Below are 57061 nucleotides of genomic sequence, written 5' to 3' on the forward strand. Positions count from 1 at the left end.
AGCGTGCCATTACAAAATCAAGATCAAAAAAGACCGAAACCCGCGTGAACAGGGTGTTTGATCTCGAACCAGGGGTTCAAACTGTCGAACTCAGGATACCTTGGGGCCTGCTAAACCAAGCCCCTTGAATTTGATGCGCCCGTCGATGAGGCGACTTGAAACCCTCTAGCCGGATTCTGAAATTTTCAGCAAATGCTTGCGCCTGGCCTGCGCCTGCCGCGCAACTTGCAAAAGACCACCATGCGGCCCCAGCACCACAGACAACACATATACCACTCCTGCCGACAAAATGATGGCGGGCGAAGCCGGCACATCGAAGCGATAAGAAATCAGCAAGCCAAAATACGAAGACACCGAGCCGACAATGCCCGCCAGGACCATCTGGTGCGCCGCCGAACGCGCCCAGAAACGGGCTGCCGTCGCCGGCAGCATCATGATGCCCACCACCATCAAAGTTCCCAGCACCTGAAATCCCGCAACCAGCGTCATAACGAGCAGCACCAGGAAAACCATATGGCTGAACGAACCGGCGCCGCGTTCGGCCCGTAAAAAACCGGGGTCCAGGCATTCGACCACCAGCGGCCGGAAAATCAACGCCATGACCACCAGCGTAATGCTTGCGCTAACCGTCACCAGCAGCAAGGAGCCATCATCCAGGCCCAATACTGTTCCGAACAGCACGTGGATCAAATCCATGTTCGAACCGCGCAGCGACACCAGCAAAACCCCCAAGCCCAGGGAAATAAGATAGAACGCGGCAAAACTGGCATCTTCGCGCAACGGCGTCAGCCGCGCCACAAATCCGGCCAGCACCGCCACCACCAATCCGGTAATCATGCCTCCGGCAGTCATCGCGCTAAGCGACAGGCCGGCGGTCAGGAAGCCCACCGCCACGCCCGGCAAAATGGCATGCGCCATGGCGTCGCCCATCAGGCTCATGCGCCGCAAAACCAGGAACACACCCAAAGGGCCGGCGGCAAACGCCAGCGCCAGCGAACCGGCCAGCGCCCGGCGCATGAAGTCGAATTCCAGAAACGGGCCGAACAGCCAGCCTAGCAGCCACGTCATAAATAGTCCCCGGCGCATAAATGGCGCGCAAGATGCAAGTTTTCGGGCGACAGTACCGAAGCCGTCTCGCCCCAGGCCACCACCTGCCCTGCCAGGAGCAGGGTCTGAGGAAAAGCGGTCCGCACCATTTCCAGATCGTGCAGTACCGCAATGACGGTGCGCCCTTCGCTATTCCATGTATGCATCAGCGCCATAAGGTCGTCTGTTGTTGCGCGATCCACCGCGGCGAACGGTTCGTCAAGCAGCAGCACACGGGCATCGTGCAGCAACAGGCGCGCAAACAAGGCCCGCTGCAACTGCCCGCCCGACAAAGTGCCGATAATGCGCGCGCCGAAATCGGCCAGGCCCACGGTTTGCAAAGCATGCAGCACGCGCTCGTGCTCTTCCTTGCGGAAGCGCCGCCAGGCCCCGACCCGGCGCCAGGCGCCCATTGCCACCAAGTCGTAGACGCTGATGGGAAAGCTGCGATCCAGTTCGCCCACCTGCGGCAGGCAGGCGATGTCGCTGCGGGCCTCGTCCGTCAGGCGGATCTGGCCGCGCAAGGGGCTGAGCGTGCCCATCAAGCCTTTGATCAATGTAGACTTGCCGGCCCCGTTGGGCCCCACGACGGCCGTCAGCGACCCGCGCTGGAACTGCCCGGTCACGTCGCGCAATGCAACGCGATCACGCCAGCCTAGCGCTACTTGATCAAGCTCGATAACCGGATGCGACATGCAGTCTTCCTACCACCACCCCATGGCCCAGCCCGTCAGACCCCACAAGCATGCTACCGCCACCAACGCCCGGCCCATACGCTGAAAACATGAGGCCAGCAGAATGGAGCCCCGGTAGGGGCGCGTTGCGCGAGAAATCGGGAACAAACGGGCCATAAAAAAGGGAGACTATGCCTGGGATTGGAGATGCAAATGAGTTATGTTATAACATAACCAACATTCATCTTTGAGCCGCGGGTCCGTATTTCGCCATAAAAACCAGTACTTTTTACGGATATGGCCCAGCTAAATCCGATATGACCCACCACCATGCTTCTATCGCCGAACAGCTCAAGACCGCTGAACAGCTGTGCCTGCAGCGCGGCAAGCGCCTGACGCCCACGCGGCGCAAGGTGCTGGAAATACTGCTGCAGCAAAAACGCAGCGTCAAGGCCTACGAACTGCTGGACGAGATCCGGCGCGTCCAGCCCGGCGCGGCGCCGCCTACCGTTTACCGCGCGCTGGACTTCCTGATCGAAGAAGGGCTTATCCATCGCCTGGACGCGGTCAACGCCTGGTCGGCCTGCATGGACGCCGGCGGCGAACCGCACGACCTTCTGATCATCTGCACGCAATGCGGGGCGGTGGCCGAATTCAGCGACCCCGACCTTAGCCGGCGCCTGGCCAAAAAAGTAGCCAGCGCGGGGTTCGTCCTGGCCAACCACGAAACCGAACTGCGCGCGCTGTGCGGCAAATGTTACCAGCAGGCCCAGCCCCAACACGCCCATTAAACTCTTCCGACATGACAATCAATTAACTTTCCACCCCCTGCTGCGGGCAAGCCACCGACCACGCCATCTTGGTATTTTCCCTTAGAATACAAAGAGAAGCGCCAAAGTTTGCTCTTAAGCGTATGCTGTGCTGTAATCGCACGTTATGTAATTTTCTACGCGGTACAGAATAAAGTAGTCGTCGCTAAATCAGCGCATTGCAATGTTCGTGCCGCGTCAAGCGAGCCCACAATGAATGCCGCCCTTAGTCTCGATAAAATGGTACCCGTCACCGTTCTAACCGGTTTCCTCGGAGCCGGCAAAACCACTCTGCTCAAGCGTATTCTTACCGAATACCATGGCCAGCGCATTGCCGTCATCGAAAACGAATTCGGACCCGAAAGCATCGACACCGAATTGCTGGTGCAGGATTCCGACGAACAGATCGTTGAACTGAGCAATGGCTGCGTCTGCTGCACGGTGCGCGGCGACCTGCAACAAGCGCTCAACGACCTGCGCGCCAAACGCGAATCCGGCGCCATCAAGTTCGAACGCATCGTCCTGGAAACCACCGGCATGGCCAACCCCGGCCCCGTCTGCCAAACCTTTTTCATGGACGACGACGTCGCCCAATACTATCGCCTGGACTCCGTCATTACCGTGGTTGACGCCAAGCACGGCATGGAAACCCTGGACAATCAGGAAGAAGCCCAGAAGCAGGTCGGTTTTGCCGATCGCATCCTGGTCTCCAAGAAAGATCTCGTCAACGAGGCCGACTACGCCGCGCTGCGCTCGCGCCTGGTGCACATCAACCCGCGCGCGCCCATTACGCCGGTGCATTTCGGCGAGACCGAACTGAAATCGCTGCTGGATATCAGCGGCTTCAACCTGAACACCATTCTGGACATCGACCCGGAATTCCTGGCCGACGAACATCCCGACGCCGCGCATAATCACGACCACGGGCACAAGCACGATCACGATCACGATCACGGCCATGAACACCACGGCCACGATCATGAAGGCGAATGCGGCCCCAGCTGCGGCCACCAAGATCACCACCACGCGCACCACAACGACGAAATCGGCGCGTTCGTATTCCGTTCGAACAAACCCTTCGATCCCGAAAGGCTTGAAGACTTCCTGGGCGGCATCCTTCAGGTGTACGGCCCAGACTTGTTGCGCTACAAAGGTATTTTGTATTTAAAAGGCGCCAATCGCCGCATGCTCTTTCAGGGCGTGCACATGATGATGGGCGCCGAACCCGGAAAACCCTGGCTTGCCAGCGAAAAGCCCAATACCAAAATGGTATTTATTGGTCGCAAACTCCCCGAGGATATTTTTACTTCGGGCTTAGAACAGTGTCTGGCCTGAGCACATAAACATACAGCGCACACGGTAGTCGCCGCGTGCGCCGCTCGGAGCCGGAACAACAGGTTTATTGAAAGGGGTAACACCATGGCCACCAAATCAACCGCCGCTAAAGCAGATAGCCACTTGCTGACGGAAAAAGAACTTTTGGCGATGCCTGAGTCCGACTACATGAACGAAGCTCAGTTGGCATTCTTTCGCAATCGCCTCAAGCTGCTCGAGCAAGAAATTCTCAACAACGCCGACACAACTACCGAGAACCTGCGCGAAACCCAATTCGTTCCTGATCCGGCCGACCGTGCCACAATTGAAGAAGAACACGCGCTTGAACTGCGCACCCGCGACCGCGAGCGCAAACTGCTTAAAAAAGTGCAACAGTCCATTAACCTGATCGACTCAGGCGAATACGGCTGGTGCGAAGAAACCGGCGAACCCATAGGCCTGCAGCGCTTGCTGGCCCGTCCCACGGCCACGCTTTCGCTCGAGGCCCAGGAGCGCCGCGAAATGCGCCAGAAGCTGTACGGCGACTAAGCTCGTCGAACATGTATCAAGGCGGGGGCGTACCGGTACGCCCCCGGCCCCCATACACACCTCTGTTTACGTCACAAAATGGGGCGGCCGCCGCTGCCCCATTGCGGTATTCTTCCTCTTGAACTTTCGTGATCCGGCCCCACCTAAGTTGTTCAAAGGAAGAATCCATGGAACAATTTCACGCCACCACCATCATTAGCGTTCGCCGCGGCGACGAGGTCGCCATCGGCGGCGACGGCCAGGTAACCCTGGGCAATATCGTGTTCAAGGGCACAGCGCGCAAAATCCGCCGCCTGTACCATGACAAAATCCTGGCCGGGTTCGCCGGCGCCACCGCCGACGCCTTCACCCTGCAAGAACGCTTCGAGGCCAAGCTCGAAAAACACCAGGGCCACCTTATGCGCGCCGCGGTCGAGCTTACCAAAGACTGGCGCACCGACCGCGTCCTGCGCCGGCTCGAAGCCATGCTTATCGTGGCCGACAAGCAGCATTCTCTTATTCTTAGCGGCAACGGCGACGTCCTGGAACCCGAACACGGCATTGCCGCCATCGGGTCGGGCGGCGCCTATGCCCAATCGGCTGCGCTGGCCCTGTTGCACAACACTGAATTGTCCGCCGCCGAAATCGTCAAGAAGTCGCTCGAGATCGCGGGCGACCTGTGCATCTACACCAACCAGAACCACATCGTCGAAACGCTGTAAACGCGTTGACTGCCACGCCGCAATAACGGCGCGGCCCACCCGGATATCCGCTCATGTCTGCTAGCAATATGACCCCCGGAGAAATCGTCTCCGAACTCGACAAAAACATCGTCGGGCAAAATCGCGCCAAGCGCTCGGTTGCCGTAGCCCTGCGCAACCGCTGGCGCCGCCAGCAGGTGGCCCAGCCCCTGCGCAACGAGATCGTGCCCAAGAACATCCTGATGATAGGGCCTACCGGAGTCGGCAAGACCGAAATCGCGCGACGCCTGGCCAAGCTGGCCAACGCGCCCTTCATCAAGGTCGAAGCCACCAAGTTCACCGAAGTGGGCTATGTCGGCCGCGACGTCGACACCATCATCCGCGACCTGGTCGAAATCTCCATCAAGCAAACCCGCGAAGTCGAAATGCGCCGCGTGCGCAGCCAGGCCGAGGACGCTGCCGAAGACCGCATTCTGGACGTTCTGGTCTCGCCCGCCCGCAACGCCCAGGGCGAGCCCGTGCGCGAAGAAAATTCCGCACGGCAAACTTTTCGCAAGCGCCTGCGCGAAGGCCAGATCGACGACCTTGAAATCGAAATCGATGTCGCCCAGCCCGCGCCGCAAATGGAAATCATGGCGCCACCCGGCATGGAAGAAATGACCGAACAGCTCAAGGGCATGTTCGCCGGGCTGGGCCGAGACAAGCAGAAAAAGCGCAAGATGCCGGTCAAGGAAGCCTTCAAGCTTATTGTCGAAGAAGAGGCCTCGCGCCGCATCAACGACGAAGACCTGCGCACCGTGGCCATCAACAACGCCGAACAGAACGGCATTGTGTTCCTGGACGAAGTCGATAAAATCGCCACCCGCCAAGAACATTCAGGCGGCGATGTCTCGCGCCAGGGCGTGCAGCGCGACCTGCTGCCGCTGGTCGAAGGCACCAGTGTCAACACCAAGTACGGCGTCGTCAAGACCGACCATATCCTGTTTATTGCTTCCGGCGCCTTCCACCTGTCGCGGCCGTCCGACCTGATTCCCGAGCTGCAAGGGCGCTTTCCCATCCGCGTCGAACTCGACTCGCTTACAGCGCAGGACTTCGTACGCATTCTGTGCGACACCGACTCTTCGCTGACCAAGCAATACCGTGCACTGATGGCTACCGAAGACGTCACGCTGGACTTCACCGACGAAGGCGTGCAGCGCCTGGCCGAGCTGGCTTTCAGCGTTAACGAGCGCACCGAAAACATCGGCGCCCGCAGGCTTTATACCGTTATGGAAAAGTTGCTTGAAGACCTGTCCTTCGACGCCACGGCAAGTGGCGGCCAGACCGTAACCATCGACGCCGCCTACGTCAACGACAAGCTGCAGGAAAGCGCCGAAAGCGAAGATCTGGCAAGGTACGTGCTGTAAGGCCAACAAGGCCATGAGCGCCCGCATACGTTGCAGCCGCATCGGACGCGGGCCACCATAGCCAAGACCCCGGATAATGCCCGGGTTCTTGGCTTTTACCTTTACTGCACCACCTTCCACTTTCCGTTTTCGACTTCCACCAATACGCTGGCGCGCTGGTCTACGCCGGTGTGGTCGGTTTTGCTCATGTTGTACACACCATGGGTGCCGACCACGTCTTTGCCGTTCTCCAGCGCTTCGCGCAATGCGGCGCGATATGCGGGTGTGCCGGGCTTGGCTTTTTTGTCTGCGTTGGCCACGGCCTGGTCGGCCAGAAGGTAGGCATCCCAGGAATATGCGGCAAAGGCGTTGCGGCTGCCTTCGCCGTATTTGCCTTCATAGGCCTTCGTGAATTCCAGCGCCACTTTCTTGATGGGATTGGTGTCGGGCAATTGCTCGGCCACCATCACAGGCCCGGTAGGCGCGTATGCGCCTTCCAGCGCCTTGCCGCCCACGCGCAGGAAGTCTTTGTTGATGACGCCGTGGTTGTGGTAAATGGGGCCCTTGTAGCCGCGCTCGCGCAATGCCACTTGGGGCAATGCACCGGGAGTTCCCGAGCCGCCCAGCACAACGGCGTCCGGCTTTGCTGCGATAAGCTTCAGCACCTGGCCCGACACGCTGGTATCCAGCCGGCCGTAACGCTCCGAAGCCACCAGCTTGATATCGGTGGGTTCGATGTTATGTTTCAGGCCCGACAGCACCAGCTCGCCCCATGAATCTGAAAAGCCAAGGAAAGCAACAGTCTTGACGCCATGCTTTTTCATGTTGTCCACCACCGCGCCCATCATGATGTTGATGGGCTGGGGCACGGAAAACGACCATGGGTTCTTTTCCGGGGTAATGGGAGTGGGCGATAGCGATATCTGCGGCGTTTTCAATTCGGCCGCTATCTCGGCAACGGCAATGGCGGTGGGCACGCTGCTTGAGCCGATGATCAGGTCCACCTTGTCCTGCTCGATAAGCTTGCGGGCCAGCTTGACCGCAGTCGTGGTGTCCGTGGCGTCGTCGACAATAATGTAGCGCACCGGTTCGCCGCCCAAAGTAGCGGGCACCACGCCGAACGTGTTCTTGTATGGAATGCCCAACGACGCACCCGGCCCAGTCGCACCGGTAATAATGCCCACGGTCACATCGGCCTGCGCCGCCACCGGCAAGATTGCGGCTACTGCCAGCGCCAGCAAGTGTTTGTTCAGTGTTTTCATTCATGTCTCCATTGTCGTTATCAAAAAAATCGAAAGTGCTGTAGCGGCACCTTCTATGCGCCGCCAGGCTTGCTTGTGCATGAACCGCAAAGCCCGGCGCCCTTTGCTTATTTCACCAATTTCCACTGGCCATTTTCGATCTGCACCAGCACGCTGGATCGATCATCCACACCGGTATGGTCGGTCTTGCTCATGTTGTAGACGGCATGCGTGCCCACCACTTCCTTGCCGCTTTCAAGCGCATCGCGCAATGCGGCACGAAACTCGGTGGTGCCGGGCTTGGCTTTTTTGATTGCGCTGGCAACCGCCTGATCGGCCAACAAGTAAGCGTCCCACGAATAGGCCGAGAACGCGTTGCGCGAGCCCTTGCCGTACGCCCCTTCATAGGCCTTGGTGAAATCCATTGCCACTTTCTTGATGGGATTGCTGTCGGGCAATTGCTCTGCAACCATGACCGGCCCGGTAACCGCGTACGCCCCTTCCACCGTTTTTCCTCCTACCCGCAGGAAGTCATTGTTGATGATGGCGGGGTTATTGTAGATAGGGCCTTTATAGCCGCGCTCACGCAGGGTGGCATGGGGCAAGGCTGCAGGGGTGCCCGAGCCGCCCAGCAAAATTGCGTCGGGCTTGGCGGCTATCAGCCTTAGTACCTGGCCCACCACGCTAGTATCGTTTCGCGCGTAGCGTTCGTTGGCGACGACTTTAAGATCCGTCCCTTTGGCGTTGTGATTAAAGCCCCCCAGCACCAAGTCGCCCCACGAATCCGAAAAGCCCAGGTAGGCTACCGTCTTGACGCCGTGTTCACGCATATTCTCGACTACCGGCTTCATGGCAATGCCCATGGGCTGCGGCACGGAAAACGCCCAAGGATTTTTTTCAGCCGTAACAGGCGTGGGCGACAAAGCTATTTGCGGAACCTTAAGCTCCTGCGCCACTTCAGAAACCGCAATGCAGGTGGGCACGCTGCTGGACCCGATGATCAAATCCACCTTGTCCTGATCTATAAGCTTGCGGGCTTGCTTGATCGCCATCGTGGTGTCGGTGCCGTCATCCAAAATGACATACTGCACCGGCTCGCCACCCAAGGTTTTGGGCATGACGGTAAACGCATTCCTGTATGGGATGCCCAGCGAAGCGCCCGGGCCCGTGGCACCGACGATCACGCCCACTTTAATATCGGCGCGGGCAGCCAAAGGCAATGCCGCGGCAACGGCCAGGACCGCCAAATATTTGTTCATTTTTTTCATTTATGTCTCCACCTTTTTTTATCGAGAAAGAATCAAAAGCCCAACTGGCGGGCCACTATCAATCGCATGATGTCGCTCGTGCCGCCCCCTACCAACGGAAAATAGGAATCGCGTAAAAACCTTTGCACCGGGTATTCGTTCATCAGCCCATAGCCGCCGAAAATCGACATGGCCTTTTGGCAGACCTCGTTGCAGCCATCGCCCGCAACAATCTTGGACAGCGCCGCTTCGGTAGTAATTGGGCGTCCCTCGTCGGCCAGGGCGGCGGCATGATACGTGTACAGCCTGGCCTGTTCCAGCAGGGCCAGCATGTCCACCAGCTTGAATTGCACCGCCTGGAACTTGCCGATGGCCTGCCCGAACTGCGACCGTTCCTTGGCGTACCGAAGCGCCGCGTCGTATGCCGCACGGCCATTGCCCAGGGCCAGAGCGGCCGTGAATATACGGTCTACCGTCAGCGCCTTGTAGGCGTTCAGGAAGCCGCCCGATCCACCATTGTCCAGATGATGGTCATCGGGAACGAATACGTTTTCAAAAACCAGCTCGGCCGTATCCGAGCTATGCACGGAAAATTTGTCCAGGCGGCGGCCCACCGAAAAACCGGGGGTCGAGGTGTCCACCACAAACAGGGCCAGGCCTTTCAGTCCCTTGCTTGGGTCTGTGGTGGCCACAACGGTAATGAAGTCCGCCACCGTGCCGTTGCTGGTGAAAATCTTGGTGCCATTGAGAATATGGCCGCCTTCGACCTTGGTGGCCTTGGTGCGAAGCGAGGCCACATCCGAACCGGAGTTGGGTTCGGTAATGGCGAAGGCGCCGATTTTCTCGCCCCTTAGCGCAGGCGCAAGATACTTTTCGTGCAGCGCCTGGCCGCCCCATTGGAAAATTGTGTGCGTGGCCGTGGAGCCTTGCATGCATACCCCGGCGGCAAAACCCAGCGAACCCCGGGCCAGCTCTTCGCACAGCACGGTAAAGCAGGTATAGGGATAGGCAAGGCCGCTGCCGCCGGCGCTTTCGGGATACATGGCGCCGTAATAGCCCAGTTCGCCCAGCTCGGTAAACAACTCGTGCGAGAACTCGCCCTTTTCATCGGTGGCTTGGGCTTGCGGTATCAAGCGTTCGTCCACCCAGCGCGCAATATGGCCGCGAAACTCCTCGGCCTCGGCCCGCATTTCGTCGGTATTGAATGGCACTGGCGCCGATGAAGATGCCAGCATGGCGCCATTTGCATGGCCCGCGCCGCCCATAGGCGAAAAGACTGCCGTTTTCATAGTTCACTTGCTCCGTATTTCTTGCGCAGCTCTTTGCGCAACACCTTGCCCGCGCCGCTTTTGGGCAAGTCGGTTGTAAAGAAAATATCCTTTGGGCATTTATACGCGGCCAAATGGCTTCGAATGCGCTGCATCAATGCCTGTTCATCGGCTTCGAACCCCGGCCGCAGCACGACCGCGGCCACCACCCGCTCGACCCACCGCGGGTCGGCCACGCCGAACACAGCCGCCTCAAGCACAGCCGGATCCTGATAGAAGCAGGCCTCGACTTCGCTGGGGTAGACGTTTTCGCCGCCGGTCACCACCATGTCGTTCTTGCGGTCAACCAGGTACAAATAGCCCTCGCCGTCCAGATAGCCCAGGTCTCCGGTGTCCAGCCAACCGTCCTGCAATACCTTTGCGGTTGCATCGGCGTCATGCCAGTAGCCTGCCATCACTCCGGGGCAGTACGACGAAATGGCGCCAATCTCGCCGACGCCCAACTCAGTGCCCGCATCGTCCACGATCCGCACCCGGCGCTCTTTCAAGACGCGTCCGCAAGAAGAAAGCAAATGCTCGCCGGCCGGTTTACTGGCCCGCAGGTGGTCGGCGACCGACAGCACCGTTACCATGCCCGCCTCGGTCGAGCCATAGCTTTGCACAAACCCGCTGCGCGAAAAACATTGCATGGCGCGACGCAGCAGCTCGGCCGGCATGGACGACGCTGCGTAAAAGATCAAGCGCAAATGGCTTAAATCTGCCGTAGCCGCAAGAGGATGGTTCAGCATGGCGTTGATCATCGTAGGCACGACATGCACGTTCGTAACCTTGCGAGCCTGCAGTTCGCGCAACAAGGCGCCCGGCTCGAATTCCGCCATCAATAGCGTGGTGCAGCCCGCCGCAAAGCATGGGAAGAGGTGATACCACATACCGCCCACATGAAACAGCGGCAGCACCGCCAGCGAATAATCGTCTTCGGTCAATGCCATCACATCCGTTGCGCTGGCATTGCAGTTGTCCAGCAGGCCGCGATGCGTCAGCGTAACGCCCTTGGGCGCGCCCGTCGTGCCGCTGGTATACACCAGGCACAGGGCATCGCCCGGGGCAACAAGCGCTTCGGGTTCGTCGTCCGCTGCCTGGCGCAGCAAGTCTTCGTAGCCGGTCCATCCCGAGCCTTCTGAACCCGGGACATCTTCGCGGCCCGCCCCTTCCGGCCCCAGCAATACAAAGTGCCGCAAGTCCGGCAACAAAGAACGCAGGCGCTCGGCCACTTCTTTATAGGCCTCGTCAACTATCAGAACTTGCGGCGCGCTATGCGCGAGAAGCTTGACCAGTTCTGCCTCGGCCAGGCGCCAGTTAAGCGGCACCGCCACCAGCCCCGCCTTGGCAACGCCGAACACTTCGACATACTCGAGCCGATTGCGCGACAGCACGGCAACCCTGTCGCCCTTGCGCAAACCCCATTGGCCCAGCGCCGAACACAAGCGGTTGACCCGGCTATTGAACTGCCCGAACGTTACCGATGCGCCGCCCGCCGTTTCAAACGCCGGCTTGTCGGGGCGATGCCTGGCGTGAAAACGCAATACATCGCCCAAGGTAGCGCAAGACAGCGCGTTCACGAGCGCTGCACCTTGTTGAGCTTGCGCTCCAGGAAGTCGCGCAAGCGCTGCTTGGCTTCTTCGTCGCCCTGCGCCACGCCAACCATCAGCATTTCAGTGAACAGGCCCGCTTGCGGGTCTTGTTCCACTATGCGCGGTATGGCCTGGATGACCGAAAAGTTGGCCAGGGGCGCATTGCCCGCAATTTTCTTCGCCACTTCTATGCCCTTGGCCAGGCCCTCTCCGGGTTCGACCAAATACTGGGAAAGGCGCAACAGCGCGTGCGCTTCTTGGGCATCGTAAGTGCGCCCCGACAGCATCATGTCGATAACCGTGGCCGCGCCGATCAGTCGCGGCAGGCGCACAGAACCGCCCGATCCCAGGAATATGCCTCGGGTACCTTCGGGCAATGCGTAGTACGCCGACTTCTCGGCAATCCGGATATGGGTGGCGGCGGCCAGCTCCAGGCCCGCCCCAATGACTGCCCCGTGCAGCACGGAAATAACCGGCACTTTGCAGAACTGGATGGTATCGTTCAAACGCTGGCCGATAACCGAGGTTTCAAAGCTTTCTACAGTGTTGGTTTCCTTGAGCTCGTTCAAGTCCAGCCCCGCGCAGAAGTTGTCGCCCGCGCCATGCACCACCACGCCCTGCACAGACGCTGGGATGGTGGAAAAAAACATCTGCAATCCCAGCACCAGCTCGTCGCTAAGGGCATTGCGCTTGGCAACCCGGTTCAGTGTCAGCACGGCAATCTTCCCGTCCAAAGCCACGCCAAGGCATGACGGCAACGCCACTGGCCAAACCCCGTCTTTACCTTCCTGCACTTGCACCATAATCTTGTGTCTCCTGTTCTTTGTTGGGGGATCCGTGCGGCGCCAGGCGCTCGACACTGCGCTGCAAATCCAGCAAACCCACCAGCGCCTCGTCGCGCCAATGGACCCAGTCCTCAACCGGCTGTCCGCTTGAAACTTCGGCCGCCGCCATAGCCAATCGCTCCTGAACCTGCGGGGTCAGCTGCGGCTGCGTCATCGGCGTCCACCATTCTTCTATTGCCTTGCCTGCATGGGCCAGGATTCCCTGCATACCGCCATTGCCGCCCGCCAGATGCAAAGTCAGCAAGCTGCCCATCAGCGTCCAGCGCGGGCCCAGGCCATAGCGCACGGCGGCATCGATGTCCTGGGCGCTGGCTATGCCTTCGATCAGGCAAGCCACCGCTTCGCGCACCAGTGCAAACTGCAGGCGGTTCGTCATATGCCCTTTGGCCTCGGCATTAAGCCGGATAGGCTGCTTGCCCAGGCGGCGCGCAAAAGCCATGGCCCACTCGATGACCTCGGGTTTCGTATGCTTGCCGCCCACCACTTCCACCAACGGTATCAGGTGCGAGGGGTTGAACGGATGCAAAACCACCAGGCGCTCGGGGTTGGCGCAAGACGCCTGCATGGCCGAAGGCGTAATTCCTCCGGTACTGGACAATATGATTTTCTCTGGGGTCGCCGCGGCGTCGATTTCGGCCAGCACCCGGGCTTTCAGTTCGGGCTTTTCAGGGATGTTCTCTTGAACCGCGTCCGCTGCGCGGGCCGCTTCCGCCGCCGTCGCGACAAAACGCAGGCGCGCCAAAGGCGGCTGGGGCGTGCCTGCCTGCCCCAGGGCCACCAGTGCGGGCCAGGCATCCGCAATAAACCGGCGCGCACGCGGCTCGGCATCCGGCCCCGGATCGTGGGCCACCACGTCAAGTCCATGCGCCAGAAACAATGCGGCCCAGCTGGCGCCCACCGAGCCGGTGCCGATTACGGCCACGCTGCGTATGTCGCCAGGGCTTGTATATGTATACGATTTGGAATTCATGCCAATCAGCCTATGCCTTTACGTCCGATTCCAGCTAGTTTAGGCAGCGGCCGATTATCTGAATAATGCTATTGACTTATACTTGTTAACCAAATTATGGATAAAGGCCGGCCATGGACTCACGCCTGCTGGAATATTATTTGCGCGTCGCCGAATTGGGCAGCATCAACCGCGCCGCCACCGACCTGGGGCTGTCGCAGCCGGCCCTATCGCGCCACATTGCCTCGCTAGAGCACGAAATGCAGGCCCAGTTGTTCGTCCGCTCGCAAGGCGGCGTGCGCCTGACCGACGCAGGCAGGCTGCTTGCCGACCGCAGCCGCCCCCTGCTGCGCCAGTTCGCCATCCTGAAAGAGCAAGTCGGCGAACGCGCCGCCGGGCAGCTTTCGGTGGGCATCCCGCCCTCGTGGCACCAGGCGCTTACCTCCGCCTTTGTGGCCAGACTGCTGGACGAGTACCCGGGAATTATGCTGCGCATGTACGAAGGCGTCAGCAACCTGCTGCGCGAACACCTGCTTGCCGGACTGCTGGACTTATGCATCGTGCCCTTCGACCAGACGCCGGCCACCGGCTACAAACAAACTCCCTTGCTGCGCGAACCTTTGGTACTGGTCGGCCATGCGGAATCCGGCCTCGCGTGCGACGAGCCCGTATCGGTCACGCACCTGGACGGACTGAAGCTTATTCTGCCCGCCCGGCCGAACATGCTGCGCACCCAAATAGAAAACGCGCTCAACCGCAAATCCATGACCTTTCGTACCATTGTCGAGACCGACACGCTGCGGCTATGCCTTGAGCTGGCCGGACGCAGCTCCGGCTACACCGTGGTCCCGGCCTGCGCGCTGCAAGGACATGGCCTGGGCGACTCCATTCAATGGGCGCCGATCAAGGGCATGTATTTGACATGGGCGCTGTACGAGAACGAAGCGCGCGCCCATTCCCAGGCCGTGCTGGAAGGACGCCGCCTGCTGCTTTCCACCCTGGCCGAAAGCCTTAAATCGGGCTCGTGGTACGGCGCGGAGCATGTCGGTACTTCGCTGCAAAGATAAATCGGGCACAGGCGGACAGGACAGCGAAACCCCCCTGTATTGCCGCATTGACACCCTGCTTCAGGAGGGTCTAACCTTGCGCAAGAGACAGACATTATTCTTACGTTCGCCGTACCCGCCAATCGAGGCCAGAATCCGCCATGAAAATGATTGTGATGTCCACGGATATCCAGCCGAAGCCGGACAGCAAAAGCGACTGGCTGGACGCCATCTGCAAAATGATCCACAACGTCCAGGTCGACAATCTGTCGTCCCGCAATTTTGCGGCCAAGATTTCCGGCCGCCGGTATGGCGACGTAAGCTGCGCCTCGTTCTGGAGCAAGCCTCATGACGTTTCTTGCAGCCGCGAACAGCTAAGCAATGCGGGGGCGGGCGGGTATTTGCTTAGTTGGCAAATGTCGGGGGAAGCCCATATCGAACAGGGCAAAGCCCGGATACGGCTTGCGCCCGGAGGAATTGCCATTGTGGACGGGCGCCAGCCCATGCATGTCGCCTTCCCCACCGAAGTACGCCGTATTGTCGCAAGGCTTCCCGCCCGCGCCCTGGAAGAGCGCCTGCCCGGCTTTTTGCGGTTGCCCACGATGGCATTTACGCCAACAGGCCCTTTGGCCGAGATCCTGTTTTCTTACCTTATGCAGCTCTCGGGCGAAGACTCTGCGCTTGAACCCAAGGACATGGAGCTTATTGCGGAAAACATCTGCAACCTGCTCAAGATTGCGGCGGGGCACGCGGGCCTGGACTGCATCGACTCGAAAAGCCTGAAGCAGCAGTTGATAACCCGCTATATGCGCCAAAAAGCCTGCGACCCAGGCTTGACTCTCGATGCCGTGGCCGGCCATGTGAATATGTCGCGCCGTACAGTGCAAAAGATACTGCAAGAAATGAACAGCAGCTTCACCGAATTCATTACCGAAGAGCGGCTGGTTTCCGCCGCAAAAAAGCTGAGCCTGTCTGCTGAAGTGCCTATCTCCGATGTCGCATACAACAGCGGGTTCAGCGACATCTCGCACTTCAACCACTTGTTCAAGCGCCGCTTCAGCATGACGCCCTCCGACTACAGAAACAGCCAGCCATTGCAATAAAGCCGGGCTCGTCGCCATGAGCAGCACGTTTCTCCTACTTGGCACCGTTCCCGTCAACAGCACGGATGCCGTATTTCCCCGGGCTTAGCACACCGTTGGGGTCCAGGGCCTTCTTGATCTGGCCATAAGCCTCCTGCAAGGCAGGCATGGCCATTTCCATATGCAGATCGTAGTAATCCACAGGCGCCCGGCCCACGCCCACGCCGCGCTTGGCAAATTCGACAGTCAGTTCACGATAGCAAGCATCGGCGCGCGCATTTTCGTCGGCATCGTCCTTGTTCCAGACCATGACATGCAGGCCGCGCGCGAACCGGGCCGAGGCGACGTGCATGATGATGTAGTCCATGCCATGCTTGGCATAAATGCCCCGGCCCAGCCTGTCCAGTTCCAGAGCCTGTTTCCCGACCATGGGCGTGCCCGGCAAGAACCATGAGTTGCCGCTACCCGGGCGCCATTGCAGCATGCCCAGCTCGCTGGAGCTTGGCCGGCCGTTCATGGCGTCGATGGCAATGTGCAGCGCGGGAATACTCAATGCCTCGTCGTGGCTGATGTACTTGGCCTTGCCGCTGCGTTCGAAATGGGCTCTTACCCGTTCGATAAGCGGCTCGATGGCCGCGTCGGTGCCACCGTAGAACATGCCTGAAACCTGCCATGCGCCCAGCCCGTGCTTCTTTTGCAGGGCCTGGCGCGCGGAAGCCGAAAAACTTGCTTTGCTGCCCGCAAGGTATTCTGTGTTTTGCTCGTCGGGCGCCATGGCGTACAGGTCATTGCTGATGCGGAACAGCGAAGGCACAAAGTTCGACAGCTTCATCGGGCGGCATAAATCGATGATCTGCTCGATATCGTCGTCGTCCGGAAACGTAAAATGAAACGAACGCGCCACCGGCGGGCGCGGCATAAGCCATATCCCAACCCGGGTCACTATGCCGTAGTTGGACTGGCAAAACAGGCCGTCCAAAGCAGGCCCGAACGAGTACTTCGAAACATGCCAGTTGGTCAGGTGTTCGCTGTTGAGGCTGCCGTCGCCGGTGCGGATAATGTCGCCGTTGCCCAGCACCACCTCCATGCCGCAAAGCATGCCGAAATGGTCAAAGTACGGGCCATAGCCGGCGCCGCGGTCCATGGCATTGCCAAGAATACCGCCATGCGGCGGCCCCGACGTGGCCGAGACCATAAGCTTGTCGCCGCGCCGGGCCAGCTCATCATGCAGCATCTGGAAGCTGACACCGGGCTCCAGTTCCGCATAGCAAGTCTCTTCATTGACTTCCAGGATGCGGTTCATCCTGTAACCAAGGTCCAGCACAACCTGGCCGGCCTTGGTCGGCGCGCGCGACCCCAGGCCTATATTGTTGCCCGTGCTGATCGGGTAAAGTTCGACTCCATACTGATTGGCCGCCTTGACGATGCTTTGAACCTGGGTCGTCGATTCTGGAAACAGCACGGCGGACGGCGCGCGCGGCTGGTCCGGCAGCGTATGTTCGCCATAGCGCGCCAAGGTTTCGGGGCGTACATCCACCCATTCCGAACCGATGGCCTCGGATACGGACTTCAAGAATGCTTGCAGGTTCTCGTTCATGTCTCTTCCTTATCAGTTGCTATTACCAAACGCCGACATTGCTGTCACCGGCGTCCTTATTGTTCACGATGTGGATGGTCTGTTCTGTCCGGCTATCCGCTTGCACCTCGAACGCTTCGGGCGCAATCTCCTCTAACGAAAGGTTTTGCAAGGCAGGCGGCAATGGCCCGCCATAGGCCCAGTCCAGCAGTTCAACCGTGTGCAGGATGGGCACCCCGCTATAGATGCCAATTTGCGTAATGCAGCCGATATTGCCGGCTGCTACGAGTTGCGGGCCCGTACTGGCAATATTCATGGCCTTGCGCTGTCCCAGTTGCCGCGCCATGGCTGGCTGCAACAAGTTATAGGTGCCCGCCGACCCGCAACAGAAATGCGCTTCGGGTATGTCGGCAACCTGAAAGCCCGCGCGGCGCAGCAAGGCGCGCGGCTGGCTCGTGACCTTTTGCGCATTTCTTAGCGAACAGGCGTCGTGGTAGGCAAGCCTGTAGCGCCGGGGCGTTTCAGGCTCGGGCAAATCCATTTTTGCCAGCCATTCGCAAATATCCATGGCCAGTCCGGCCACACGCGCCGCGGGCTCTGCCATGGCGGCATCGTCGCGCAGCAAGTGGCCGTAATCCTTGACCGTCGTGCCGCAGCCCGAAGCATTGACCAGAATGGCGTCCAGGCCATTGTCGTCTAGTTCCCGCGTCCAGGCCCGCACATTCTGCCTGGCAAATTCTTGCGCGGCGGCGTGCTTGCCCATGTGCAGAGTCAAAGAGCCGCAACAGACGCTGGACCTGGGAACAACCACTTCGCAACCGAAGCGGGTCAGCATGCGAATAGTGGCGGCGTTGATGTGCGGCGAGAGCACAGGCTGGACGCAACCGGCCAGCAGTGCAACCCGCCATCGCTTCACGCCCTGCGCCGGATAAACCAGCTCATTCAGCGCGCCCATGTCCGTTTGCGTTGCCTTCTTGGGAATGATCTGCACGGCATGCCGCAATGATGGCGGAACCAGATGTTCCAGGCGTGCGGCCAGGCGGCCCAGGGCAAGCGCCGGCTTGAACAGCGCCGGCCGCGGCAGCACATAGGCCAACGCGTTCCGAACCAGACGGTCGCGCCATGGGCGCTTGTAATGTTCTTCTATATGCGCCCGCCCAATATCGACCAGATGCATGTAGTCCACATTCACAGCGCAAGTCGTCATGCACGACATGCACGACAGGCACCCGTCTATATGCGCCACCGTCTGGGCCGAAGGCGCCTCTTCGCTTTCCAGCATTTCCTTGATCAGGTCGATGCGCCCGCGCGGGCCGTCATTTTCGTTGTGCAAAATGACGTAGGTGGGGCAGCCGGACGTGCAAAAGCCAAAATGCTGGCACGTCTTGAGGATCTTGTCCGCTTCAGCCACCTGCGGGTCGGCAAGCTGGACTTCTGAAAAATTGGTCTTCATGGATGAGGCATTCACGCTGCGAGGATGAGCTCATTGTCGTGAATGCCCCTGCCATGGTCTTGGCCGAACGCGCACAAAGCTTGGCGTGATACGCAAGCCTTGCATGAAACGGCGCCCCGCTATTTCTTGATTTCTGTCACCACGTACTTGTCGCCTTCACGCTTGGCGGTAAAGGTGATCTTGTCGCCCGGCTTGATGTCCTTGAGCAGGTCGGGGTCGGAACGGTAGACCAGCGTCATTGCCGGCAATTGCAGGTCGGCAATGGCTCCATGCTTGATAGTGATCTTGCCGGCGGCGGGATCGACGCGGCGCACTTCGCCCGAACTGGACGCCTGTTGGGCAATGGCCATAATGGAATACGCCGAGGTCACGGCCAAGGCCCCAACCAGCGCATACTTCAAATGACGAGCAGATAACGGCATACATTACACTCCTGAATCCAGACTCTTCATTGTAGTTGCTTGCTCCACAGAAGGACCAACCCATGGCGACACGCTTGTCAGTAATTGCAACACGCACCGGCGACAAAGGCAGCACCGGCCTGGGCGACGGCAGCCGCGTCCCAAAAGACGCGCCACGCATTGCCGCCATGGGCGACGTCGACGAATTGAACAGCACGTTGGGCGTGCTGCGCGCCCAGCCCGGCTTGCCGCAAGACATCGACGCCCTGCTGGCACAAGTCCAGCACGATCTGTTCGACCTGGGCGCCGAACTGTGCATACCCGGCCATACCGCATTGAAAACCGAACACGTGGTCTTCCTGGACGCGGCACTGGCCGAACACAACGCCGCCTTGAGTCCGCTGAAAGAGTTCATTTTGCCCGGCGGCACCCAGGCCGCCGCCACGGCCCACATGGCCCGCACCGTATGCCGCCGCGCCGAGCGCTCTGTCATTACCCTGCACCACAGCGAACCGGTCAACGAAGCGCCCCGCCAATACCTGAACCGCCTCTCCGACCTATGCTTCGTCCTGGCCCGCGTCCTGAACAAACGCGCTGGCAGATCGGACGTACTGTGGCAGAACCCGGCCAGCAGATAAAGCAGGTTCCAAAACGCCGATACGCCGGCAAGCCAAGACCCGCCTTGCCGGCAATCACAGGCCTATGCCGCGGTAAGCGCCTCATAGCTGGAAACGAACTCCGGGTCGCGCTGGCGCAGGTCGTCATGGCTGACCCGCCCTGTGCGGCGCATATAGTCGTACGCGAAAGCCACGGGATCCAGCCCCATCTTGTCCTCGATGTTTTCGTACCAATCCAGGCTTTTCGCCGCGGCCTCCTGGAAGTTGGACGACGAAGACCGGCGCAGGCCCTCGAAGTCCGCGAAAGCGGCCTGGACATCGCTGCCATTGCGCGAGAACGCCTCTTGCAAGGCAATGGCGTCCTGCATGGCCATACGCGTTCCCGATCCCAGTGAAAAATGAACGCTGCGCAGGGCATCTCCCAGCAAGATGATATTGCCGTGGCTCCATTTGGCATTGCTGACCACGTTTGCGTTGAACCACAACGAACGATTGGACAATAGGCCATTGCTGCCCAGCTCCGGGGCAAACACCTGTTCACAGTAGCGCCGGCTTTCCTCGTCGGTCATCGTGTCCAGGCCGGCCTTGTGCCAGGTTTCCGGAGCCACCTCTATCAAGAAGGTACTAAGCTCTTTGCTGTACTGATAGCTGTGCGCAATGAACACGCCATGTTCGGTCTGGCGGAAAATAAGCGACACAGGATGGAAAAGCTGATGCGTGCCATACCAGGCAAACTTGTTGCGCCGCGTCTCGATCGTGGGCCGGAAATACTGCGCGAACTGCGTGCGTATGGCGCTGTTGCCGCCGTCGGCCGCCACAATGACATCCGCGCCCCCCAGGCCGGCGATGTCTTCAATGCGTTTGCCAAATTCGAATTCAACCCCGTGGGTCAGGCATTCCTGCTGCAGGGTGCCCAGCAAATCTATGCGCGAAGCGCGTGAAAAATGGTTGTTTTTCAATTGCACATGGACGCCTTTGTGCACCACCTCCATGTAGTTGCAGCGTTCATGATTGGCAATGAACTTGGCGTAGAAGGAAGCATCGGCCTTTTCCAGAAAACTCAAGGCCACATCCGAAAACACCACGCCCCATCCATATGTCGCATCCGCGGCGTTTTGTTCGTATATCCGTATTTGGTGGCTGGGGTCGTGCTTTTTCATCAACAACGAAAAATACATCCCCGCGGGACCGCCGCCGACAACTGCTATTTTCATGGCTACACCTTTATTTCAGACCGATTCATATACCAACATAACGTTTGGCAAGCTGTGCATCAGCAAGCAGTGCGGTCGAATCGCCCTGCCATGCAATACATCCTTTTTCAATCATGTAATGGCGGTCGGCCAGCCTGGCCAGCGCCCGCACGTCTTTATCGACCACCAGAATGGACTGGCCCGTACCCTTGATGGCGGCCAGGGTCTGCCAGATCTCCTGGCGGATCTTCGGGGCCAGGCCTTCGGTGGCCTCGTCCAGGATCAACAGGCGCGGATTGGTCATCAAGGCCCGGCCGATGGTCAGCATTTGCTGCTCTCCGCCCGAAAGCTGCCCACCGCCATTGCGGCGCCTTTCGTGCAAACGCGGGAAAAGCTCGTAAATGCGTTCCAGCGTCCAGGGCTGCGTCGAGCCGCGTCTATTGGATGCCGTTGCCATCAAGTTTTCTTCAACGGAAAGGCTGGGGAAAATGAACCGCCCTTCCGGCACCCATCCCAGGCCTAGCGCCGCTACGCGATGCATGGCCATACCGTTGAGCCGCCTTTCGGCAAAGCTGACCTGGCCGTCTCGTGGCACCAGCATCCCCATGGCGGTACGGATAAGCGTGGTTTTTCCCATGCCATTGCGTCCCATCAATGAGACGACTTCGCCTTTGTTCACCCTTAAAGAAACATCGAACAGCACCTGGCCCAGCCCGTATCCGCTGCACACCTTATCGAACTGCAGCAATACCTCCCGCCCGGTAGCGGCGTCGCCGGCTTCACGCATCATCGTCTCCCAAATAAGCTTGACGCACTTCATCGCTGTTGCGGACGTCATCGGCCGTGCCGCTAAGCACGATTCGCCCCGCCACCAGAACGGAAATCCGGTCGGCCAGTGCAAACACCGCCTCCATGTCGTGCTCGATCAGCAAGATGCCATAGTCCTTCTTCAAGGCCTGCAGCAGACCCACCATATGCTGCGCCTCTACAGGCCCAAGGCCCGCCATCGGCTCGTCCAGCACCAGCACCTTGGGCGCGGCCGCCAACGCCAATGCCAATTCCAGCTGGCGCAGTTGGCCATGCGCCAGCTCGTTGCAAGGCGCATGGCCGCAGCCGCCCAGCCCCACCAGGGCCAATAGCTCGTAGGCCTGTTCCCGCGCCTGCTCGTACTGCGAAGCCGGCTTCCAAAAACGAAAGCTCTGCCCCAGGCTGGCGCGCACCGCAAGCGCCACGTTTTCCTGCGCGGTCATGCTTGAGAATATGCTGGTTATCTGGAAGGACCGCCCCACTCCGCGCTGCGTACGCTGCGGCGGCGCCAAGGAAGTAATGTCGTCGCCTTCCAGGAAGATACGGCCCGAGTCGGGCATCAGTTGCCCCGCAATCTGGCTTATCAATGTGGTTTTCCCGGCGCCATTCGGGCCTATCAAGGCATGCAGTTCGCCTTTGTTCACCGTCAGCGACACGCCGTCGGTGACGACCAGCGCACCATATTTTTTACCCAAAGCCTGTACCTCTAGCAACGGCGCGCTCATGACGGCTCTCCGTTGGCGGCCGGCGCCACATGGGCACTGGCCGCCGGACTTGCGGCGGAGGCCTGCCCCGGCTTCAGCAACAGCCCATAAATACCGTCTTTGAGCAGCAGCACGCGCAAGACCAGCAGCGGGCCAAATACCAGCATCCAGTGCTCGGTCCAGTCCGACAGCACATATTCGAACAACACGAACAAGGCGGCCCCAAGAATCGGGCCCACCAAGGTTCCGAACGAGCCTAGGATTACCATGATCAGCAATTCGCCCGACACCAGCCAGGACACATAGCCCGGCGATACAAAACCGGTAAGGTTGGCCATCAGCGCACCGGCCAGCGCCGCAATGGCGCCGGACACAACGAACATCGCCAGCTTGTAGGGATACGGCTGCACGCCCACTGCCTCCAGCCGGGGTTCGTTATCGCGCACACCCACCGCCACGCGTCCGAACGGCGAAGCAACCAGGCGCTTGCACACATACAGCACCGCCAGCAGCAGGAAGGTGGCGACATAGAACAGGACGGTATGATCCGAAGCGTCCACGCCAGGAAAGAATACGCTGGGCGCCTCCAGCGAAAAGCCGTCGTCTCCGCCATACTGGCGCAGGCTTTGCGCGCCGTAGAACACCATTTGCGAGAACGCCAGCGTAATGAAAATAAAATAAAGGCCATTGCAACGCAAAGAGACGGCGCCAATGCATAGGGCCAGCACCGCGCCGGCCAGCATCGCCAACGGCCACGCCACCCACGCAACATCGACGCCATTGCTGGCCAGAATACCCACGGTATAAGCGCCTACTCCCATAAACGCCGCATGCCCGAAGCTGATCAGGCCCATGTACCCCACCAGCAAGTCCAGGCTTAGCGCCGCCAGGCCGAAAACCACCATGCGGGTCGCAAGCTTGACGTAATAAGGCTCGCCAAGGAACGGCAATAGCAGCAGCAATGCCAGCAAAGCCCATAGAATCCAGGTCCGCTGCAGCGGACGCACCAATTGCCGCGTCATGCTTTTTTCCCCGCTATCGAAAACAGGCCCGCAGGCTTGAAGAACAGCACGAAGGCCATGATGATGTACACCAGCATATTGGCCAGGGTATTGCCCATAGCACCGAACCATTGCGGAGCGAATATCCGCCCAAAGGTGTCCAGCAGCCCTATCATCAGCGAAGCCACCAGCGCACCGCGTATCGATCCAAAGCCGCCAATGCAGACCACCGACAAGGTCAGGATAAGAATGGGGTCGCCGACTGCGGGCTGCATGGAGATCAATGGCCCCGACATCATGCCCGCCAGGCCCGCCAACACCGCGGCCAGGCTGAACACCAGCGTATAAAGCGCCACAACGTTTACCCCCAACCCCGCCACCATCATGCGGTTGTCGGCGCCGGCCCGGACCAGCATCCCGAATCGGGTGCGCGCCACCAGCCACATCAGGACAAGTCCGGCCACAACGGCCACCACCGTAATGGCAAGGCGGTACACCGGGTACGGCACGCCCAGCAAATGCACCTGCCCCGCGAGAAACTGCGGAATAGGCATGAACACGGGCTCGCGGCCCCAGATCACGACCACCAGTTCATTCAAGGTCAGCGTCACGCCAAAAGTCGCCAGCAGCTGGTCAAGGTGCCCGCGCTTGTACAGGGGCCGTATCACCAGGATTTCAAGCACCACTCCCAGCACGGCCGACCCGACCAGCGCGCAGGCAATGGCGACCCAGAACGATCCCGACGCCTGCAGCCCCGCGCTGGCCAAGTACCCGCCCACCATGAACATGGAGCCATGGGCCAGATTGACCAGGCGCATGACCCCGAATATCAAGGTCACGCCAATAGCCATCAGGAACAACAGCATCCCGTATTGCAAGCCATTGAATAGCTGCTCCAGCAGCGTCAAGATCGTCATACAGGCCTCGACCCTTACTTAGACATCGCACAATCTTGCGCGTAGCGGTCAGCTGCGTTCTCCTGGGCCACCCCAAGCAAGCGCAGCGTCAATTCGCCATTCTTGTCGCGTTCGACTTTCTGAACATAGATGTTCTGAATAGGCATGTGGTTGGTATTGAACTTGAAGGCGCCGCGCACGCTGTCGAATTTTGCAGTTGCCAAGGCAGCCCGCAGTTTTGCTTTGTCGACTTTGTCGCCGCCGACGGCACGCAAGGCATGGTCTATCAGCATGACGGCATCGTATTGCGAAGCGGCATAGCTTGAAGGATCGCGCTTGTACTTGGCCTGGAAGTCGGCCACGAACTTCTTGTTGGCTGGATTATCCAGGTCGGCGCTGTAATGGCTGGAGATCACTACGCCTACCGCGTTATCGCCGAACGAAGGCAGGAAAAGCGTATCGACCAGGCCCGCATTGGAATACAGCGGAATAGTCTTGGAAAGGCCGGCCTGCGCATACTGCTTCACAAAGGCGATAGCCGCGCCGCCCGGATAAAAGGCGAACACGCCATCGGGCTTGGCAGCCCGTATTTGCGCCAATTCAGCCGAAAAATCAAGCTGCGCCTGCGGTGTGAAAACCTTGGCCACCGTCTCGCCCTTGAAGCTGCTTTGCGCGCCGCCCACATGGTCCCACCCCGCCTGGTAGTCCATGCCAATGAAGTAGGCGCGCTTGACGCCGTGGTCCGACATATACGTACCCATGCCATTGCTCCATTGGTCGTTCTGGAAGGCCACGCTGTAATAGCCGGGATTGCATTCTTTGCCCGCCAGCGGCGAAGGACCGCCGTTCGACCCGACCAAGGTAACCCCGGCTTTGGAGATAGGCTTGACCATGGCCAGGATCTCGTTGGACGCGGTTCCTCCTGTAATGACGTCCACGCCTTCTTTTTCGATCAGCTTGGAAACTTCCTGCACAGCCGTTCCCGGCACCCCGCGCGAGTCCGAGGTATACAGCTCGACCGGACGGTCGCCCAGCTTTCCGCCAAGGGCTTCAAGCGCAAGATCAAGGCCCCGCTTTTGTTCTGCTCCAAGCACACCCAAAGGGCCGCTCTGCGCCGCGATAAATCCCAGCTTGACCGGTTCAAGCGCATAAGCCTGGGCTGCCCCCAGCGCCGACACCAGCATCAATGTTGCTTTCAGTTTCATGGACATGTTCAGTCTCCTGTTTGTTTTGATTGGGCCTTTGATGGCGCCTTCGGTAAAGCTTGAAAAATGCTGCCACTGACGATTTCTTCGCCAGGAAATCGGCTAGCTATGAATGGTGCGCCCCGGAACGGGCGCCTTGATAAGCCAGCAAGGCTTGCTTCAGGACCGGAGGAACCGGAATAGCGCGCCGCTCGCCCCGCACCACGCAAATCGGCGTCAGCCGCGCGATAAAAACCGTAGCCCCCGCCAACGTTCGCCCATGCATAAGAAGGGTATAAGTGCGGGAACGGATTTCCTCCACGCTGACTTCAATATCGAATTCGTCGTCAGGCCGTAAAGAACTTTGGAAGTCGAATGCAAGCGCGCGGGTGGGTGTACCAAAGCCGTGCCGGTCCTTGGCATGCTGCGGTCCTTCACCCAGGATATGGCGATAGAACAGCTCTGCGGCCGAAATTACATACTCGCCAAACACAACGGTATAGACCACTCCCGCGGGATCGCAGTCGCCCCACTTGACGGTCCGGCGTATGGTGAACGGCTGCGTCCGGACCACATATTCAGTGCTGATCATGGCTCGACTCCGCGGGCATCCGCCTGTGCGGACTCTTCGGCCAGGCGTTCGGCAATCAGCTTTCTCAGCGCCACTTTATCGACCTTGCCCACCCGGGTCGTCGGAAACTCCTCGACAACCTCGATGCGTTCAGGGCATTTGAACTTGGCCAACCCCATGGAAGACAAGAACTGCACCATTTCGGGAATAGTAGGAGCGGCAAACCCCGGGCGAACAATGATGTAGGCGCAAGCACGTTCGCCGTAGATAGGATCGGGCATGGCCACGAGCTTGGTGTCGGCAATTGCCGGGTGGTGGCTGATACAGCCCTCGACTTCTTCACAGCCTATTTTTTCGCCGCCGCGATTGATGTTGTCGCGCAACCGGCCCTCGAAGGCGTACCAGGAACGGCCGTCGATACAGTGTTCTGTCACCATATCGCCGCTGCGCACAAAGCCATCGTCCGTCAGCGCCTCGCGCGTTGCAACTGGATCGGCGTAGTAGGCCAACAGACTGGAAGGCCCCCGAAAACACATTTCGCCGGTGGATCCCGGCGGCAGGATACGGTCCGTTCCCGGCTCGCGTATGGTTATTTCGTCGTCCGCGCAGCCGCTGCCACCCTGCGTATGGTGCCGCACGAAAATCGGGTCCGACGCTTTCGCCCCCAACAGCAAGCCTTCGGTAATGCCGTACAGATTGGAGCATGGCACGCCCATATGCTGCTCCAGCGTATCGGCGCGGCTCATCGTCGCGAATAGCTTCAAAGACGACAGGTCGTACTGCCCTATTTCCTGGAAAGCAATAAGATGCGGAGCAATCGGGCCTATCGACAAACCATGCGTGACACGATGCGTCTGAATCAGTTCAAGCATGCGCCGAATGTCGACCCTGGGCATAAGCACCGTGGTCACTCCAAGCAACAACATGGGCATCATGGCGTAAAGCTGGCCGGCATTGTGCATCAGCGGCAGCGACCAGATCACGCGCGAAGACTCGTCGATGGCATACTGGCGAGCCCAGCCGGCGCTGTGCCCCAAGTATTCGCCATGGAAACGCGGGATTATTTTGGGCAGGCCCGTAGACCCGCCCGAAAGCTGAAAACTCAGCACGTCGCGCGGCCCGATCGGCAGGTCTTTCAGTCGCGCCCTGGCGCTGTCAACGGTATGTTGCGCCAGCAAATCGTCCAGCGCATGCCCAGCCATGCCCGCCTTGCCGCGCGTTACGATCAGATGCTGTACAGACGCGTGCCTGGCCATCATCTTGCCGGCAAAATCGACCAGGTCGAAGCTGCTGAAGTCGGCTTGTACGAAATGCGCTTTGGCTTGCGAGCGTTCGATCAACTGGCCGATTTCCATCTCGCGATACTGGGGGACGGAACAAACCGGAATAACACCGGCCTTGTAGCAGGCCAGCACGGCCAGCGCGGTTTCAAGAGTCGTGCCAAGCTGGAACATGGCGCGATCGCCCGGCGCCAGGCCCAGGTCCAGCAAAGCCGCGGCCAGCATGTCGGTCCGCTCATCCAGCTGGCGGTACGTAAGCGTAGCTTCGTCGGTGATGTAAGCCGGCCGGTCGGGGTGGCGCAGCGCCGATTTACGCAAGGCACCGCCCACCGTATCGTTCACCCAGGAGCCGCTGCGCAAATAGGCTTGCGCCTTTTCATCGGTTTGGTAGACGACCCCTTCAATGGGATTCAGTATATTTGTCATTTATGTCTCCTTAGGCTGCTTAGGGTTCTATCCGCACACGATCACGGTCAAATACCGTAATGCGGCCTTGCAGCCCTCCGGTAAACAGTCCATACCAGACCGCGGGCTTTACGCCCAGGTCTTTCCGGTTTAACTCGATGGCGGATCGCGACTCAATCAATGCATAGTCAGGCAAGCCGTCATCAACCTTGCATTCCGGCATCTTCTTCGCCGCTTCGATCAGCGACGCAAACTCCGGCACATTCAATACCAGGACCTTGGCAGTCTGGCCGGATTCCTCGGGCAAAAGAAGCTGTGCCTTTCTGTTCCAGACGTCGTCAATGGGACCAAGCCCCGCCACGCCACCAGTGGCCTGGTCCTCGAGTTCCATGGCCGCTTGCAGCGTCAACGCCGCGTCGCGGGCATCCAGGTCGTTCAGGGTGCGGAGCTTGCGGGTTATCTCGACGAAATAGCCATTGGGGTCCCGAAAATAAATCGACTCAATGACCTCGTGGCGTGTTTCAACAGAAACCTCGACACCTTTTTCCACCAAACGATCGCGCCATGCCGCCAGCTCTTCTTCGCTGTCCACTTGCCACGCTGTATGCGTTGCGTCGAACACATGGTCTTCGGGCCATGGCTTCGAATGCAGCTTGCCGCTTAGCTCTTGCGGCGCCGACGAGCCCAGGTAGTAGAAGAAAGCAATCGCGCTGCCATTGCCGCTGTCAAAAAAGAAATGCAAAAAGTCCGGATGCGTGGCAGGACCCCAGCCGCGCGCCGAAATCGTGTGAATCAAGGGCAACCCCAGCACGTCGCGATAGAACGTGATGGTCTCACGCAGCTTCCATGTAGGCCGGGCGGTGTGGTCCACCCCTCGCAGCACCAGGCTGCCCAACAAAGTAGATGACATAGTCGATTCCTTAACTTGTAAATTAGAGGCCCGCACGGCTTACTTGGGAAAGTTCTGCCGCAGCCAATCCTGCACCAGACGGCCGGCGATATAGCGCCCCGGCTCTTCGCCGGCGCCCAGGGCGCGGCCGTGGTGGTCGCCCTTCACGCGTTCGTGATGTTTGTCGGTAGTGCCGATCGCCGAGAAGATGTCTCGGATGATCGAAGGGAAGCAGGCTTGATCGCCCGTATATTCCACCAGCAAGGTAGGCTGGCGGATGGCGGGCGCAGCCTTTGCCAGCAAGGCATTGGACGATATGCCCGACCATGTCGACAGCCAGCTTTCGGGCGAACAGACACGGGCAAAGCCCACCGACCCGTAATTGGACGCATAAGGGTCCTTGCCCCACAACGACCCATATTTACGATCGGAAGGGTCCAGCGACAAGTCATAGCAGCGCAGATCGGCATCCGTACGCCAAACAGTCATGATCGGCGTATGGGCGCCAAGCCGGCGGTCGGCAAGCGTGCCCCCTTCTTTGGCCCTGGCGCGTGCTTGCATACGCTGCGCAATTAACTCATGCGCCAGCGCATCCAGCTTGGCGACGCGTTCGTGCTGTGCCTTGCGATAGCGTTCGATGAAAGCCGCGTCGTAGCGCGCGCCCTTGGAGGCATCGCCAAACCCATTGGCCGCGTCGAAAGGATCCAGCGACGAGTCAACCGACAGCGGGTTCGCCTCGTCGGTAACCGAAGGATCAATACACTGCATCAGCAAAGCGCCTTGCCCAGGATGCGGCGCAAGAAAGACCACGCCGTCCGGCTCAGGCATGGACAGCTGGTCCAGCTTGGTAGGACGGCCCCCGGGCGTTTTTTTGATTCGCTGCGCCGCGTCCAGCCCCGCCTGCTGCGCATACAGGCTGTACAGCCCGCTGCCGCCGGAATTGCCCAGCAGGACAATGCGCTTGAAGCCGGCCTGCCGCAGGTATTCCATACCCGCCGCAACATCGTAAAGCGCAAATTCGTGTTCCAGGCGCATATCGTTGCCGACGGACCGCGGCCACTGCGACCAGGCCGCGTAGCCGGCCTCAACAATATCGGGAATCATGTAGTGGCAGGCCATGAACTCGCGGGGGTGCATGATGCACACCACGGTTTCCGCCGGCACGGAAGGCTGGTACAGCGCCCCGCCCGTGGCCGCGCCATCTTGCGTGCGCAGCACCACATTGCGCGTGATCGCGCCCTCTGGCAGTCCGCGTGGATTCCAGTCGGTGTTCAAGAACCCGGCGGTAGCGCCCTGCGGCCCCGAACTAGCGTTTGCCGGCTTTGAGATAGATGGTTGGCTCATGACTTTCTGCCTCCTTTTTTATATTCTACGATGGATTTGACAGAAATGTGAAATTATTGTCATTAACGACAGTTAGTATTTATACCTAGATCGTGAATTATTTGACAAATACGTCAAATCCGGAGCATATTGCCCATGCATGACGGTCAAGCGCAACCCACTTGGTCTATCATTCATCGGTCGACAATCGTTCAGGTCGGCACCCCGCAACCCGCAACCAACCACCAACACCTTCTGAAACGTGCCAAAACCTTTGCCAGAATCCTCCGTACCCGCTTCCAAATCCTCACGGCGCGAACTGCTGCAAGAATCCATCCTGGAGGCCGCGTCAACGCTGTTCATACAACGCGGCTTTCAGGGCACCAGCATGGGCGACATCGCAGAAGCCATGGGCGTAACACGCACGGCCATCTACTACTACTTTCGCAATAAGGAAGCCATCCTGCGAGAGCTGACAACTGAAGTCACCGGCATGGCCGGCAAGCTGGCTTCACAAGTAGAAGACCCGCACGACGATCCGATCGAAGCATTGCGGCAACTGGTCTTGCAGCATGCCAAGCTGATACTGAGCCACCCTTTGCAATTCCGGGTGGTCGAACGCAACGAAGAGAACCTTTCACCCGCCTTGCGCAAAAGCGCCGATGCGTCACGCAGGCTGGTCTTAAGCAGGTTTCAGACGGTAATAGAGGCCGGAATAAAGGCGGGACAGTTCCGTGTGGTCGATCCAAAGATTGCCGCGTTTGCCATCATAGGCATGTGCAATTGGTGCGCTTGGTGGTTCAGCGCCGAAGGGAAGGTCCCGCTTAACGATGTCGCGCAGATGCTGGCTACCTTCGCCCTGCAATCGGTAGTACGCGGCGAAGAACGCCGCTCGCGGGAAAACAGCGTCGACGAATCCTTGCGCCAGTTGCGCGAAGACCTGTCTTTGCTGGAAAAGCGGTTGCAGAATACGTAATCGAATCAGCCGTCTTCAACTAAAAACCTTCCAGCCGCGAAGCCTGCCTTCGTCCTGCGGGACCACCTCTGTAGCAAGCACGGTCAGGCATTTGGGGCAAAACAGCTGCCTAAGAACAATTTTCCTATCGGCAAACAGCTTTGGGTCGGCCCGGATACCGGGGCCCAGCTCGGAGGATTCCTGCTCTGAGCCCAGTGCGTGCTCTAGCGCGTTGGTACGCGCGTCTCCCAGCCGTTCAGAGCAGTGGCTGCAAATAGTCGATACGCCATCATCAGCAAGCATAATGTTGTCATCAAAATTCAAAATTGTCTCCTCGTCAATTAAGGGCAACCGCAGCACGCTTTTCGCGCATGGCGTGTCTTGCAGCTTCAGTCGCGGGCACATCCACAGTTCCGTTTGCAGCTAAAGCGACGCCATACACTTCAAGTGCGGCACGCTTCGAGACCTTCTGCTTGGCAACGTCACGCGCCACCAAAACCGGATTTCGCAGTAGCGGATCTCCGTATCCCCCACCGCCTTGCCAATGCGTAAAGTACACGTCCTCGTCGTTCAGATGGGTTTCCAGGTGCTGTTGCAGCACATCGGCGGTTCCTTCCAGATCATCGAGGCTCCCCGGTATACGGCCCCCAGCCAACATCTTTCTGGCGTTCGTTCCCCGTAGCAATACATCGTATTGTGTGCCCGCGGGGTATCCCCCGCTAAGGCCGGTCGCTTGCGGCAGGGCCTTGCCTGTTGCGGAGACAACCAAGTGCACGCCCCCTATTGGAGAGTCGTAAGGTATGAAGCAACTGGACCCGCCGGCGCCGCCCCTGAAGCGGCCAGGCCCGCCGGAGTCCATTTCTTCTCTGCGCCACAGGTAAAGCATCGGAAAGCTGAACTCGTTGATTTCAACGTCTGCGACCCTGCCCATTGGTATGCAATTGAGGCCGCCAGTATCAACGCCATCTTGGTCGACTCGCGCGCCCATGCCTCCAGCCATCGAGTCGCAAACCATCGTCACGAACGGATTGCCTCTTTGGTCCAGGCCGGCCAGCAAGGCCAGATCCCATGTTCCACAACACACGCACATCAAGGACTTGCGATGCTCGGGGTGGATCGACAGCATCGTTCCTACTGTCTCGGAGACAACGTTCTGCGTAGCCCAGGCCGACGCAACAGAGGCCTTACCGATGCCGGCCGGGAAATTGCAATTATTGATAGTTCCCGGCTCGCTGATAATATCGAAGCATCGATAAAGGCCGCCGGGCGCCCACGGAATATCGCCACAAAGCATGGTCAGGACAATCGGCATGATCCCGCCTCGCAGGCCGGCAAGAGTGCAATTGGCAAATCCCTCGACTTCTTTGTCGGTACCGGTAAAGTCGAATATCAAGCGATCGTCTTTCTTGGTCATCTTCAAAGTAATCTTGTATACATTGCGATCACCACTACGGAATGAGTCCTGATGCGCAACCCCGGACCACTCGCCGTCAGGAAGCTCTTTCAGCTTTGCTCGAAGGCGGCGCTCGGCGTCATTCATCATGCGCTTCATTACCGCCTTGACGGTCTTCGCACTATATTTTTCAATTAATTGCGTCAAACGCTCCTGGGCTATATTGTTGGCGCCAATCTTGGCGCGCAGGTCAAGAGCGATAAGACGCGGCACCCTTGAGCGCCGCAAATACATGTCTTCGATATCGCCGCGAATCTTGCCCCCTTCAACAATTTTGACAGGCGGAACAGGAGTCGATTCCCAGAAAACATCGCGCCCTTCAACAGACCAGCTTCCTGGCGATACGCCGCCTAAATCCACCTGATGGCAAACGGCCGCTGTCCACCCAAAAATCTCGCCCTCGTGAAATAGGGGTGCCATGATCGTGGCGTCGTTCTGGTGCAAGCCCCCGCCAACCCACGGGTCGTTGCAAAAAAACATATCGCCCGGCTGTATGCCTGGATTCACGCCCCGATTCTCCAGCGTCCATTTAACGGCCATGTCAACGGAAGCCGCCAGCTGCGTGTTATAAAGCCCGACAATCACCGAGTCGCCGCACTCGTCCAGAATGGTCGCGCCAAAGTCGTTGCAGTCGGTGACGACCACCGAACCGGACATGCGCTTGAGCGCATCGCCCATTTCTTCGGCGATAGCCGCCAACCGATGGCGAACCACCTCATAAGTCAGGGCATCGACTGCCGCAGCATCGTCATCGTTAACTGAATGCAGCTTGAGCCCACGGGCTAGCGCTCTGGTTTCAGCCGAGGTCTTAAGCTTATAAGCAAATTTTTCCGACCCTGCGATATTGATTAATGGCATGGTGTCTCCTTTATAGTTGAATCAGGCTGCGGTAGGCCGCAACACCAAGTTGCCTAGCCGATCGACGGTTCCGCGGCTACCTTCCGGAACGGCGATGGTAGTAGTAGGCGTTTCGACAACGGCAGGGCCATCAATCTCGGCACCCACTTTTAAAGCCTGATAGTCATAGATTTTTGTTTCCTGCCAGCCCTTCCTGACATCAAGGAAAACTCGGCGGGTACCGCTACTTTCCGGTGCGCCGGCGGCAATCTCAAGGTCGGGCAGTTTCGTGCGTATGGGCAACATACCCACAGCGCGGACTCTATAAGTAATGACCTGCAAACCCGCATCGGCAAACCCCGAACCTTTGCCGTAAAGCCTTTCGTACAAGGCTTCGAACTCTGCCCCAACCGCATCGATAGCCTTGGCGTCCAGCACGCCGGCAGGAACAGGAGTAGTAACTTCCGCCATCTGCATCGTGTAACGGATCTCGGCTTCACGAACATACTCGATCGTCTGAAACTCCAAACCCTGTTCTTGCATGCGGCTGCGCAGTTCTTGTTCCAACCGGCCGTAGCACTCGTTAATCGTTGCCGGCGCCACAGGCCAATTCGACGGATCCGAGGTTTCGGCAGTTAACACGATGTCTGACGAGGCCAGGCCGTACGCAGAGAAAACAGCCGCCGTAGTCCCCAATGGGATCAGGACCTCAGGCGAGCCGATATCGGCCGAATAGCTCGCCGCGTGCACCGGCCCAGCCCCACCAAACGAATAAATTACGAAATCGCGTGGATCGTGCCCGCTGTTGACAACAACCTTACGCACCAGGTCGGCCGTCTGGGCGTTCTGTATTGTGTATATTGCGGCGGCGCCTTCTTCTACGGTAAGGCCCAGCGGCTCTGCAATCTTGGTCCGAATGGCGTCTTCAGCCATTTTTTTCGATAGTTTCTTGCGGCCGCCAAGAAAGTTATCCGGATTGATTATTCCAAGCACCAAGTCGGCATCGGTCACCGTTGGCTCGGTGCCTCCTTCGGCATAACACACAGGACCCGGCCTGGCTCCGGCACTGCGCGGCCCGACACGAAGGTTTCCACCGCCGTCGATCCACGCAATGGCACCGCCGCCAGACCCAATAGTATGTACGTCCACCATCGGCGTATTGATTTGATGCTGGTTCAAGACCGTCGTGGTCGTCGTTATCGGCTTTCCGTCCTGGATCAGGCCGACCAAGAATGTGGTGCCGCCCATATCCGTTGAAATAATATTTCTGTGCCCAAGAGCCTTCGCCAAATGGACGCAACCCACTACGCCCCCGGTCAATACTGATCCTAAAGTACTCACCGCATACTTGGGCGCCTGGGCCGCCTGGACGCAACCGCCGGATCCCTGCATGACCAGAAGGGAACCTGCCAGCCCGCGGTTCCTGAGCTCGACTTCCAGAGGGCTAAGGTACGCGGCCAATCGCGGACCGACTTGCGTATTGATGATGGTCGTTGAGTTACGGGTGTATTCGCGTATGCGCGGGCTTATCTCGTGTGACACGGCCACATACAGGCCGGGAGCAATTTCGTTCACGATCTCGCGAATGCGAATTTCGTGAATCGGGTTGAGAAAGGACCATAACAACGAAACCGCAATAGCCTCGACGTTCTGTCCCACCAGCCTGGCTACGGCCTGGCGTGTACCGCTCTCGTCAAGCTCAACGACCACAGCACCTTTGTAGTCAATACGCTCGTCGATCTCTTCAACCAAAGACCGTTGCACCAAAGGCTCGGGCTTGTTCGTCCGCGAAATGTTCTGGATCTGCTCTGGGTCGAGCCCTGCATATCTGCCTTCAAGATTCATCATCGAGATCGAATCCGCATGACCCCGAGTGGTCAGAAACCCGACCTTTGCCACGTCCCCTGTGACGACAGCGTTCAGCGTGGACGTTGTGCCATGAATAATGTATTTAGTCTTGCTCAGTAAATCAGGCGTCTGAACGCCCAATTCTTTCGCCAGCTCGTCAATGACATCAAGAAATCCGCGCGAAAAATCCGGCGGTGTTGAAGGACTTTTCGCAGCTGCAATCGTTCCGTCCTCGCCGGAGACAAATCCATCTGTAAAGGTTCCGCCCGTATCGACGCCGATTACGTAATTCATGTTGTTCCTCTCACATTTTCTGTTTTGAATTTATGATTTCTAGTCGGTGCCCAGACCGCCGAATCAACCATGCCAAATGTCGTGCAGTAACCGCATTACACACACTTTAAGTTGACGGAACACATACGTCTAATCGAAAATTAATGATTCAGATATAGCTGTATGGCTATACTTACCGATCTAAGGGGTGTACTCAGATGCGCGGCTTCGACACTCGTTTTACCCTTCAAAAGCTCGAGGTTTTCTGCGTCGTAGCAGAGTTGCAAAGCATCACTCGTGCGTCAGAGTTCCTGTGCGTCACCCAGCCCGTAGTCACATCGCACATTCAAACCCTTGAAGACAAGCTCGGGGCGAAACTGATACGTCGCGAAGGGCGCGGCATTGTGTTGACTGCGGCGGGGCTGCGAGCTCTTAAATGGGCACAGGAAATCGTCACTCGCACCCACGAGCTGGAGCGAGAACTAAGCGGCTCCGCGCCCAATATACCTGGCGCGGTCATAGCTTCGTCCATGAGCGTAGGGTCTTACCAACTGCCTGGCATCATCTGCGACTTCCAGGCCAGCCATCCTGATGGCCTGGTCAAGCTTTCGATATCGAATCCGCATGTCGCGCTCGAGGCAACGCGAACCGGGGAATGCGACTTTGCGGTAGTCATCATTTCGCCCGACCAGAACCTCGACGGCTTAGCGCTGCATCCCCTTTGGGATGAGCCCTTGCTTTTAGTCAGCGCCGTCAACAGCCAATGGGTACCAAAAAAAGTGCAGCGAGATCAGATTTCTCAATTGCCGTTCATCAGCACAAACAACAGCTCGGTCATGCAAAAGCTTGAAGAAGGCCAGTTGCGCGCCAACGGCATCACTTCCAGGCGGGTGATCATGGCGCTTGGGCATCCAGAGGCCCAAAAAGAAGCAGTACGCCGCGATGTCGGCGTCTGCTTCTTCTTCAAGTCATCCGTCATTCACGATGTGGACCGCGGCGACTTACAGCCGATAGAAACGCCCGGCCTTGCCATGTCGATCCCTCTTTACCTGGTACACCGCAAAGATAAAGAGCTTTCATTATTTCAGGAAGAACTGAAACAGCACATCAAGTCGGCAAGGCCGGCCGGCGTCATTCCCTTCAAGGACAGACAAGAAATAGCAAACTTGTCTACGGCAAAAGGGACTTTTTAAATCCCCTCAACCCCCGCCGCATGCGCTTGTTCGTCGGCGTGGTACGAAGAGCGGACCATGGCGCCCACCGCGGCATGGGTGAAGCCCATGGCGTAGGCTTCGCGCTCGAACATTTTGAAGGTGTCGGGGTGGACGTAGCGCAGCACGGGCAAGTGGTGCTCGGAAGGCTGCAAATACTGGCCGATAGTCAGCATGTCGACGTTGTGCTCGCGCAGGTCACGCATGACTTGCAGGATCTCTTCGTCGGTTTCGCCCAGGCCCAGCATAAGTCCGGACTTGGTCGGAACATGGGGGTAGAGCTTTTTGAATTCCGATAAAAGCTTAAGCGAATGGTTGTAGTCCGAGCCCGGCCGCGCCTGTTTGTACAAGCGGGGCACGGTTTCCAGGTTGTGGTTCATGACGTCGGGGGGGCCGCCGTTCAGTATTTCCAGCGCGCGGTCCAGTCGACCACGAAAGTCGGGCACCAGCACTTCAATTCGGGTGGCTGGCGACAGCTTGCGCACGTTCTGGATGCACTCGACAAAGTGGCCTGCACCGCCGTCGCGCAAGTCGTCACGGTCGACCGACGTAATCACCACGTAAGACAGCTTGAGCGCGGCAATGGTACGGGCGAGGTTTTCGGGTTCGTTGACGTCCAGGGGGTCGGGGCGGCCGTGGCCTACGTCGCAGAAGGGGCAGCGGCGGGTGCATTTGTCGCCCATGATCATGAACGTGGCCGTACCCTTGCCGAAGCATTCGCCGATATTCGGGCAAGAGGCCTCTTCACACACCGTATGCAAGTTATGTTCGCGCAAAATACGCTTGATGTCGTGAAAGCGCGAACCCGGCAATGCCGCCTTGACGCGGATCCACTCGGGCTTTTTAAGGCGTTCGGCCTGGACGACTTTGATTGGAATGCGCGAGGTCTTGGCCTGGGCTTTTTGCTTCATGGTGGCATCGTAGGCCGGCTGGACCGGTACGACACGGGGAGCAGTCTGATCTAAGGGAGTAGTCATTAACATTCCTGCGACTGAAGCCGGCGCCCCGCCTGGGCGGGACATTGTGCTTCGCGCTTTAAAATCGGCGGTCGAAAAAACCGCAATATTCCAAACGGATCCGCGCAAAACGCGCGAGCTGTCAGCATTTTAACGCGCCCGCCAAAACGCCGCAGAATGCCCCTGACGCCTGCAGCAGTACTGCATGGCCGGCCCACACGGCGCCTTCGACGGCAAAACTCAAGCCGGGCGCCCCGCGTCCTGGGCTGGCAACGCAGCCATGCCCGGGTGGCGCGCTTCGGTTTGCGGCTGCCTGGCCGCTATCGCGCCAGCCAAACCCCGGGCCAGCATCTCGCCCACTTGCTCCACCGTGGCAGTTACGCCGCAAGCGGCCAGGTCCACGGTGCGCAAGCCTTCATAGCCGCAAGGATTGATGCCCGAAAAGGGCGACAAATCCATGGCGACATTCAGCGCTATGCCATGGTAGGCGCAACCTTTGCGCACCTTGATGCCCAAAGCCGCAATCTTGGCCAGTTCGCCATTGCGGTCGGCCATGGGCACATAAACGCCGGGGGCTCCTTCCTTCAGGCAGGCGCCCCGTACACCCAACTGGTCTAGCAGACGGATGGTCACGTCTTCCAGCAAGGCCACGTATTCTTTGACGAACAGGCCCGCCCGGCGCAAGTCGACCAGGCAATACGCCACCACCTGGCCGGGACCGTGGTAGGTGACCTGGCCGCCGCGATTGCTGCGCACAACCGGAATGGCCCCGCTATTTAGGATATGTTCGGGCTTGCCCGCCTGCCCCAGCGTATACACGGCCTCGTGCTCGACCAGCCAAATCTCGTCGGGCGACTGGGCGTCGCGCCCTTCCGTATAGTCCTGCATGGCCTCCCATACCTCCAGATACGGGGCGGGACGCCGCAGCCATTTATGCTCGATCACAGCACGATGGAAACCATATGGTGCGCGTGCAACGCGCGGTACAGGTCGTCGAGCTGCTGGCGCGAAGTCGCTTTCACGGTAAAGGTCAGCCCAATATAGTTGCCGTTCTTGCTGGGCCGCATTTCGACCGTGGCGGCATCGAACTCCGGGTCGAACTGCCGCACCAGCTCGGTCAGGGTCTGGGCGAAATCGGGATGCGTCTTGCCCATGACCTTGATGGGAAAAAGGCTGGGGTACTCGATAAGAGACTGTTCGGGCGGGATGTCCGGAGGGACGGAATTCATAGGCTTACTCCACGGCGCGGTCGTAGCCGGTGCGCAATCTGGCGTAGATTTCGCCAGGGCGCCCCGTGCCAACCGGCTTACCGTTATAGGTAACAATCGGCAGCACCTCTTTCGAGGCAGAGGTCAACATTATTTCATCAGCCTGAGCCACTTCCTGCTCAGTAATCGGCCGGACCTCGAACGGTATGCCGGCTTCTTCAGCCAGCTCGGCCAATAAACTATAGCGTACCCCTTCCAGGATCAGATTGTCGCGCGGGGGTGCCAGCAAGGTGCCGTTCTTGACGACCCAGATATTGCAGGACGAACCTTCAGACAAATAGCCGTCGCGAAACTGTACGACCTCGTCCACGCCGGCTTCGACCGCCGCCTGCTTGGCCAGCACGTTGCCCAACAAGGACGTGGTCTTGATTTCGCAACGCAGCCAGCGGATGTCGGGCAGGGAAATAGCTGTCAGGCCCTGTTCGCGCGGCGCCTTGCCCGGGCGTACAAAGGGCGACACCATGCCAAAAATGGTGGGCTTGACCTTGGCCTTGTCGGGAAAGGCGTGATCGCGCTTCGCCACGCCGCGCGTTACCTGAAGGTACACCAGGCAATTGCCCGGCAAAGTATTGCGGGCCAGCATGTCGCGCACCAGCGACTCCCACTGGGCGCGCTGCATGCCGGTCTGTATGCCTATGGACTTCAGGCTGCGCTCCAGGCGCGCCAGGTGGCCCTCCATGCGGAACGGCTTGCCGTTATAGACCGGCACAACGTCATAAATACTGTCGCCAAAAATAAACCCGCGATCCAGCACAGAGATTTTGGCATCGCCCAGGCGAACGAATTCGCCGTTCAGATAGGCAATGCTGTCGTTATCGACATCGGGAATCATCTTTACACTCTGGTGTGCCTAAAACAATAAGTTTAATCCTTGCAGAGTGCAGACGCCCGGCGTTTGCCTTATTGGAACATCAAGCGCACTTTATCGACCATTCGGCCGAAGAAGCCGGCCTCGGCCACGCTGTCCAGTACTTGCAGCGGTTCTTCGCGCAGCAGTTTTCCGTCCAGCGAAAACGCAACCGTGCCGACCTGCGCGCCCTTGGTCAGCGGAGCCAGCAGCGGCTGGGTATAACGCGCTTCGGGCTTGACTTCCGGACCCTTGCCGCGCGGTACAGTCAGCCAGACGGGCTTGGACTGGCCAAGACCCACAGTTTCTTGCTGGCCTTGCCAAACACGGGCCTGCACCAATGGCTTGGTGCTGTCCAGGACTTTGACGGTGTCGAAGTTCTGGAAGCTCCAGTTCAACAACTTAAGGCTGTTTTCGGCGCGCGCGCTGTCGCTGGCCGCACCCACCAGAACCGAAACGACCCGGCGTCCGTCGCGCAATGCGGTGGACACCAGGCAGTAGCCGGCCGACGAAGTATGGCCGGTCTTCAAGCCGTCGACGGTAGGATCGGCCCAAAGCAGGCGGTTGCGATTAGGCTGCTTGATCTTGTTGTAGGTGAATTCTTTTTGACTGTAATAGTGCAGATACTGGGGGAAGTCGCGCACCAGGTTCATGGCCATGATGCCCAGGTCATGCACCGTAGTCATGTGGTCGGGGTCGGGCAGGCCCGCGGCATTCGTAAAGTGCGTGTCGGTAAGCCCCTGGCGCGCCGCCTCCTGGTTCATCATGGCGGCGAAGGCCGACTCGCTGCCGGCCACGGCTTCGGCCAAGGCCACGGTAGCGTCATTGCCCGACTGCACAATGACCCCTTGCAGCAAGTCATCGACCGACACCTGCGTATTCACCTTGATGAACATGCGCGAACCTTCGGTCCGCCAGGCTTTTTCCGAGACATTGACCTTCTGGTCTAGCGACAGGCGCTTGTTTTCAATGGCCTGGAATACGACATAGGCCGCCATGATCTTGGTCAGTGAAGCGGGTTCGACTTTGTCGTTGATATTTTGCCCGGCAATGATTTGCCCGCTGTTGGCGTCCAGGGTTACCCACGCCTTGGCGGCCAAGGTAGGGGCGGGAATCGACGAGAGTTCGCTAACCGTTGCCAAATGGCCTGTAGTCTGTCCGGAAGCGGCCGGCAGCGTGGCGGGAGCCTCGGGGGCTGCCGGCGCGGTTTGCGCGGCAGGGGCGGCGAAGACAAGCTGCGGAGCGATCAACGCAGGCGAAAGCGCCAGGGCCACGCTAAGCGCCACGCGGCGCGACTGCTTCAGGGAAAACATGTGTACGGTTTGAGTCGTCGACATAAAAATTAATTAACCCGTCCAAAAAATCAAAAAAGTGCATTCAAAAAAACTGCGTCCATTATAGGCAGTGCATCTTGCACATAGAACCGGGCAGCAAGCCCTTTATTGCAGGAATGCGCAATCATTTGCTACAAAATCCGTTAAAACGTGTCCAAACGCGCAAAATGGGCCTGTTGTCTGACCTTTAGCTGAAGGGCAGGCCCAATGCGGCACCCATCGCAAAGCGAAATCGTCGTTCCGGAAAGAGAAGACTTCGCCGCTAAGCCCACAATGCCAGCAATCGGTCTTGCACCAATTTTCTAAGCATAATGAGCTTGCCATGGAAGAAGTGCGAACCGTCGGGCACGATCGTCAGCGGCAAGCCATGCGAACGCGCAAAGTCCATGGCCTCGGACAAAGGCACGACTTCGTCGACCTCGCCGTGCACCAGCAAAGTGTCCTCGGGCACGGCAATATCCCTGAACTTGAAGCGCTCTACCGCCGACCCCACCAGGATCAGCGCATCGGGAACCGGATGTGCGCCGGAATCGGACTGCACGCCCGCTTGCCCGGCCTTGGGCGCAGCCCCCGCCGCATTGCGCCGCTCTTCTTCCATTATGGAATAAAGCTGCGCCGCCACCGAAGTCCCGAACGAGAAACCGGCCAGCACCCATTTGCCGGCGGCCGCCTCGGGGTAGCGCTGCACAAACTGGCGCACCAGTTCGCGCATATCGTGCGTTTCGCCCACCGCCTTGTCGAACTGGCCCTGCGACTCGCCCACGCCGCGAAAATTGGGGCGCACCGCAACAAGCCCGTCTTGCAGGCAGGCACGGGCTATGGTGGTCACGATCTTGTTGTCGCGCGCACCGCCATGCAAAGGATGGGGGTGCAAAACCAGCGCCCAGCCGCGCGGCGCGGTTTCGGGTTGCTCTATGACGCAGTCAATAATCCCGGCCAAACCGTCGAAAGAAGTTTTTTCCATATCCGCTATTGTGACGCACACCCAAAAAAAGACAATTAAAGGCAATAATAGCGACTGCCGCCCAAACCTCACTATATTAGCGTCCTGCCCAGCATGCTTGAACCCATCGCCACCGCTCTGCCAGATCCGCCGCTCTTGATACAGCAGCTGCAGCCGGCCTTGCCGCAATTCAAGCAGATCGAATGGTTCGAACGCACCGCATCCACCAATGCCGACCTTCTGGGCAAAGCACGCAACAACGAACTGCAATTGGCCCGGCCATGGCTGCTGGGCGCCCACCTTCAGGACGAAGGCCGCGGCCGCGCCGGGCGCACCTGGCAAAACCGGGCCGGCGCCAACCTGATGTTCTCCTGCGCTTTCGACGCCTTCGTGCCCTTGCAACTGCTGCCCTCGCTTTCTCCCATAGCGGGTATTGCCGCCTGCGAAGCGCTGCGCGGCCTGCTTGAACCGGACCAGCGCCGGCACCTGGCCATGAAATGGCCCAACGACCTGCAATGGAAAGGGGCCAAGCTGGCCGGCATCCTGGTTGAAACCACCCGCGCCGGAACCTCGCGCTTGTCTGCGGATCATTACGTGGCGATCATGGGCATAGGCATCAACCTGAACGACGCCCGCGCGCTAAGCCAGTCGCTGAACCGCCAGGTGGCCGACTGGGCCGAGGTCGCCGCTTGCGATGCACTGGCGGCAGCCACACCCTTGCACAAGCTGGTCAGCGCCATTGCACAGGCCTGGTACGAAGCCCTGAACGCCCTCATCAGCGAAGGGTTTCATGCCTTCCCCGTACGCCACGCCGCTGTCGACGCCCTGGCCGGCCAACACGTGAACATCCTGGATGAAGGCCGCATCATCAATGCCGGCATCGCATGCGGCATCAACAAGCTGGGCCAATTGTTGCTGCGCACGCCGGACGGCGAAACCTCCGTCACCGTGGGCGACGTTTCGGTGCGGCCATGATTATTCTTATCGACGCCGGCAATACCCGCATAAAATTCGGCTGGATCGATCCGGCCAACGGCCAGCGCGAAGCCGCCCCACTAGCCTTGCGGCACGCCGACCTGGAAGAACAGCTTCCTGCCTGGCTGCGCCAGTTGCCGCACCCCCCGGGCGCCGCCATGGGCATTAACGTGGCCGGCGCCGCCATTGCCGGCCGCCTCGGCTCGCTGCTGGGTACATATGTCGAACGCATTGACTGGATACGCAGCGTGCACAGCGCCTTGAACGTGCGCAACGCCTACGACATGCCCGAACAACTGGGCGCCGATCGCTGGGTGGCCCTGCTGGGGCTGGCGGAACATGTACGCCAGGCCAAAAACCCGGGCCACGCGCCGCTGCTATTGGCCAGTTTCGGCACGGCCACCACCATCGACACGCTGGCGCCGTCCGGCATGGCCGAAGTGGCAAACCAGAAAGCGCCGCTGCGCAGTCACAATGAAGCAGGCCGCGCGCCGTCGGGCGAATGCGCGCAAAAGGCCTATGTGTTTCATGGCGGCCTGATCCTGCCGGGGCCGTCGCTGATGGCGGCTTCATTGGCCAACGGCACGGCGCAGCTGCCGCAAGCGCAAGGCATTCCCGCCAGCCACCCCACCCACACCCATCAGGCCATTGTCAGCGGCATCGCCGCCGCGCAGGCAGGCGCCGTGTTGCGCCAGTGGATGGCGGGCCTGGAGCTATGCGGCCAGGCACCGCGCATTTACGCCACCGGCGGCGGCTGGAGCGCCATCAAAGAAGAAACCGAACGCCTGCTGGCCGCGGCCAGAACCCAACTAGGGCACGAGAACAGTCCAATAGAATGGCTGGCCAGCCCGGTCCTGGACGGCTTGGCCAGCCTGGCCACAACAGATACCCACCCGAGGTGAATTCCACCATGCGCTTTCTCTTTCTGCTTATCGTCGTTGCCAATGCCGCCGTTTTTGCGCTGGGCCAGGGCGTATTCGGCCAGGCGCCCTTTTACCAGGGCCTGCAAGCCAACCAGCCCAAGGAAATCAACGCCCAGGCCGTACGCCTGGGCCAGCCTCAAACCCCGGGCCAGGCCGCACAGCAGTAAGCAGGGTCCGCAGCCGGGCCGCCGCCTTCCTCTACAATAGAGCGCAACCACCTGTTGTATACATCACACCATACCGATCAAACTCATGAAACCCATACGCAAAGCCGTTTTCCCCGTTGCCGGCATGGGCACGCGTTTCTTGCCCGCCACCAAGGCCATGCCCAAAGAAATGCTGCCCATCGTCGACAAACCGCTGATCCAATACGCGGTCGAGGAAGCCATTGCCGCCGGTATTACCGACCTCATTTTCATTACGGGCCGCAACAAGCGCGCCATTGAAGACCATTTCGACAGCGCCCCCGAGCTAGAGGCCGACCTGGCCGCCAAAAACAAGCACGAACTGCTGGAACTGGTGCGCCATGTCATCCCCGACTCGGTCAATTGCATCTATACCCGCCAGCCTGCGCCGCTGGGCCTGGGCCATGCCGTGCTGTGCGCGGCCCCCATCGTGGGCAACGAGCCCTTCGCCGTGCTGCTGGCCGACGACCTGATCGACTCCGACACTGCCGTCACGCGCCAACTGGTCGAAGCCGCCCACCAGCAAAACGGCAGCGTCCTGGCCATACAAAACATCGAACGCGCGCATACCTCCAAATACGGCATTATTTCGGGCGACAGCGTCAACAGCAAAACCACCCACATCAAGGGCATAGTGGAAAAGCCGGCGCCGGAAGTCGCGGCTTCAACGCTGGCCGTCGTGGGCCGCTACGTGCTGGAACCCGAAATCTTCGAGCATCTGCGTCGGACCCAGGCCGGCGTAGGCGGTGAAATCCAGCTTACCGACGGAATCGCCAGCCTGCTCATGGCCCGCAATGTGTTCGGCTACCAGTACGAAGGCACCCGCTACGACTGCGGCAGCAAAGAAGGCTTTTATCGCGCCACCATGGAACTGGGCCGCAAATACCACGGCCTGTAACCATCAGCCGGCAAACGCCCAGGCGCATGGCCGGGGTCTTGCATCCGGCCATTGCCAGACCCCGGACGGCGCACCATAATATAGAAGAGTCAGTAGACGGACAAAGAACAAGCGGCTTAACTTTTGCACGGTAGGAAAGCACGACAAAGCGCCATGACACAACTTTCCAATGCCACCCTCGGCCTCGTTCCTGCGGGCATCGCCAAACCTTCTTATGACCGGTCCGCCGTTCCCACGCGCATCGTGCATATGGGCGCGGGCAGCTTTCATCGCAGCCACCAGGCCGTTTACACCGACGAAGCCATGCAGCAAGGCGACCCCAACTGGGGAATCCTGGCGGTCAGCGTCCACAACCCGGCCATCAACCACGCCCTGGTGCCGCAAGACGGCCTGTACACCTCTATTGTCGACGACAACGGCAATCGCAGCGCACGCATCATCGGCAGCCTTACCCGCCTGGCCTGTCTGGCCGACGCGCGCCATGAAGTCATCGACGCCCTGTGTTCCGAACAAACGGAAATCGTCACGCTGACCATCACCGAGCGCGGCTACGGCTACAGCGCCCTTCACGACGGCCTGGACGATTCGCTGCCGCATATCCAGCTGGACCTGAACGCACCGCAAAGCGCACGCTCGCCCATAGGCGTGCTGGCCTGGGCCATCTACCAGCGCAAATTGCACGGCCTGCCGCCCTTTACCTTGCTAAGCTGCGACCACCTTCCGGCCAACGGAAAAATCCTGCAACGCGTGCTGGAACACTATATAGAACGCGTCCAGGACGACCTCAACGATCCCGGCCTGCTGCAGTACTTCCTGGACCAATACGCCTGCCCATGCTCGCTGGTCGACCGTGCCGTCCTGGCCTGCACCGCAGCCGATATCGCGGCCACCGAAAGCCTGCTGGGCCTGCACGACGCGGCCCCGGTCGTTGCCGAACCGTTCTCGCAATGGATTATTCAAGACTGGTTTTCGGCCGGCCGCCCCAAATGGGAAAATACCGGCGCAATGCTCGTGCCCCATGTCGCGCCCTTCGAAAAGGCCCAGGAAGTCATGCTGGACGCCGGCCGGTTCGCACTGGCCCACCTGGCGGCCGTGGCGGGCTACAAAACCCTGGCGCAGGCCATGGCCGAACCGGAAATTGCCCGCTACATGGCCGGCCTGCTGAACGATGCCATCGTTACCTTGCCCAAGCACCAGGGCTACGACTGGGACGCCTACAAACAAGAACTGCTGGGCCGCTTTGCCAACTCCGCCCTGCAGGCGTCCACCGCCCAAAGCACCATCGACGGCACAACCATCCTGGCATCGGGCATAGTGGCACCGGCCCAGTTGCGCCTGGCGCGCGGCCTTAGCATCGAACACCATGCCACCGCCATTGCCGCCTGGATGCGCTTCCTGACCGGACGCAGCGAACGCCAGGAAGAGCTCCTGCTAAGCGACCCCCTGCAAGCCGAACTGGCCCGCGCTATGGAAGCGGCAGGCGGACGCGACGCCAGCGCTTTCGACCTCGCCGAGGCCTTGCTTAACATACCAGCCATCTTCGGCACCGAACTCCCCAACGACCTGGAATTCGCGCGCCGCGTCACCGCCGCGCTGCAAGACCTGATGTCCTTGCGCGTGCTGGGCACGGTAACTGTGCTGAACAACCCCGAGCTGCGCACCGCCCCAACCGACCCCTAGCCGCCTACTGCCGCCGCCGAATCTCTTTATAATCGCGGCATGACGAAAAAGATACTGATCGTACGCACCTCGTCCCTGGGCGACCTGGTCCACATGCTGCCGGCAATATCCGATATTGCAGCCCATGTGCCAAACGCCCAGATAGACTGGATCGTCGAAGAAGGCTTCGCTGAAATTCCCGCGTGGCACCCGGCCGTACACGAGGTCATTGCCGTGGCTCACCGGCGCTGGCGCAAACATTGGTGGTCGGCCCAGACACGCACCGAACGCGCCGCCCTGCGCGCCAAGCTGCAAGCACGCCAATACGACATCGTGCTGGACATGCAGGCCCTGATGAAGTCCATCTGGCTGGTACGCCAAACACGGGGTCTGCGCCACGGCCTGGACTTCAAGTCGGCGCGCGAACCCCTGGCATCTTTCTTCTATAACGTCAAACACCGCGTCAAATTCTGGCAACCCGCCGTTATCCGCCAGCGCGAACTGGCCGCGGCCGCCTTCGGCTATACCTACCAGGGCGAACCGGACTTCGGCCTGCAGCGCTTTACCGACGGCACGGCCATCGAACCCTATGCCGTCATCATGCCGTCCGCCAGCCGCGACGACAAGCTCTGGCCCGCCACCGACTGGCAGACCGTTTTCGACCATCTGCAAACACACGGCCTGGCGCTCAAGCTGCTGGCCGGCAATGCCGCCGAAACAGCCAGGGCCCATGCGCTGATCAGCGAACGCGGCAACGCCGAGGTCTTGCCGCGCATGAGCCTGACCGACAGCGCCCGCGTGCTGGCCAGCGCCAGCCTCATGGTGGGCCTGGACAGCGGCCTTACGCACTTGTCGGCCGGCCTTGGACGGCCTACCATAGGCATATACAAAGCGTCCACGCCGGTGCGCACGCCTTTGCAAGGGTCCGCCTACACAGCCAGCCTGGGCGAACGCGGCCAGGCTCCTTCAGCCCAAACAGTATTAAGCGCCATCGAACAGGCGCTGTCCCGGGCCCCGGAGTCCAAGCTTTGAACCGCTTTTTCTACAACGTATCCATTCGTGCCCTGGCGCCAGCCCTCATGGTGTGGATGGGTCTGCGCGCGCGGCGCGCGGGCGGCGAATGGGGCGTCATGTCCGGCCCGCGCTTTGGCTACTACCCCCAGCCCTCCGGCCTGCGCTTGCCGGTATGGGTGCACGCGGTAAGCCTGGGTGAAACCCGCGCCGCCCAGCCTTTTGTGCAGGCCTTGCTGGACCAAGGCTACCCGGTGCTGCTTACCCACATGACCGCCACCGGCCGAGCCGAAGGCGCACGCGCCTTTGCCCAGGCCATTGAGCAGGGGCGGCTGGCGCAGCAATGGCTGCCCTACGACTTTCCGGGCAGCGTGCGGCGCTTCCTGGAACACTACCGGCCTTGCGTTGCCGTCATGATCGAGCGCGAAATCTGGCCCAACACCATTGCCGCGGCACGCCGGCTGAATATTCCCATCATGCTTGCCAGCGCGCGTTTTTCAGACAACTCACTGCGCCAAAGCCTGCGCGCCGGGCGCGTGATGCGCGAGGCCTACGCAAGCCTTCAGGCTGTTTACGCCCAATCATGGCAAGACGCTCAGCGCCTGGAACAAGCCGGCGCGCCCGCCGTGCGCGTATCCGGCAATTTCAAGTTCGACGTGTCGATGCCCGCCGACCAGGTGGAACGCGGCCGCTCCTTCGCCGCCGCCATACCGCGCAAGATCATTACTATTGCCAGTACCCGCGAAGGCGAAGACGAACTGTTCATCCGGGCCATCTGCAAGCACCTGAAGCGTGCCAACGCGCAAAGCAACGAACTCGATCCCGAAGTCCTGTTCTTCTTGATCCCCCGGCACCCGCAGCGCTTCGACGAAGTCGCCAACTTGCTGGCCAAAGCGAGCGTATCGTTCGTGCGCCGCTCTGAACTGGCCGACAAAGGCGGCACTGCATCCTCCAGCCTGCGCCTGTGCAGCCAAACCGCCGTGCTTCTGGGCGACAGCCTGGGCGAAATGCCACGCTACTACGCAGCCAGCCAAATTGCCATCGTGGCCGGCAGCTTCCTGCCCCTGGGCGGCCAAAACCTGATCGAAGCCTGCGCCATCGGCACGCCGGTGCTGGTGGGCCCCCACACCAAGAACTTCGAACAAGCCGTCGCCGACGCCCTGGACGAAGGCGCCGCTCTGCGCGCGCCCAACCCCGAAGCGGCCCTGCAACTGGCACTGCAACTGGTCAACGACCCCCAGCGCCTGAACAAAATGAGCCAGGCCGGTTCGCATTGGGTACAAAAGCACACCGGCGCCGTAACCCGCGTGCTTACCGGCCTGAACGAACTCGTCAAGCCGCCGCAACATTGACGAGCAGCACAAAGCGAGGGCTGCATCCACCGCGCCGCAACGATGCGACCTAAATCAAAACTGCCTTAGCCCTACACCGCCGGAGCTATCGACAGCCGCAATCCTACCGTGCCCAATACAGCCAACAAGGTTTTCAGCGTTGGATTGCCCTTGGGCGATAGGGTTCGATACAGAGATTCGCGGCTAATGCCCGCCTGGGCCGCTACGCTCGCCAGCCCGCCATAGGCCTCAACCACGGTACGAAGCGCCAACAAGCCAGCAGCCCGGTCATCGGGGCTATCCAAAGACTCCATAGCCGCTTTCAGATACTCAATCGTCAACTCGCGATCGGCACGCAGTTCAGCCAGTTCGCGCTCATGATGCGATACCGCGCCCCTTAACTTGCTCATTATTGCCTCCGCTTCCATTCCACCCAGAACCCCTTCGCCAACTTGATATCGGCTTTCTGGGAGCGTTTATCACCGCCACAAAATAAAATAATGATGGATTTTCCATGCCGGGCGCAGTACACGCGATAGCCTGGCCCAATATGGATACGCAGCTCGACAACACCGGCGCCCACTGCAACTGCGTCGCTCCAGTTGCCCGCCTGCAAATTACGCAGCCTTACACGGATGCGCGCTTGCGCGGCCTTATCGCTTAAGGCATCCAGCCATTCGGTCAAAGGCTCGCCACCATCTAGCCTTTGATAGCGTAAGAGTTCAAACATTCTTATTGTAGCTTATAAGCTACTCCTAAACCAGGATGAATGAGTATGCGCAACGCCCGTCCACGGCGCTAGTGTGGAAAATACAGCGCGCGCATCATGTCATGTCATCGCACAAATCAGCAAGCGGCTAGAACGCCCACCTCAGGCTAAGCTGCACGCCGTGGTCGCGCGTGCCTTTGGATAGCTGGCCGGCATAGGCCAGCGACAGGCTGGCCTGCTTGGAAAGCTGGCCTGTCACGCTCAAGTCCAATGACCATGCGCTGCGCGCAATGGGCAGGCCGTGCGAAGTAAAGGTATGTTGGCCCGTGCCGCCCGCAAAACGCTGGCTGGAAGCCGGCGCGCGGGTGCCGGCCGCGTGGCGCCAGGCTAATTGGCCCTGCAATCGCGCCGCGCCGATTTCGGTTTCGAATGTGTGTTCGGCGCGCATGCCCAAACTGGAAAACAGCACCGACTGCCGCGCCGACTGCACCGACAAAGCCGCCGCCCCGCCTTGCTCGTCGAAGCCTGGAACGTTCAAATGCACGTAGGCAATGCGCACGAATGGCTCCAGCAAAAATGAAGCAGGGCGGCCACGCGGGCCGCCCTGATCCGAATACATGCCATCGCCGCTGCCTGCGGACGGCGGATGCACGTTATGCAGCCAAACCGGCCACGCCGCTTCGGCAAAAATCTGCGTGCCATGGGCTTGGTAGCGGCTGCTCAGGCTCTCGTCCAGCGCTCCGAATGCCACATGGCGCGCGCTTTTAACCGCATGCCGCGTATGCACCGCCCCCGCCGCCAAGCGTAAGGGCCGCCATTGGCCTGCCGCAATCACACCCAGGTGCGTGCTTTGCACCGTAGCGGACGCCACGCCGCCGTTATCAGCCTGGCCCAAACCGTGCAAGCCGGCGCCGTTACTGGCAGGACCCGAGCCGCCGGCGGCAATACCGTCCCCTTCGCGCCTTAAACGGGAATGCTGGACACCAAGGAAGACACCCGCCTGCCATTCCTGGCCCAGCCGCCGGTTGACGCCCAGCACCATGCCGTGCAGCGAACGCGTATCGCCCGGCACCCCGTCGGCTGCGCCCCGCTCCGCCTCCGAATAGAACGCGCGGCTCCAGAACCCCTGCCTTTGCGCATGTTCCAGCGCCGCATGCCGCACAAAGCGGCTGTCCTCCAGCATGCTGGACCACGCCGAAGCCGTCCAACTGCCCGAGAGCTGCTGCAAGGCATCGCGCGCCGCGGTCCTGTCCAGCACCAGCACCTCGTCGCGCAAAATGGGCAGCCCCGGCGAGGAGTTCTCCTTATCGATGGCCTGCGCCACCTCGTCTTCATCCGGCGTTTGCGCCACATCGTCCAAAGGCGTCTCGTTGCGCACCAGCGTCAGCGTAACGGTCTGGGCATCGTAGGCCAATTGCGGTTGCAGAAACGCAAAGTCGCCGGGTACGGAAACTGAATCGAAGCGGCCGTCCAGGCCTTGGTCGGCGGACAACAAGGCATAACTGGTGCTGGGCTTCCACACGCCCGCGCGCGCCAGCGCCACGACGTCGCCGGCCAACGAAGCCTTGCCGCCAACCCGCAGCGCATCACCCGCGCCGCCAGGGTCGACCTCTACCTCGAAACGCGATCCGGGCTCGAAATACACATCGCCCACTACCATCAGCGTGCCTATGCTGTTGCCCGGCGCCAACGCGCCGCCCCGCAAAATGCGCGCCCCCGCCACCGTCCCGTTGCCTTCCAGGCGCGCGCCCTTTCCCACCACAACAAAACCGCCGAATATCTCGTTAATGGCCAATGTTCCTGCTTCGACCAAAGCGTTGCCCATATACGGCATGGCATCGCCCACAATATTCAGCCGCCCCGCGCCCTGCTTGACGAACGGCGCGTCGCCCTGCAGCAGCCCGGCATGAAAAGCCTGGCCCTCCTCCACCACCCAGCGCAAGCTGTCCGCATGCGGGGGCGCCGGCACTTCGTCGTACGACCCCGGCGGCGCCCAGTCTTGCACTCTCATCGCGGTAATGTGCAAAGACGCGTCCATCTGCACACCCGGCGCGTACTCCAGCCGGGTTCCCGGCGCTGCCAGCAACGAAGCCCAGCCCCAGGCATTGTTGCTGCGCGCCTGCAAGCCGCCTTGCAACAGCCGGGAATTGCCCGCATACGTATTCAAGCCCGACAAAGCCAGTTCGCCGGCGCCCAGCTTGATAAGCCCATGCGGCGAGCCCGGCATGCTGCCTATGTGGCCGCTGAAGTGCGCCGCCGCGCCCTCGCCGACATTGATCGTTGCCGCGCTTGCACCGATCAAGTAGTCGTCGGCCGACTCGAACCCCGGGTCCGCAATGCGCATCACACCCGAAAATACAAAAGGCGCCAAGGGTTGCCCCATTAGCGCCTTGCCAGCCTGCATTCCCGCCAAAGGTGGCGGTTCCGCCAAGCCCTCGAACAGCGGTCCATAGCGCCGCTGGTCCTGCATCGGCCCCGCCGTTTCCAACGCCGCCGCCCCACTATTTACCCCCAAGGCCAGCAGCAACGCACCCGCTGCATGCACCAAACCTTTCCTTAACCCCTTGATTACCTCGAAACTCCTTGCATCCAGCCTACTATTTCCCACCAACGGCAACATCGACAATTCCTGAATCATCATTGCTTCCTCCGTATGGATAAATAAGTCACACTCGTGACGAACGGATTATGAAACAAAATGATTTATTTTGAAATATGTTCGAAAACTATTTTTGACACCTTATTTCATTGCCAACGCTTCTCAGGCGGGGACGCAGCGGCTACCGATACAACATCGTCGGAAACCACAGGGCAATATCCGGAAAGGCCACCAGTAGCAACAACAGGGCAATAGGCGCCAACAAGAACGGGATGACTCCGCGGTAAATGACCGAAAGCGGGATTTCGGGAGCCTGCGCGCGGATCACAAAAATGTTCATTCCTACCGGGGGATGTATAAGCCCCAGTTCAACCACCAGCACCAGTACCACGCCAAACCATACGGGGTCGAAGCCGACTTCGGTGACCAAAGGAAAGAACACCGGGACGGTAATCAACACCATGCCAATACCGTCAAGAAAACACCCCATAACGATGTAGAACAATATGAGGATAAGCATGACGACTGCTGGCGAGGCATTGAGCCCGCGCGTCCACTCCACCAGCGTATGCGGCAGCTCTGTCAGCACGACAAAGTACGAAAAGATGAATGCGCACATGACCACCAGGAACAACATGCTGGAAATCAGTATGGTTTCCACAAAAGCCGCATGCACCCGCGCAAACGACAAGCGGCGCCGGACGACGCCCAGCAGCAAGGCTCCGAACGAGCCCACCGCGGCCGATTCAGTGGGGCTGAACCAGCCGGCATAAATGCCGCCGATGGACACGCCAAAAAGAAGAATAATCTCCCACATGCTTAGCAACGCACACCAGCGCCCCTTCCAGCCCACATTGGGCGATATCTGCTCGTGGTTGTCCTTGCGATGAATCAGCCATGCCAGCACCAGGCCGTAGAACAACGTAAGCAGTATCGAAGGAAACAGCGCGGCGGCAAACAGCTTCTGCACCGACTGCTCGGCAATGATGGCGTAGATGACCAGAATGATGGAAGGCGGAATCAGGATGCCCAGCGACCCGCCAGCGGCAATAACGCCTGTAATCAGCTTGTCGCTATAGCCGGCCTGGCGCAATTCCGGCAAGGCAATGCGCGACATCGTGGCCGCCACCGCCAGGGACGAACCGCAAACCGCGCCGAATGCCGCGCTGGCACCCAATGCCGCATAGGCCGGCCCGCCGCGCGCTCCGGCAAACAACGAACGAACGGCACTGAACAACTGCCCTGAAATACCCGCGCCGGACGCCAGCGCCCCCATCAGCACAAACAAAGGCACGACCGACAAGGCATAAGCCGAGCCCATCTCGAACGGTGTCGAGCCAAGCACAATAAACGCCTTGTCGAAGCCGCTGATGGCCGCATACCCCACCGTACCGACCAGCCCCATCGCAATGGCCACCGGTACCCGCGCAAAGATCAGGACCAACAACGCCAGCATGCCCAGCACGCCAATGTATTGGACACTCATTCGACACTCCTGGTGACTTGCGCGGTTGATTGATCCTGGAACGGATGGCGCAGCAAACAGCACAATTTGAACAAGACGGCGACAAAAGCGGCGAATATGCCCAGCAGGCAAGGAATCCACAGCCATGCCAGCAGTATCGGCAGGTCTGGCTTGCGGTCGGCGTAAATATAGGCTTCCCATGCCGGTATCGGCATGAACCGCAGCAGCAGGCCCAGAAACACCGCGGCCAGCACCAGCGCAACGATCTTGAGCAGACTCAACGCATGCTGGCCAACGAAATGGTCGATGACGTCCACGGTAATGTGCGTGTCGTCAAGAAAGGCTTCGCCTATGCCCAGGAACACCACAAACACCATCAAGGTCTCTACCATGTCGTAGGTGCCCAGAATAGGAATGGCAAACAGGTTGCGCAGCAATACGTCGGCCACGGTAATCAGCATCATCAGCGCCAGGGCCACGCCTGCCAACAATGTCAGCGCACGCAGCACAAAACGCATCCAACGGTAAAGGCGCCCACCTGTGTGGCTGGCCGCGCGCATGCTACTGTCCCTTCGCGCGCGCGGCGATCGCTTCCTTCAGGCGCTGCAGCGCAACCTTGCCGGGCAACCCCTTTTCTTCAAGCGCAGCCACTTTGTCGTTGATAAGCTTGGACGTGATCTTTTCATAGGCCTTGGAATCGGCCTCGCCCAGCGACACCACCTTGACGCCATGCTTGCGCATATACACCAGGCCGCGTTCGTCCGCTTCGTCCGAATCCGTGCCCACGCGCTTGGCGCCTACGTTGCCGGTGGTCTCGTCGATAAGTTTTTGCAGGTCGGCAGGCAGGCCGGCATAGCTCTTGGGGTTCATGACCATTGCAAAGGTAACCACGCCGGCGTTGAAGGCGGTGGCATACTTAAGGTCGGTGCCCAACTGAAAACTTTCCGCGCCTTCGTACGACATCAGGGTTCCGTCGATGGTGCCTTTATTCAAGGCGTCGGCAACCTCGGAAGGCGCAACGCCAACCGGCGTGGCGCCCAAGGCGGAAATCAGCGAAGCATACACAGTGCCGGGGTGGCGGATGCGCAAGCCGTGCATTTGCCCGATGGTGGTGATCTCTTTGGTGGAGGTCAGCAAAGGGATGGGCGGCGTGGACATAAAATACAGCACCTTGACGCCGGTGTATTCCTTTTCAAGCAGGTCCTTGATGTCCATCAGGGCTTGCGAGCCCACCTTGCCATTGGGAATCAATGTGGGGTACTGCGCCAGTTCCGTCAAAGGGAAGCGGCCCGGGGTGGCCCCCTGCAATACATACGAGATGTCGGCCACGCCTGTGCGCGCCAGGTCGAACTGGCGGTTCACCGGTCCCATTTGCGACGACGGGAACAGCTTCAGGATAAGCCGGCCGTTTGACTTCTGCTTAAGGTCCGCGGCCCAGCGTGTGATTTCGCGGTTGATGGTATGGCTGGGCGGCAAATAACTGGACACCTTCAGTTCATATACCTGCTCGGCCACTGCGGGCGACATTAAAACAGTAACGGCAGCTGCCGCCGCCGCGCCCAAAAATTTACGTCGTGTGTTCATGGCTTGTCTCCGTGATGGTATGGAACCTGCCGGGCTTGCCGCCCTGTTGTGGGTTCCTGTTTGGATTCGGGTGCAGCCGCGCCTTGCGGCGCGATATAGCCTAGGTTGAACTGGAAAAGCCGCCGTCTATGACTATGATTTCGCCCGTGACGAAACGGTTGGAACGAACCAGGCTTAACATGGTCTCGGCCACGTCGTCGGCGGTAACGCAGCGCTTCAGCGGCGTTTGCCGGGCGCGCCTTTCCATAAGGCTGTCGTACTTGTCGTTAAGCATGCGCTTCATCCAGTCGCCTTCCATCCAGCCCGGTGCCACGGCGTTGACGCGGATTTCAGGCCCCAGGTTCAAGGCAAGTACTTTAGTAAGGCTTACCACGGCCGCCTTGCTGGTGGCGTAAGCCAAGGGCTGCGGGCCCGGGCGCAAACCCACAATGCTGGCGGTATTCACCACGCAGCCGTTGCCGGCTGCCTTAAGCAAGGGCACGGCCGCGCGTGTAACCTGAAACATGCCGCGCACATTGACGGCGAACACACGGTCCCAGTTTTCGGCGGTGACGGCATCAAGGTCTTTGGGGCTTATGGCGGAAGTCGTTCCGGCGTTATTGATAAGCACATCAAGCCGGCCAAACCGCTGCTCTACCTGCGCAAGCATTCCGCGCACGGCGGGGTCGTCGCTGACATCGCATTGCAGCAAAATGGTTTCCGCGCCCAGCTCCTGGGCGGCCTTGGCCGTTTCAGCCGCTGCGCCTTTGCTGCTGCTGTAGTTAATGGCAACGTCGTAGCCGGCGGCCGCCAACGCAAGCACCGCGCTGCGTCCGATTCCAGCTCCACCGCCCGTCACTAATGCCACCGGTTTTTCGTGCTTCATCGAGTCTCCTTGCGCATCATTTTATTATGAACATGTTCTACTTTAGATCACGATCATATTTATCGCAAGCAAAAAATAGTCGCATTTGGCGCTCAGAATATGCAGGTTTTCACTGATTAAAATTCATTGACACAGAAATGATCAAAATCTAAACTGAACATGTTCACATAATAAAAGCGCTATCCGGCCGGCTTGCAGACAGGCGAATTTGCCGCAGCCCCATCCCCCAGGAGGAACAAAATGCTTGAAGGAGTCGTCCCATTTCCGCCCGAGTACGCCAAGCTCTACCGCGAGAAGGGCTATTGGCAAGACAAGTCGCTGGCACAGGAATTCCACGCCGTATTCGAAAAATACGCCGACCGGGTGGCATTCATAGATCGCGGCCGCTCGTACACTTATTCCGAGATCGACCAAGCCACCGATCGGCTGGCAATCAATCTGCTTGATCTCGGCTTGAAGTCTTTGGACCGCGTGGTGGTACAACTGCCCAACACCATTGAATTCGTCATTCTTTACTTTGCACTTCAGAAGATCGGCGCCATTCCCATTGCGGCACTATCCAGCCACCGCTACCTGGAAGTCAGCCAATTCGTCGCCTTGTCAGGCGCCGTAGCCTGCGTTGCGCCCGACCGCCAGGGCGACTTCGACTTCCAGGACATGATCAGGCGCGTCCAGCAGCAAAATCCCGGGCTCAGGCACGGCATTATCCTGGGCCAGGCCGCCGAAGGCTTCGCCTCGCTGCACGACCTTATCCAGGCCCAGCCGGCGCAAGACGCAAAGGCCCGGCTCCAGGCCATCCATATCGACCCGACCGACCCCGCGGTAT

55 protein-coding genes (1 of these 55 cut by a window edge) are annotated in these 57061 nt (G+C 59.6%); 18 read left to right on the forward strand and 37 right to left on the reverse strand.

Annotation, left to right across the window (positions count from 1 at the left end):
* Positions 1-165 precede the first annotated feature (165 nt).
* Positions 166-1068, reverse strand: coding sequence for a metal ABC transporter permease (locus DFR37_RS03655; RefSeq protein WP_113931895.1), 903 nt, complete (start codon positions 1066-1068; stop codon positions 166-168).
* Complete coding sequence (locus DFR37_RS03660) at positions 1065-1781, reverse strand: metal ABC transporter ATP-binding protein (protein WP_113931896.1); 717 nt, start codon at positions 1779-1781, stop codon at positions 1065-1067. The genes DFR37_RS03655 and DFR37_RS03660 overlap by 4 nt, the downstream gene beginning before the upstream one ends.
* 296 nt (positions 1782-2077) lie before the next feature.
* Here DFR37_RS03660 and DFR37_RS03665 point away from each other — a divergent pair, with 296 nt between their 5' ends.
* The 5 genes from DFR37_RS03665 (at position 2078) to hslU (ending at position 6518) form a co-directional block, all read left to right on the forward strand.
* Complete coding sequence (locus DFR37_RS03665; protein WP_113931897.1) at positions 2078-2551, forward strand: Fur family transcriptional regulator; 474 nt, start codon at positions 2078-2080, stop codon at positions 2549-2551.
* A 231-nt stretch (positions 2552-2782) separates the two neighbouring features.
* A complete protein-coding gene (locus DFR37_RS03670; protein WP_113931898.1) occupies positions 2783-3904 on the forward strand; it encodes a CobW family GTP-binding protein in 1122 nt (373 codons plus the stop codon).
* 84 nt (positions 3905-3988) lie between these two features.
* Entirely contained in the window at positions 3989-4432 is a 444-nt protein-coding gene (dksA, locus tag DFR37_RS03675; protein WP_113931899.1) for an RNA polymerase-binding protein DksA, read from the forward strand.
* Positions 4433-4599: 167 nt separating this feature from the next.
* Complete coding sequence (gene hslV, locus DFR37_RS03680) at positions 4600-5133, forward strand: ATP-dependent protease subunit HslV (RefSeq protein WP_113931900.1); 534 nt, start codon at positions 4600-4602, stop codon at positions 5131-5133.
* Positions 5134-5186: 53 nt separating this feature from the next.
* The gene (hslU, locus tag DFR37_RS03685) at positions 5187-6518 is read left to right on the forward strand and encodes an ATP-dependent protease ATPase subunit HslU (RefSeq protein ID WP_113931901.1); all 1332 of its coding nucleotides are present in this window, start codon (positions 5187-5189) and stop codon (positions 6516-6518) included.
* Between the two features lie 101 nt (positions 6519-6619).
* On the opposite strand, the gene DFR37_RS03690 is transcribed toward hslU, so the two are convergent.
* The 6 genes from DFR37_RS03690 to DFR37_RS03715 all read right to left on the reverse strand — a co-directional run bounded on the left by DFR37_RS03690 (position 6620) and on the right by DFR37_RS03715 (position 13699).
* The gene (locus tag DFR37_RS03690) at positions 6620-7759 is read right to left on the reverse strand and encodes an ABC transporter substrate-binding protein (RefSeq protein ID WP_113931902.1); all 1140 of its coding nucleotides are present in this window, start codon (positions 7757-7759) and stop codon (positions 6620-6622) included.
* Positions 7760-7866: 107 nt separating this feature from the next.
* Positions 7867-9006, reverse strand: a complete 1140-nt coding sequence (locus tag DFR37_RS03695) for an ABC transporter substrate-binding protein (RefSeq protein WP_113931903.1) — start codon at positions 9004-9006, stop codon at positions 7867-7869.
* A 32-nt stretch (positions 9007-9038) separates the two neighbouring features.
* Positions 9039-10274: an acyl-CoA dehydrogenase family protein gene (locus DFR37_RS03700; protein WP_113931904.1), complete on the reverse strand. Its 1236-nt coding sequence runs from the start codon at positions 10272-10274 to the stop codon at positions 9039-9041.
* A complete protein-coding gene (locus DFR37_RS03705; RefSeq protein ID WP_113931905.1) occupies positions 10271-11872 on the reverse strand; it encodes a class I adenylate-forming enzyme family protein in 1602 nt (533 codons plus the stop codon). Before DFR37_RS03705 ends, DFR37_RS03700 begins: the two co-directional genes overlap by 4 nt.
* Positions 11869-12687, reverse strand: coding sequence for a crotonase/enoyl-CoA hydratase family protein (locus DFR37_RS03710; RefSeq protein WP_113931906.1), 819 nt, complete (start codon positions 12685-12687; stop codon positions 11869-11871). Before DFR37_RS03710 ends, DFR37_RS03705 begins: the two co-directional genes overlap by 4 nt.
* Positions 12665-13699: a 3-hydroxyacyl-CoA dehydrogenase NAD-binding domain-containing protein gene (locus tag DFR37_RS03715; RefSeq protein WP_113931907.1), complete on the reverse strand. Its 1035-nt coding sequence runs from the start codon at positions 13697-13699 to the stop codon at positions 12665-12667. Before DFR37_RS03715 ends, DFR37_RS03710 begins: the two co-directional genes overlap by 23 nt.
* A gap of 113 nt (positions 13700-13812) precedes the next feature.
* On the opposite strand from DFR37_RS03715, the gene DFR37_RS03720 reads away from it, so the two are divergent.
* Both DFR37_RS03720 and DFR37_RS03725 read left to right on the forward strand, forming a co-directional pair.
* The gene (locus DFR37_RS03720; RefSeq protein WP_113931908.1) at positions 13813-14745 is read left to right on the forward strand and encodes a LysR family transcriptional regulator; all 933 of its coding nucleotides are present in this window, start codon (positions 13813-13815) and stop codon (positions 14743-14745) included.
* A 140-nt stretch (positions 14746-14885) separates the two neighbouring features.
* Positions 14886-15827, forward strand: a complete 942-nt coding sequence (locus DFR37_RS03725; protein ID WP_113931909.1) for a helix-turn-helix domain-containing protein — start codon at positions 14886-14888, stop codon at positions 15825-15827.
* A gap of 34 nt (positions 15828-15861) precedes the next feature.
* On the opposite strand, the gene DFR37_RS03730 is transcribed toward DFR37_RS03725, so the two are convergent.
* The 3 genes from DFR37_RS03730 to DFR37_RS03740 form a co-directional block, all read right to left on the reverse strand.
* On the reverse strand, positions 15862-17403 hold the full coding sequence (locus DFR37_RS03730; protein ID WP_113931910.1) for an FAD-binding oxidoreductase: 1542 nt from the start codon (positions 17401-17403) through the stop codon (positions 15862-15864).
* Positions 17404-17425: 22 nt separating this feature from the next.
* On the reverse strand, positions 17426-18835 hold the full coding sequence (gene glcF, locus DFR37_RS03735; protein ID WP_113931911.1) for a glycolate oxidase subunit GlcF: 1410 nt from the start codon (positions 18833-18835) through the stop codon (positions 17426-17428).
* Positions 18836-18954: 119 nt separating this feature from the next.
* Positions 18955-19257 carry a copper-binding protein gene (locus DFR37_RS03740; protein WP_113931912.1) on the reverse strand — a complete coding sequence of 101 codons (303 nt, stop codon included), beginning with the start codon at positions 19255-19257 and terminating at the stop codon, positions 18955-18957.
* Between the two features lie 62 nt (positions 19258-19319).
* On the opposite strand from DFR37_RS03740, the gene DFR37_RS03745 reads away from it, so the two are divergent.
* Positions 19320-19874, forward strand: a complete 555-nt coding sequence (locus tag DFR37_RS03745) for a cob(I)yrinic acid a,c-diamide adenosyltransferase (RefSeq protein WP_113931913.1) — start codon at positions 19320-19322, stop codon at positions 19872-19874.
* A 62-nt stretch (positions 19875-19936) separates the two neighbouring features.
* Here the strand turns inward: DFR37_RS03745 and DFR37_RS03750 are convergent, their stop codons facing one another.
* From DFR37_RS03750 to DFR37_RS03795, 10 genes are all read right to left on the reverse strand, one after another.
* Positions 19937-21067 carry an FAD-dependent monooxygenase gene (locus DFR37_RS03750; protein ID WP_113931914.1) on the reverse strand — a complete coding sequence of 377 codons (1131 nt, stop codon included), beginning with the start codon at positions 21065-21067 and terminating at the stop codon, positions 19937-19939.
* 25 nt (positions 21068-21092) lie between these two features.
* On the reverse strand, positions 21093-21833 hold the full coding sequence (locus DFR37_RS03755; RefSeq protein WP_170139841.1) for an ABC transporter ATP-binding protein: 741 nt from the start codon (positions 21831-21833) through the stop codon (positions 21093-21095).
* Positions 21826-22578: an ABC transporter ATP-binding protein gene (locus tag DFR37_RS03760; RefSeq protein ID WP_113931915.1), complete on the reverse strand. Its 753-nt coding sequence runs from the start codon at positions 22576-22578 to the stop codon at positions 21826-21828. The genes DFR37_RS03755 and DFR37_RS03760 overlap by 8 nt, the downstream gene beginning before the upstream one ends.
* Complete coding sequence (locus DFR37_RS03765) at positions 22575-23579, reverse strand: branched-chain amino acid ABC transporter permease (protein ID WP_113931916.1); 1005 nt, start codon at positions 23577-23579, stop codon at positions 22575-22577. Before DFR37_RS03765 ends, DFR37_RS03760 begins: the two co-directional genes overlap by 4 nt.
* Positions 23576-24475 carry a branched-chain amino acid ABC transporter permease gene (locus DFR37_RS03770; RefSeq protein ID WP_113931917.1) on the reverse strand — a complete coding sequence of 300 codons (900 nt, stop codon included), beginning with the start codon at positions 24473-24475 and terminating at the stop codon, positions 23576-23578. The genes DFR37_RS03765 and DFR37_RS03770 overlap by 4 nt, the downstream gene beginning before the upstream one ends.
* A 14-nt stretch (positions 24476-24489) precedes the next feature.
* The gene (locus DFR37_RS03775; RefSeq protein ID WP_113931918.1) at positions 24490-25665 is read right to left on the reverse strand and encodes an ABC transporter substrate-binding protein; all 1176 of its coding nucleotides are present in this window, start codon (positions 25663-25665) and stop codon (positions 24490-24492) included.
* Between the two features lie 100 nt (positions 25666-25765).
* The gene (locus tag DFR37_RS03780) at positions 25766-26230 is read right to left on the reverse strand and encodes an acyl-CoA thioesterase (protein WP_113931919.1); all 465 of its coding nucleotides are present in this window, start codon (positions 26228-26230) and stop codon (positions 25766-25768) included.
* Positions 26227-27915 carry an AMP-binding protein gene (locus DFR37_RS03785; protein WP_113931920.1) on the reverse strand — a complete coding sequence of 563 codons (1689 nt, stop codon included), beginning with the start codon at positions 27913-27915 and terminating at the stop codon, positions 26227-26229. The genes DFR37_RS03780 and DFR37_RS03785 overlap by 4 nt, the downstream gene beginning before the upstream one ends.
* A gap of 19 nt (positions 27916-27934) precedes the next feature.
* On the reverse strand, positions 27935-28804 hold the full coding sequence (locus DFR37_RS03790) for a VOC family protein (protein ID WP_113931921.1): 870 nt from the start codon (positions 28802-28804) through the stop codon (positions 27935-27937).
* 39 nt (positions 28805-28843) lie between these two features.
* Positions 28844-30127: an alpha/beta fold hydrolase gene (locus DFR37_RS03795; protein ID WP_113931922.1), complete on the reverse strand. Its 1284-nt coding sequence runs from the start codon at positions 30125-30127 to the stop codon at positions 28844-28846.
* Positions 30128-30380: 253 nt separating this feature from the next.
* Here DFR37_RS03795 and DFR37_RS03800 point away from each other — a divergent pair, with 253 nt between their 5' ends.
* Positions 30381-31082, forward strand: coding sequence for a TetR/AcrR family transcriptional regulator (locus DFR37_RS03800; RefSeq protein ID WP_113932398.1), 702 nt, complete (start codon positions 30381-30383; stop codon positions 31080-31082).
* Between the two features lie 15 nt (positions 31083-31097).
* On the opposite strand, the gene DFR37_RS23115 is transcribed toward DFR37_RS03800, so the two are convergent.
* The 3 genes from DFR37_RS23115 to DFR37_RS03810 are packed head-to-tail and all read right to left on the reverse strand — an operon-like array spanning position 31098 to position 35493.
* Positions 31098-31385, reverse strand: a complete 288-nt coding sequence (locus DFR37_RS23115) for an acetone carboxylase subunit gamma (RefSeq protein WP_211317203.1) — start codon at positions 31383-31385, stop codon at positions 31098-31100.
* A gap of 13 nt (positions 31386-31398) precedes the next feature.
* Positions 31399-33372, reverse strand: coding sequence for a hydantoinase B/oxoprolinase family protein (locus DFR37_RS03805; RefSeq protein ID WP_211317204.1), 1974 nt, complete (start codon positions 33370-33372; stop codon positions 31399-31401).
* 21 nt (positions 33373-33393) lie between these two features.
* Positions 33394-35493 carry a hydantoinase/oxoprolinase family protein gene (locus tag DFR37_RS03810; protein WP_113931923.1) on the reverse strand — a complete coding sequence of 700 codons (2100 nt, stop codon included), beginning with the start codon at positions 35491-35493 and terminating at the stop codon, positions 33394-33396.
* Positions 35494-35690: 197 nt separating this feature from the next.
* On the opposite strand from DFR37_RS03810, the gene DFR37_RS03815 reads away from it, so the two are divergent.
* Positions 35691-36665, forward strand: a complete 975-nt coding sequence (locus DFR37_RS03815; protein ID WP_113931924.1) for a LysR family transcriptional regulator — start codon at positions 35691-35693, stop codon at positions 36663-36665.
* Here the strand turns inward: DFR37_RS03815 and lipA are convergent.
* The 6 genes from lipA to DFR37_RS03845 form a co-directional block, all read right to left on the reverse strand.
* Positions 36662-37660, reverse strand: coding sequence for a lipoyl synthase (gene lipA / locus DFR37_RS03820; protein ID WP_170139818.1), 999 nt, complete (start codon positions 37658-37660; stop codon positions 36662-36664). The two genes, DFR37_RS03815 and lipA, sit on opposite strands and share 4 nt — an antisense overlap.
* A gap of 219 nt (positions 37661-37879) precedes the next feature.
* Positions 37880-38527, reverse strand: a complete 648-nt coding sequence (gene lipB, locus DFR37_RS03825; protein WP_218951388.1) for a lipoyl(octanoyl) transferase LipB — start codon at positions 38525-38527, stop codon at positions 37880-37882.
* Positions 38528-38580: 53 nt separating this feature from the next.
* Positions 38581-38868, reverse strand: coding sequence for a DUF493 family protein (locus DFR37_RS03830; protein WP_113931927.1), 288 nt, complete (start codon positions 38866-38868; stop codon positions 38581-38583).
* A gap of 4 nt (positions 38869-38872) precedes the next feature.
* A complete protein-coding gene (locus DFR37_RS03835; protein ID WP_113931928.1) occupies positions 38873-39739 on the reverse strand; it encodes a D-amino acid aminotransferase in 867 nt (288 codons plus the stop codon).
* Positions 39740-39807: 68 nt separating this feature from the next.
* The gene (locus DFR37_RS03840) at positions 39808-41091 is read right to left on the reverse strand and encodes a D-alanyl-D-alanine carboxypeptidase family protein (RefSeq protein WP_379881463.1); all 1284 of its coding nucleotides are present in this window, start codon (positions 41089-41091) and stop codon (positions 39808-39810) included.
* A gap of 259 nt (positions 41092-41350) precedes the next feature.
* Positions 41351-42052 (reverse strand): alpha/beta hydrolase, encoded by a 702-nt coding sequence (locus tag DFR37_RS03845; RefSeq protein ID WP_113931930.1) that lies wholly within the window; start codon positions 42050-42052, stop codon positions 41351-41353.
* 93 nt (positions 42053-42145) lie between these two features.
* Between DFR37_RS03845 and DFR37_RS03850 the strand changes: the two genes are divergently transcribed.
* The 7 genes from DFR37_RS03850 (at position 42146) to DFR37_RS03880 (ending at position 49034) form a co-directional block, all read left to right on the forward strand.
* Positions 42146-43006, forward strand: coding sequence for a biotin--[acetyl-CoA-carboxylase] ligase (locus DFR37_RS03850; protein ID WP_113931931.1), 861 nt, complete (start codon positions 42146-42148; stop codon positions 43004-43006).
* The gene (locus tag DFR37_RS03855) at positions 43003-43908 is read left to right on the forward strand and encodes a type III pantothenate kinase (protein WP_113931932.1); all 906 of its coding nucleotides are present in this window, start codon (positions 43003-43005) and stop codon (positions 43906-43908) included. Before DFR37_RS03850 ends, DFR37_RS03855 begins: the two co-directional genes overlap by 4 nt.
* An 8-nt stretch (positions 43909-43916) precedes the next feature.
* Positions 43917-44096 carry a hypothetical protein gene (locus DFR37_RS03860; protein ID WP_113932399.1) on the forward strand — a complete coding sequence of 60 codons (180 nt, stop codon included), beginning with the start codon at positions 43917-43919 and terminating at the stop codon, positions 44094-44096.
* A gap of 85 nt (positions 44097-44181) precedes the next feature.
* The gene (gene galU / locus DFR37_RS03865) at positions 44182-45012 is read left to right on the forward strand and encodes a UTP--glucose-1-phosphate uridylyltransferase GalU (protein WP_113931933.1); all 831 of its coding nucleotides are present in this window, start codon (positions 44182-44184) and stop codon (positions 45010-45012) included.
* Between the two features lie 153 nt (positions 45013-45165).
* The gene (locus tag DFR37_RS03870) at positions 45166-46692 is read left to right on the forward strand and encodes a mannitol dehydrogenase family protein (protein WP_113931934.1); all 1527 of its coding nucleotides are present in this window, start codon (positions 45166-45168) and stop codon (positions 46690-46692) included.
* A gap of 39 nt (positions 46693-46731) precedes the next feature.
* Positions 46732-47703: a lipopolysaccharide heptosyltransferase I gene (waaC, locus tag DFR37_RS03875; RefSeq protein WP_113931935.1), complete on the forward strand. Its 972-nt coding sequence runs from the start codon at positions 46732-46734 to the stop codon at positions 47701-47703.
* Positions 47700-49034: a 3-deoxy-D-manno-octulosonic acid transferase gene (locus DFR37_RS03880; protein WP_113931936.1), complete on the forward strand. Its 1335-nt coding sequence runs from the start codon at positions 47700-47702 to the stop codon at positions 49032-49034. The genes waaC and DFR37_RS03880 overlap by 4 nt, the downstream gene beginning before the upstream one ends.
* A 71-nt stretch (positions 49035-49105) precedes the next feature.
* Here the strand turns inward: DFR37_RS03880 and DFR37_RS03885 are convergent, their stop codons facing one another.
* The 7 genes from DFR37_RS03885 to DFR37_RS03915 form a co-directional block, all read right to left on the reverse strand.
* Entirely contained in the window at positions 49106-49423 is a 318-nt protein-coding gene (locus DFR37_RS03885; RefSeq protein WP_113931937.1) for a helix-turn-helix domain-containing transcriptional regulator, read from the reverse strand.
* Positions 49423-49743 carry a type II toxin-antitoxin system RelE/ParE family toxin gene (locus tag DFR37_RS03890; RefSeq protein WP_113931938.1) on the reverse strand — a complete coding sequence of 107 codons (321 nt, stop codon included), beginning with the start codon at positions 49741-49743 and terminating at the stop codon, positions 49423-49425. Before DFR37_RS03890 ends, DFR37_RS03885 begins: the two co-directional genes overlap by 1 nt.
* 127 nt (positions 49744-49870) lie before the next feature.
* Positions 49871-52363 (reverse strand): autotransporter outer membrane beta-barrel domain-containing protein, encoded by a 2493-nt coding sequence (locus tag DFR37_RS03895; protein WP_113931939.1) that lies wholly within the window; start codon positions 52361-52363, stop codon positions 49871-49873.
* Between the two features lie 139 nt (positions 52364-52502).
* On the reverse strand, positions 52503-53807 hold the full coding sequence (locus DFR37_RS03900) for a TRAP transporter large permease (protein WP_113931940.1): 1305 nt from the start codon (positions 53805-53807) through the stop codon (positions 52503-52505).
* Positions 53804-54346, reverse strand: a complete 543-nt coding sequence (locus tag DFR37_RS03905) for a TRAP transporter small permease (RefSeq protein ID WP_113931941.1) — start codon at positions 54344-54346, stop codon at positions 53804-53806. The genes DFR37_RS03900 and DFR37_RS03905 overlap by 4 nt, the downstream gene beginning before the upstream one ends.
* A gap of 1 nt (position 54347) precedes the next feature.
* Positions 54348-55370 carry a TRAP transporter substrate-binding protein gene (locus DFR37_RS03910; protein ID WP_113931942.1) on the reverse strand — a complete coding sequence of 341 codons (1023 nt, stop codon included), beginning with the start codon at positions 55368-55370 and terminating at the stop codon, positions 54348-54350.
* Between the two features lie 100 nt (positions 55371-55470).
* The gene (locus DFR37_RS03915; RefSeq protein ID WP_113931943.1) at positions 55471-56235 is read right to left on the reverse strand and encodes an SDR family NAD(P)-dependent oxidoreductase; all 765 of its coding nucleotides are present in this window, start codon (positions 56233-56235) and stop codon (positions 55471-55473) included.
* 240 nt (positions 56236-56475) lie between these two features.
* Between DFR37_RS03915 and DFR37_RS03920 the strand changes: the two genes are divergently transcribed.
* On the forward strand, positions 56476-57061 hold the start of the coding sequence (locus DFR37_RS03920; RefSeq protein ID WP_113931944.1) for a (2,3-dihydroxybenzoyl)adenylate synthase. It continues 1085 nt past the right edge of the window; the window shows 586 of its 1671 coding nt (coding positions 1-586); its start codon is at positions 56476-56478; its stop codon lies beyond the right edge, outside the window.

The sequence above is a fragment of the Eoetvoesiella caeni genome (assembly GCF_003315175.1).
Taxonomy (GTDB): Bacteria; Pseudomonadota; Gammaproteobacteria; order Burkholderiales; family Burkholderiaceae_B; genus Eoetvoesia; species Eoetvoesia caeni.

Coding starts and splice junctions, on each gene's coding strand:
- DFR37_RS03655 (WP_113931895.1), bottom strand. CDS start 1,068: ATGACGTGGCTGCTAGGCTGGCTGTTCGGCCCGTTTCTGGAATTCGAC.
- DFR37_RS03660 (WP_113931896.1), bottom strand. CDS start 1,781: ATGTCGCATCCGGTTATCGAGCTTGATCAAGTAGCGCTAGGCTGGCGT.
- DFR37_RS03665 (WP_113931897.1), top strand. CDS start 2,078: ATGACCCACCACCATGCTTCTATCGCCGAACAGCTCAAGACCGCTGAA.
- DFR37_RS03670 (WP_113931898.1), top strand. CDS start 2,783: ATGAATGCCGCCCTTAGTCTCGATAAAATGGTACCCGTCACCGTTCTA.
- dksA (WP_113931899.1), top strand. CDS start 3,989: ATGGCCACCAAATCAACCGCCGCTAAAGCAGATAGCCACTTGCTGACG.
- hslV (WP_113931900.1), top strand. CDS start 4,600: ATGGAACAATTTCACGCCACCACCATCATTAGCGTTCGCCGCGGCGAC.
- hslU (WP_113931901.1), top strand. CDS start 5,187: ATGTCTGCTAGCAATATGACCCCCGGAGAAATCGTCTCCGAACTCGAC.
- DFR37_RS03690 (WP_113931902.1), bottom strand. CDS start 7,759: ATGAAAACACTGAACAAACACTTGCTGGCGCTGGCAGTAGCCGCAATC.
- DFR37_RS03695 (WP_113931903.1), bottom strand. CDS start 9,006: ATGAAAAAAATGAACAAATATTTGGCGGTCCTGGCCGTTGCCGCGGCA.
- DFR37_RS03700 (WP_113931904.1), bottom strand. CDS start 10,274: ATGAAAACGGCAGTCTTTTCGCCTATGGGCGGCGCGGGCCATGCAAAT.
- DFR37_RS03710 (WP_113931906.1), bottom strand. CDS start 12,687: ATGGTGCAAGTGCAGGAAGGTAAAGACGGGGTTTGGCCAGTGGCGTTG.
- DFR37_RS03715 (WP_113931907.1), bottom strand. CDS start 13,699: ATGAATTCCAAATCGTATACATATACAAGCCCTGGCGACATACGCAGC.
- DFR37_RS03720 (WP_113931908.1), top strand. CDS start 13,813: ATGGACTCACGCCTGCTGGAATATTATTTGCGCGTCGCCGAATTGGGC.
- DFR37_RS03725 (WP_113931909.1), top strand. CDS start 14,886: ATGAAAATGATTGTGATGTCCACGGATATCCAGCCGAAGCCGGACAGC.
- DFR37_RS03730 (WP_113931910.1), bottom strand. CDS start 17,403: ATGAACGAGAACCTGCAAGCATTCTTGAAGTCCGTATCCGAGGCCATC.
- glcF (WP_113931911.1), bottom strand. CDS start 18,835: ATGAAGACCAATTTTTCAGAAGTCCAGCTTGCCGACCCGCAGGTGGCT.
- DFR37_RS03740 (WP_113931912.1), bottom strand. CDS start 19,257: ATGCCGTTATCTGCTCGTCATTTGAAGTATGCGCTGGTTGGGGCCTTG.
- DFR37_RS03745 (WP_113931913.1), top strand. CDS start 19,320: ATGGCGACACGCTTGTCAGTAATTGCAACACGCACCGGCGACAAAGGC.
- DFR37_RS03750 (WP_113931914.1), bottom strand. CDS start 21,067: ATGAAAATAGCAGTTGTCGGCGGCGGTCCCGCGGGGATGTATTTTTCG.
- DFR37_RS03755 (WP_170139841.1), bottom strand. CDS start 21,833: ATGCGTGAAGCCGGCGACGCCGCTACCGGGCGGGAGGTATTGCTGCAG.
- DFR37_RS03760 (WP_113931915.1), bottom strand. CDS start 22,578: ATGAGCGCGCCGTTGCTAGAGGTACAGGCTTTGGGTAAAAAATATGGT.
- DFR37_RS03765 (WP_113931916.1), bottom strand. CDS start 23,579: ATGACGCGGCAATTGGTGCGTCCGCTGCAGCGGACCTGGATTCTATGG.
- DFR37_RS03770 (WP_113931917.1), bottom strand. CDS start 24,475: ATGACGATCTTGACGCTGCTGGAGCAGCTATTCAATGGCTTGCAATAC.
- DFR37_RS03775 (WP_113931918.1), bottom strand. CDS start 25,665: ATGTCCATGAAACTGAAAGCAACATTGATGCTGGTGTCGGCGCTGGGG.
- DFR37_RS03780 (WP_113931919.1), bottom strand. CDS start 26,230: ATGATCAGCACTGAATATGTGGTCCGGACGCAGCCGTTCACCATACGC.
- DFR37_RS03785 (WP_113931920.1), bottom strand. CDS start 27,915: ATGACAAATATACTGAATCCCATTGAAGGGGTCGTCTACCAAACCGAT.
- DFR37_RS03790 (WP_113931921.1), bottom strand. CDS start 28,804: ATGTCATCTACTTTGTTGGGCAGCCTGGTGCTGCGAGGGGTGGACCAC.
- DFR37_RS03795 (WP_113931922.1), bottom strand. CDS start 30,127: ATGAGCCAACCATCTATCTCAAAGCCGGCAAACGCTAGTTCGGGGCCG.
- DFR37_RS03805 (WP_211317204.1), bottom strand. CDS start 33,372: ATGCCATTAATCAATATCGCAGGGTCGGAAAAATTTGCTTATAAGCTT.
- DFR37_RS03810 (WP_113931923.1), bottom strand. CDS start 35,493: ATGAATTACGTAATCGGCGTCGATACGGGCGGAACCTTTACAGATGGA.
- DFR37_RS03815 (WP_113931924.1), top strand. CDS start 35,691: ATGCGCGGCTTCGACACTCGTTTTACCCTTCAAAAGCTCGAGGTTTTC.
- lipA (WP_170139818.1), bottom strand. CDS start 37,660: ATGACTACTCCCTTAGATCAGACTGCTCCCCGTGTCGTACCGGTCCAG.
- lipB (WP_218951388.1), bottom strand. CDS start 38,527: ATGCAGGACTATACGGAAGGGCGCGACGCCCAGTCGCCCGACGAGATT.
- DFR37_RS03830 (WP_113931927.1), bottom strand. CDS start 38,868: ATGAATTCCGTCCCTCCGGACATCCCGCCCGAACAGTCTCTTATCGAG.
- DFR37_RS03835 (WP_113931928.1), bottom strand. CDS start 39,739: ATGATTCCCGATGTCGATAACGACAGCATTGCCTATCTGAACGGCGAA.
- DFR37_RS03840 (WP_379881463.1), bottom strand. CDS start 41,091: ATGTCGACGACTCAAACCGTACACATGTTTTCCCTGAAGCAGTCGCGC.
- DFR37_RS03845 (WP_113931930.1), bottom strand. CDS start 42,052: ATGGAAAAAACTTCTTTCGACGGTTTGGCCGGGATTATTGACTGCGTC.
- DFR37_RS03850 (WP_113931931.1), top strand. CDS start 42,146: ATGCTTGAACCCATCGCCACCGCTCTGCCAGATCCGCCGCTCTTGATA.
- DFR37_RS03855 (WP_113931932.1), top strand. CDS start 43,003: ATGATTATTCTTATCGACGCCGGCAATACCCGCATAAAATTCGGCTGG.
- DFR37_RS03860 (WP_113932399.1), top strand. CDS start 43,917: ATGCGCTTTCTCTTTCTGCTTATCGTCGTTGCCAATGCCGCCGTTTTT.
- galU (WP_113931933.1), top strand. CDS start 44,182: ATGAAACCCATACGCAAAGCCGTTTTCCCCGTTGCCGGCATGGGCACG.
- DFR37_RS03870 (WP_113931934.1), top strand. CDS start 45,166: ATGACACAACTTTCCAATGCCACCCTCGGCCTCGTTCCTGCGGGCATC.
- waaC (WP_113931935.1), top strand. CDS start 46,732: ATGACGAAAAAGATACTGATCGTACGCACCTCGTCCCTGGGCGACCTG.
- DFR37_RS03885 (WP_113931937.1), bottom strand. CDS start 49,423: ATGAGCAAGTTAAGGGGCGCGGTATCGCATCATGAGCGCGAACTGGCT.
- DFR37_RS03890 (WP_113931938.1), bottom strand. CDS start 49,743: ATGTTTGAACTCTTACGCTATCAAAGGCTAGATGGTGGCGAGCCTTTG.
- DFR37_RS03895 (WP_113931939.1), bottom strand. CDS start 52,363: ATGATGATTCAGGAATTGTCGATGTTGCCGTTGGTGGGAAATAGTAGG.
- DFR37_RS03900 (WP_113931940.1), bottom strand. CDS start 53,807: ATGAGTGTCCAATACATTGGCGTGCTGGGCATGCTGGCGTTGTTGGTC.
- DFR37_RS03905 (WP_113931941.1), bottom strand. CDS start 54,346: ATGCGCGCGGCCAGCCACACAGGTGGGCGCCTTTACCGTTGGATGCGT.
- DFR37_RS03910 (WP_113931942.1), bottom strand. CDS start 55,370: ATGAACACACGACGTAAATTTTTGGGCGCGGCGGCGGCAGCTGCCGTT.
- DFR37_RS03915 (WP_113931943.1), bottom strand. CDS start 56,235: ATGAAGCACGAAAAACCGGTGGCATTAGTGACGGGCGGTGGAGCTGGA.